51 protein-coding genes, 4 pseudogenes and 1 riboswitch (1 of these 56 running past the window's edge) are annotated in these 57,671 nt (G+C 48.7%); of the genes and pseudogenes, 12 read left to right on the plus strand and 43 right to left on the minus strand.

The window, feature by feature from the left end; all coding sequences use genetic code 11:
• Nucleotides 1-101: 101 nt before the first annotated feature.
• The 6 genes and pseudogenes from SBI19_RS18750 to SBI19_RS18775 all read right to left on the minus strand — a co-directional run.
• Nucleotides 102-593: a hypothetical protein gene (locus SBI19_RS18750; protein ID WP_317970962.1), complete on the minus strand. Its 492-nt coding sequence runs from the start codon at nt 591-593 to the stop codon at nt 102-104.
• Nucleotides 594-704: 111 nt separating this feature from the next.
• Nucleotides 705-1,151 carry a cell wall hydrolase gene (locus tag SBI19_RS18755; protein ID WP_317970964.1) on the minus strand — a complete coding sequence of 149 codons (447 nt, stop codon included), beginning with the start codon at nt 1,149-1,151 and terminating at the stop codon, nt 705-707.
• A 158-nt stretch (nt 1,152-1,309) separates the two neighbouring features.
• Nucleotides 1,310-2,005 carry an SGNH/GDSL hydrolase family protein gene (locus SBI19_RS18760; RefSeq protein ID WP_317970966.1) on the minus strand — a complete coding sequence of 232 codons (696 nt, stop codon included), beginning with the start codon at nt 2,003-2,005 and terminating at the stop codon, nt 1,310-1,312.
• 324 nt (nt 2,006-2,329) lie between these two features.
• A complete protein-coding gene (locus SBI19_RS18765; RefSeq protein WP_317970968.1) occupies nt 2,330-2,830 on the minus strand; it encodes a TVP38/TMEM64 family protein in 501 nt (166 codons plus the stop codon).
• 101 nt (nt 2,831-2,931) lie between these two features.
• Nucleotides 2,932-4,110: a PQQ-dependent sugar dehydrogenase gene (locus SBI19_RS18770; RefSeq protein ID WP_317970970.1), complete on the minus strand. Its 1,179-nt coding sequence runs from the start codon at nt 4,108-4,110 to the stop codon at nt 2,932-2,934.
• Between the two features lie 527 nt (nt 4,111-4,637).
• Nucleotides 4,638-4,811, minus strand: a pseudogene (locus SBI19_RS18775) (small acid-soluble spore protein H); the annotation flags it as partial.
• Nucleotides 4,812-4,945: 134 nt separating this feature from the next.
• Between SBI19_RS18775 and SBI19_RS18780 the strand changes: the two are divergent.
• Nucleotides 4,946-5,782, plus strand: coding sequence for an alpha/beta hydrolase (locus SBI19_RS18780; protein WP_317970972.1), 837 nt, complete (start codon nt 4,946-4,948; stop codon nt 5,780-5,782).
• Nucleotides 5,783-5,897: 115 nt separating this feature from the next.
• Here the strand turns inward: SBI19_RS18780 and SBI19_RS18785 are convergent, their stop codons facing one another.
• Nucleotides 5,898-7,016 carry a DNA alkylation repair protein gene (locus SBI19_RS18785; protein WP_317970974.1) on the minus strand — a complete coding sequence of 373 codons (1,119 nt, stop codon included), beginning with the start codon at nt 7,014-7,016 and terminating at the stop codon, nt 5,898-5,900.
• A 104-nt stretch (nt 7,017-7,120) separates the two neighbouring features.
• Here SBI19_RS18785 and SBI19_RS18790 point away from each other — a divergent pair, with 104 nt between their 5' ends.
• Nucleotides 7,121-7,330 (plus strand): H-type small acid-soluble spore protein, encoded by a 210-nt coding sequence (locus SBI19_RS18790; protein WP_317970976.1) that lies wholly within the window; start codon nt 7,121-7,123, stop codon nt 7,328-7,330.
• 81 nt (nt 7,331-7,411) lie between these two features.
• On the opposite strand, the gene SBI19_RS18795 is transcribed toward SBI19_RS18790, so the two are convergent.
• The 9 genes from SBI19_RS18795 to SBI19_RS18835 form a co-directional block, all read right to left on the minus strand.
• On the minus strand, nt 7,412-7,702 hold the full coding sequence (locus SBI19_RS18795; RefSeq protein WP_317970978.1) for a hypothetical protein: 291 nt from the start codon (nt 7,700-7,702) through the stop codon (nt 7,412-7,414).
• Nucleotides 7,695-8,267: a CBO0543 family protein gene (locus SBI19_RS18800; RefSeq protein WP_317970980.1), complete on the minus strand. Its 573-nt coding sequence runs from the start codon at nt 8,265-8,267 to the stop codon at nt 7,695-7,697. Before SBI19_RS18800 ends, SBI19_RS18795 begins: the two co-directional genes overlap by 8 nt.
• A gap of 66 nt (nt 8,268-8,333) precedes the next feature.
• Nucleotides 8,334-8,792, minus strand: a complete 459-nt coding sequence (locus SBI19_RS18805) for a hypothetical protein (RefSeq protein ID WP_317970982.1) — start codon at nt 8,790-8,792, stop codon at nt 8,334-8,336.
• A gap of 2 nt (nt 8,793-8,794) precedes the next feature.
• Nucleotides 8,795-9,577, minus strand: coding sequence for a hypothetical protein (locus SBI19_RS18810; protein WP_317970984.1), 783 nt, complete (start codon nt 9,575-9,577; stop codon nt 8,795-8,797).
• 98 nt (nt 9,578-9,675) lie between these two features.
• Entirely contained in the window at nt 9,676-10,119 is a 444-nt protein-coding gene (locus tag SBI19_RS18815; protein WP_317970986.1) for a CBO0543 family protein, read from the minus strand.
• 120 nt (nt 10,120-10,239) lie between these two features.
• Entirely contained in the window at nt 10,240-11,082 is an 843-nt protein-coding gene (locus tag SBI19_RS18820; RefSeq protein ID WP_317970988.1) for a hypothetical protein, read from the minus strand.
• A gap of 5 nt (nt 11,083-11,087) precedes the next feature.
• Nucleotides 11,088-11,576: an anti-sigma factor family protein gene (locus SBI19_RS18825; protein WP_317970990.1), complete on the minus strand. Its 489-nt coding sequence runs from the start codon at nt 11,574-11,576 to the stop codon at nt 11,088-11,090.
• Nucleotides 11,573-12,106, minus strand: coding sequence for an RNA polymerase sigma factor (locus SBI19_RS18830; protein WP_317970992.1), 534 nt, complete (start codon nt 12,104-12,106; stop codon nt 11,573-11,575). Before SBI19_RS18830 ends, SBI19_RS18825 begins: the two co-directional genes overlap by 4 nt.
• Before the next feature lie 13 nt (nt 12,107-12,119).
• On the minus strand, nt 12,120-15,209 hold the full coding sequence (locus SBI19_RS18835) for an efflux RND transporter permease subunit (RefSeq protein WP_317970994.1): 3,090 nt from the start codon (nt 15,207-15,209) through the stop codon (nt 12,120-12,122).
• 301 nt (nt 15,210-15,510) lie between these two features.
• Between SBI19_RS18835 and SBI19_RS18840 the strand changes: the two genes are divergently transcribed.
• Complete coding sequence (locus SBI19_RS18840; protein WP_483312312.1) at nt 15,511-16,677, plus strand: AI-2E family transporter; 1,167 nt, start codon at nt 15,511-15,513, stop codon at nt 16,675-16,677.
• A gap of 102 nt (nt 16,678-16,779) precedes the next feature.
• On the opposite strand, the gene SBI19_RS18845 is transcribed toward SBI19_RS18840, so the two are convergent.
• From SBI19_RS18845 to SBI19_RS18855, 3 genes are all read right to left on the minus strand, one after another.
• Complete coding sequence (locus SBI19_RS18845; protein ID WP_317970996.1) at nt 16,780-17,754, minus strand: DMT family transporter; 975 nt, start codon at nt 17,752-17,754, stop codon at nt 16,780-16,782.
• 140 nt (nt 17,755-17,894) lie between these two features.
• Nucleotides 17,895-18,039: riboswitch (FMN riboswitch) on the minus strand.
• A gap of 155 nt (nt 18,040-18,194) precedes the next feature.
• Nucleotides 18,195-19,385: an ATP-binding protein gene (locus tag SBI19_RS18850; RefSeq protein ID WP_317970998.1), complete on the minus strand. Its 1,191-nt coding sequence runs from the start codon at nt 19,383-19,385 to the stop codon at nt 18,195-18,197.
• Between the two features lie 226 nt (nt 19,386-19,611).
• The gene (locus SBI19_RS18855; RefSeq protein ID WP_317971000.1) at nt 19,612-21,666 is read right to left on the minus strand and encodes a transglycosylase domain-containing protein; all 2,055 of its coding nucleotides are present in this window, start codon (nt 21,664-21,666) and stop codon (nt 19,612-19,614) included.
• A gap of 160 nt (nt 21,667-21,826) precedes the next feature.
• Between SBI19_RS18855 and SBI19_RS18860 the strand changes: the two genes are divergently transcribed.
• Nucleotides 21,827-23,008 carry a trans-sulfuration enzyme family protein gene (locus SBI19_RS18860; protein WP_317971002.1) on the plus strand — a complete coding sequence of 394 codons (1,182 nt, stop codon included), beginning with the start codon at nt 21,827-21,829 and terminating at the stop codon, nt 23,006-23,008.
• Between the two features lie 394 nt (nt 23,009-23,402).
• Nucleotides 23,403-26,252, plus strand: coding sequence for a X2-like carbohydrate binding domain-containing protein (locus SBI19_RS18865; protein WP_317971004.1), 2,850 nt, complete (start codon nt 23,403-23,405; stop codon nt 26,250-26,252).
• Nucleotides 26,253-26,406: 154 nt separating this feature from the next.
• On the opposite strand, the gene SBI19_RS18870 is transcribed toward SBI19_RS18865, so the two are convergent.
• Nucleotides 26,407-27,399, minus strand: a complete 993-nt coding sequence (locus SBI19_RS18870) for a DUF3231 family protein (protein ID WP_317971006.1) — start codon at nt 27,397-27,399, stop codon at nt 26,407-26,409.
• Between the two features lie 286 nt (nt 27,400-27,685).
• Between SBI19_RS18870 and SBI19_RS18875 the strand changes: the two genes are divergently transcribed.
• Nucleotides 27,686-28,144, plus strand: coding sequence for a hypothetical protein (locus tag SBI19_RS18875; RefSeq protein ID WP_317971008.1), 459 nt, complete (start codon nt 27,686-27,688; stop codon nt 28,142-28,144).
• A gap of 182 nt (nt 28,145-28,326) precedes the next feature.
• Here SBI19_RS18875 and SBI19_RS18880 read toward each other — a convergent pair whose 3' ends face one another.
• The 15 genes and pseudogenes from SBI19_RS18880 to SBI19_RS29520 form a co-directional block, all read right to left on the minus strand.
• A complete protein-coding gene (locus SBI19_RS18880; protein ID WP_317971116.1) occupies nt 28,327-29,151 on the minus strand; it encodes an SDR family oxidoreductase in 825 nt (274 codons plus the stop codon).
• Nucleotides 29,152-29,379: 228 nt separating this feature from the next.
• The gene (locus SBI19_RS18885) at nt 29,380-30,051 is read right to left on the minus strand and encodes a serine/threonine-protein kinase (RefSeq protein ID WP_317971010.1); all 672 of its coding nucleotides are present in this window, start codon (nt 30,049-30,051) and stop codon (nt 29,380-29,382) included.
• Between the two features lie 125 nt (nt 30,052-30,176).
• Nucleotides 30,177-32,795: a phosphoenolpyruvate synthase gene (gene ppsA / locus SBI19_RS18890; RefSeq protein WP_317971012.1), complete on the minus strand. Its 2,619-nt coding sequence runs from the start codon at nt 32,793-32,795 to the stop codon at nt 30,177-30,179.
• A 70-nt stretch (nt 32,796-32,865) separates the two neighbouring features.
• Entirely contained in the window at nt 32,866-34,128 is a 1,263-nt protein-coding gene (locus tag SBI19_RS18895; protein WP_317971014.1) for an FAD-binding protein, read from the minus strand.
• Between the two features lie 5 nt (nt 34,129-34,133).
• Nucleotides 34,134-35,102: a phosphotransferase family protein gene (locus SBI19_RS18900; protein WP_317971016.1), complete on the minus strand. Its 969-nt coding sequence runs from the start codon at nt 35,100-35,102 to the stop codon at nt 34,134-34,136.
• Nucleotides 35,103-35,119: 17 nt separating this feature from the next.
• On the minus strand, nt 35,120-35,989 hold the full coding sequence (locus SBI19_RS18905) for a YwqG family protein (protein ID WP_317971018.1): 870 nt from the start codon (nt 35,987-35,989) through the stop codon (nt 35,120-35,122).
• Between the two features lie 36 nt (nt 35,990-36,025).
• Nucleotides 36,026-36,805, minus strand: coding sequence for an SDR family NAD(P)-dependent oxidoreductase (locus tag SBI19_RS18910; protein WP_317971020.1), 780 nt, complete (start codon nt 36,803-36,805; stop codon nt 36,026-36,028).
• Nucleotides 36,806-36,826: 21 nt separating this feature from the next.
• Nucleotides 36,827-37,705, minus strand: a complete 879-nt coding sequence (locus SBI19_RS18915) for an aldose epimerase family protein (protein ID WP_317971022.1) — start codon at nt 37,703-37,705, stop codon at nt 36,827-36,829.
• 145 nt (nt 37,706-37,850) lie between these two features.
• Complete coding sequence (locus SBI19_RS18920; protein WP_317971024.1) at nt 37,851-38,921, minus strand: polysaccharide pyruvyl transferase family protein; 1,071 nt, start codon at nt 38,919-38,921, stop codon at nt 37,851-37,853.
• Between the two features lie 23 nt (nt 38,922-38,944).
• Complete coding sequence (locus SBI19_RS18925; RefSeq protein ID WP_317971026.1) at nt 38,945-40,084, minus strand: glycosyltransferase; 1,140 nt, start codon at nt 40,082-40,084, stop codon at nt 38,945-38,947.
• Entirely contained in the window at nt 40,068-40,796 is a 729-nt protein-coding gene (locus SBI19_RS18930) for a glycosyltransferase family 2 protein (protein WP_317971028.1), read from the minus strand. The genes SBI19_RS18925 and SBI19_RS18930 overlap by 17 nt, the downstream gene beginning before the upstream one ends.
• A 30-nt stretch (nt 40,797-40,826) precedes the next feature.
• Nucleotides 40,827-41,018 carry a hypothetical protein gene (locus SBI19_RS18935; protein ID WP_317971030.1) on the minus strand — a complete coding sequence of 64 codons (192 nt, stop codon included), beginning with the start codon at nt 41,016-41,018 and terminating at the stop codon, nt 40,827-40,829.
• Nucleotides 41,015-41,413, minus strand: a complete 399-nt coding sequence (locus SBI19_RS18940; RefSeq protein WP_317971032.1) for a hypothetical protein — start codon at nt 41,411-41,413, stop codon at nt 41,015-41,017. The genes SBI19_RS18935 and SBI19_RS18940 overlap by 4 nt, the downstream gene beginning before the upstream one ends.
• Before the next feature lie 194 nt (nt 41,414-41,607).
• Nucleotides 41,608-41,844 (minus strand): hypothetical protein, encoded by a 237-nt coding sequence (locus SBI19_RS18945; protein WP_317971034.1) that lies wholly within the window; start codon nt 41,842-41,844, stop codon nt 41,608-41,610.
• Nucleotides 41,845-41,991: 147 nt separating this feature from the next.
• Nucleotides 41,992-42,196 (minus strand): annotated as a pseudogene (locus tag SBI19_RS29520) (alcohol dehydrogenase); the annotation flags it as partial.
• A 33-nt stretch (nt 42,197-42,229) separates the two neighbouring features.
• Here SBI19_RS29520 and SBI19_RS18955 point away from each other — a divergent pair.
• Nucleotides 42,230-42,448 (plus strand): annotated as a pseudogene (locus tag SBI19_RS18955) (TetR-like C-terminal domain-containing protein); the annotation flags it as partial.
• 84 nt (nt 42,449-42,532) lie between these two features.
• Here the strand turns inward: SBI19_RS18955 and splB are convergent.
• Nucleotides 42,533-43,600: a spore photoproduct lyase gene (gene splB, locus SBI19_RS18960; RefSeq protein WP_317971036.1), complete on the minus strand. Its 1,068-nt coding sequence runs from the start codon at nt 43,598-43,600 to the stop codon at nt 42,533-42,535.
• Nucleotides 43,601-43,835: 235 nt separating this feature from the next.
• Between splB and SBI19_RS18965 the strand changes: the two genes are divergently transcribed.
• The gene (locus tag SBI19_RS18965; protein WP_317971038.1) at nt 43,836-44,678 is read left to right on the plus strand and encodes a hypothetical protein; all 843 of its coding nucleotides are present in this window, start codon (nt 43,836-43,838) and stop codon (nt 44,676-44,678) included.
• A 73-nt stretch (nt 44,679-44,751) separates the two neighbouring features.
• Here the strand turns inward: SBI19_RS18965 and SBI19_RS18970 are convergent, their stop codons facing one another.
• The gene (locus tag SBI19_RS18970) at nt 44,752-46,827 is read right to left on the minus strand and encodes a pectate lyase family protein (RefSeq protein ID WP_317971040.1); all 2,076 of its coding nucleotides are present in this window, start codon (nt 46,825-46,827) and stop codon (nt 44,752-44,754) included.
• Between the two features lie 630 nt (nt 46,828-47,457).
• On the opposite strand from SBI19_RS18970, the gene SBI19_RS18975 reads away from it, so the two are divergent.
• Nucleotides 47,458-47,721: a hypothetical protein gene (locus tag SBI19_RS18975; RefSeq protein ID WP_317971042.1), complete on the plus strand. Its 264-nt coding sequence runs from the start codon at nt 47,458-47,460 to the stop codon at nt 47,719-47,721.
• A gap of 118 nt (nt 47,722-47,839) precedes the next feature.
• On the opposite strand, the gene SBI19_RS18980 is transcribed toward SBI19_RS18975, so the two are convergent.
• The 5 genes from SBI19_RS18980 to SBI19_RS19000 all read right to left on the minus strand — a co-directional run bounded on the left by SBI19_RS18980 (nt 47,840) and on the right by SBI19_RS19000 (nt 53,402).
• The gene (locus SBI19_RS18980) at nt 47,840-49,612 is read right to left on the minus strand and encodes an ABC transporter ATP-binding protein (protein WP_317971044.1); all 1,773 of its coding nucleotides are present in this window, start codon (nt 49,610-49,612) and stop codon (nt 47,840-47,842) included.
• 170 nt (nt 49,613-49,782) lie between these two features.
• Entirely contained in the window at nt 49,783-50,706 is a 924-nt protein-coding gene (gene coaA, locus SBI19_RS18985; RefSeq protein ID WP_317971046.1) for a type I pantothenate kinase, read from the minus strand.
• A gap of 58 nt (nt 50,707-50,764) precedes the next feature.
• Nucleotides 50,765-51,607, minus strand: a complete 843-nt coding sequence (locus SBI19_RS18990; protein ID WP_317971048.1) for a DegV family protein — start codon at nt 51,605-51,607, stop codon at nt 50,765-50,767.
• A 319-nt stretch (nt 51,608-51,926) separates the two neighbouring features.
• Nucleotides 51,927-52,229: a WGxxGxxG family protein gene (locus SBI19_RS18995; protein ID WP_317971050.1), complete on the minus strand. Its 303-nt coding sequence runs from the start codon at nt 52,227-52,229 to the stop codon at nt 51,927-51,929.
• Between the two features lie 882 nt (nt 52,230-53,111).
• Nucleotides 53,112-53,402: a DUF3888 domain-containing protein gene (locus SBI19_RS19000; RefSeq protein WP_317971052.1), complete on the minus strand. Its 291-nt coding sequence runs from the start codon at nt 53,400-53,402 to the stop codon at nt 53,112-53,114.
• 135 nt (nt 53,403-53,537) lie between these two features.
• Between SBI19_RS19000 and SBI19_RS19005 the strand changes: the two are divergent.
• Nucleotides 53,538-53,665, plus strand: a pseudogene (locus tag SBI19_RS19005) (YnfA family protein); the annotation flags it as partial.
• Between the two features lie 62 nt (nt 53,666-53,727).
• On the opposite strand, the gene SBI19_RS19010 reads toward SBI19_RS19005, so the two are convergent.
• Nucleotides 53,728-56,127 (minus strand): glycosyl hydrolase family 95 catalytic domain-containing protein, encoded by a 2,400-nt coding sequence (locus SBI19_RS19010; protein WP_317971054.1) that lies wholly within the window; start codon nt 56,125-56,127, stop codon nt 53,728-53,730.
• Between the two features lie 151 nt (nt 56,128-56,278).
• Between SBI19_RS19010 and SBI19_RS19015 the strand changes: the two genes are divergently transcribed.
• Both SBI19_RS19015 and SBI19_RS19020 read left to right on the plus strand, forming a co-directional pair.
• The gene (locus SBI19_RS19015) at nt 56,279-57,184 is read left to right on the plus strand and encodes a helix-turn-helix domain-containing protein (protein ID WP_317971056.1); all 906 of its coding nucleotides are present in this window, start codon (nt 56,279-56,281) and stop codon (nt 57,182-57,184) included.
• Between the two features lie 184 nt (nt 57,185-57,368).
• Nucleotides 57,369-57,671, plus strand: the 5' portion of a protein-coding gene (locus SBI19_RS19020; RefSeq protein ID WP_317971118.1) for an NAD(P)-binding domain-containing protein. 819 nt of this gene lie beyond the right edge of the window; only the first 303 of its 1,122 coding nucleotides appear in the window; its start codon is at nt 57,369-57,371; its stop codon lies off the right edge, out of view.

Here is a 57,671-nt window from a genome sequence, read left to right on the forward strand (position 1 = left end):
CGCGGTGTCGTAATAAACTAAATGGACATTAAAAAGGCTGTCGAGACTTTCTCGACAGCCTGAAAGCCGCATATAGCGGCTTTCGACGTTTAATAGGGCTTCTACTTGTTGTTTAAGTGTTTGTGAACCATGGCTTTCATTGCGGATACGGTCGTTTTCTTATACTGCAGTCCTAGACGAAGCACTTGCAATTGCTCTCGGTGAGACAAGTTCTTAAACCGAGGCTCCTGCTTCATGAACTGACGAATGATTCCCCAACTGCTTGCCGGGGCATCACTTCGCTTGATATGCGGTACCTCATAGGGTAATCTCTGATTCCGAATAAAGTGAATCAATGAATTCAGCTTGGTTGACACTTTGGTCTCGTCTACAAGACAAGGTGCAGTTGTCTTTCTTGTATGCTTCTTCAAGTAATCATAATGGCTGCTGCCGCTTACCAAGACATAGCCGCCAGCTTTCTTGCTCTTGCGGACGATCATGAGCTGCATACAATCTTGCGCGGTCCGTTTGAGTTCCTTGATTCGATTCGTTAATTGGATCGTAAAACCGGGTTTGATCTTGCTAAGGGGGATATATTGAACCGTATATCGCATAGCAGTCATCCCTTCAAGGTATTCTCTCGTCGCATGACACGACAACAACTTTATCCCACTAAACGCCAAGAAACCGCAAATGGCTTGGCATTTAATGAGATAAAGTTCTTATCATCCGAAAGTGTTATATACATTCTCACATTCTTGCGCGGTCGGTTCATAGAAGCAATGCTTCTTCCATCGGCCTACGAACGGCTGATTATACCAAGTTGGCGGACATGGTCCGGGATTGTCGAACGTTCCGGGACGGAAATACCATAAGGAGAATTTGGCCGGCCAATTCCGCTCCCCATTTACAGCTCGTTGTGCGAGACGGCGTTCCCTATCCCTAGCGCTTTGATAGTACATACCGTGTTGCAACGCTTCGAACGCATGCGGCTGGTTGATCATTTGAGGAATTGTCCGGATATTTTTGAAATCGGAGCAATTCGCCCTAATTCGGTTAATGCCAACATTTCCAACGAGGAGCATGCCCATTTCCCCTTCGGTCTCTGCTTCAGCTCGAAGCAACCTTGCCAACATATCAATATCCTGTTGCCGGGCTTTTACAACTGCCATTGGCTCACCCCTAATGATTTCTAGACTCATCATATTGTAGGCGAAGCGGATGTGTGACTGTGGCCTATTTGTTCTTATGCGAGCAGTTCGCCGACTTTCGCCAATAAAAAGCAAAAACAGCCGGTCATAGCGACCGACTGTTCCTGGAGGAGAATGATTTAGAGTATTGCCTTCTCGTACGCTAGTACACCCTCTTTCTGGTGATAGTCATTCCTTGTCCGGACAACTTGGTGATAGACCCTTACAACTTCCTCTGCAATCGCTTGATGACCGACCACGTTCGGATGAATCGGGTTGCCAATCGGTCGCAGGTCGAGAAATCTTCCTTTTCGATACCCGTCGATCCAATTTGACTCGCTGCCCTTGAACAGATGTTCCAAGTCTAGTAGATGGACATCGTACCATTCGATTAATCGTCGAATGTGCTGATTGATGATCTGCGTCGTCTTCTCCATGACCCACCAGTTAGGAAATGGGTTATATATTGTACCAATAAGTATGGTTGTCCCAGGGTGGGATACGAGACTAATGATGCTTCTTATGTTGTTGCACAAGTGCTCTGCTGCCCGGCTTAAACCAGAAGTATTGCCGACTAACAGCGGCAGCGTGTACTTAATGACGTCGTTCCCGCCAATGACAAGCGTCACTAATCGTTGTTCTTCGCACAACCGGTCTCTGCTTCTGGAGATGGATTGCAACAGCTTATCCGACGTCCACCCAGGTTTCGCATGCATCAGCATCTCTACCTCTTCGTTCTCCTCCAGCAGCGATTGAACGTGAGACGGAAAAGGAGAAAGCTTCGTTCTCAAATCGTGCCCAAACGTGATTGAATCGCCTAATGCCAAATAATGCATAGAATCGTCAGCCTCCTACTCTTCTGTCATTCGTGCATCTGTAACACAATGACAAACTTAAGTTACATAATTTAGTATTGTCATTATATGTCATCGTACTATTTTTGTCTAATTGTGGAAGCGCTTTCGACAAATAAATCCATAGATTTGTCCGACTATCATAGTGATGCTATAGAAAATAATAGAATTATCGATAATCCCTCTCGATTTCTGCCGAATCTTCTAAACAACAAAAAAATGCCGCAATAATGCGGCATGGGGTGATAAATGTTCGGACCCTATTGTTGATGAAATGAAATTATCCTGTATCCGGCAACATTCCAGTTATAGCATATCGATCATGACATTGAACATGTTCTGGCCAAACCATACTTCCGCTGCAACGGAGGGGGCTTTACCCAGTATAGTAGCTAGCATGAAAGTGACAATATTCATTTTGGTCCACGCTGCGATGAACGTAATGAGCCCTGACGGTAAGAATGGAATAATTCTAGCTATGAGCAAGAGGCTGAACTGTTTGCCTTGACGGGCATTCATGAATGCTCTGCTCCAACGGCTTTCTCGCTTGTTTTTTCTTCTAATAGTCAATATCCCTTTGCGATATAACCCGTAAGTCACGAAAGCGCCGAGCGCCTCTCCTACAAGAGAGAGGGTGAAACCAAGCGGAAGGCCAAAAACAATTGCATTGGCGCCTGAGAGAAAAACAGACGGCACGATACCTAAGATGCTGATGATTATATTCAGCAGCAAGCTAATCATAATCGCCCATATTCCGAACTCTTGTAACCATTCTGCCGTTTTGTTGACACTAAAAATGCTCTCCATCTGCAAGCCTCTACTTTATCGTTAATAGTCTATCTGCTCAATACGCAATACTCGCATATTACTTCCGTAACGGACGTATTGTCAATGAATGCATCTGTCCCCTACTGATAGCTAACTCGGTAGATGACCCCGCCTTTGTCGTCTGAGATGAGAAGTGCGCCGTCCGTAGTCTGAAGCACCCCTACCGGGCGCCCCCAAACGCCGGAATCCGTTAACCAGCCGGTGAGGAAATCGTCGGGCGGCCCTGTAGGCTCCCCGTTCTCGAAGGGAACGGAGACGATCTTGTATCCGGTCCCTTCTGTACGGTTCCACGATCCATGGAATGTGATGAACAGTCGATCTTGGTACGCTGCCGGGAATTGAGTGCCGCTATAGAATTGCACACCTAGCGGAGCGGAGTGTGCTTGCATTTTCAACGCTGGGGCGTTCGTTGTTGAGCATGAATCGGCTTGTCCGAACTCGGGATCGATGATATCCCCGCCGTGACAGACCGGCCATCCGTAGTCTCCGCCATCCCGAATCATGTTCAGTTCTTCAGGCGGGAGGTCGTCCCCGAGCATGTCTCGCCCATTGTCCACACCGAAGATCGCGCCTGTCTGCGGATGGAAGGCGAAGTCCACCGTATTGCGAAGTCCGGAGGCAAAGAGGCGTCCGTCTGAGCCGTCGGCATTGTAAACCCACATCGCTGCACGGCGGGCGTCCTCCTCTATGCAGACGTTGCAAGATGATCCTATCGTAACGTACATACGTCCATCCTGGCCGAAGTGGACGGTGCGCGTGAAGTGTCCGCCATCCGCAGGCAGGTCCACCAGCTTCTTCCCGCGGGCTCCTGAGCCATCGAAGCGGTAGATCCCGTCCGTGGCACCTACATAGAGCGAGCCCTTATACCATTCTACCCCGTGAGCACCCTCCACGTTCGATGCGTATATCTCAGAAGAGTCTGCGACGCCATCGCCGTCCGCGTCAGGCAGGCGGCTAACCTGGTTGGCATCCATTTCCGCCACATAGACCGCTCCGTCGGGTCCGAGCGCCATATGCCGCGGCTTCTGAAGTCCAGCTGCGAATACCTGAACCGTGAAGCCTGGCGGCACTTGAAGTTTCTGGTCCCCACCGGGATACGTTTCCTGATATTGGGGCGGAACGAGAACCGACACTGGCACCAGATTCGAGCCCAAGACACGAGCTTGGCCAGGTGCAGTAGGGTTTGCCTGCTGGCGGTCAGTGCATGCGGTAAGCAAAAGTACGTTCAACATCAACAGCGTATAAAAGGTCCGCATCATAGAATCTCCTCGTAACAAATTGGTATAGATTCATATAAGTATATTCTATAATTAGCGGACCACGTTAATTGCGCTCTTCTTATTGACGCGCCCTCTGGTAAACGTAATTTGGCTGCTGACTGATCTTGCGTATAATCGCCGGTCGTTCCATTCGGGAAGTTTCCAGATACAGAGCTCTGATTTAAAGTAATTAATCCACCAATTGCCCCTTTCGCGCCTTGTTGCCCTACGGTCAGATTACCGTTTAAGCCGATTGTGTTGCCCGTCAGCGTGAATTGTACCCGGTCAATCGTACTGTAAATTAACGTATAAGGCATTTCATCACGTCCTGTCCTTCTTATCTAACCCATTATATGAATGGATAAAATCGACAAGACTAATCAGACTTGTCAAGACAACACAAAAATGCCGCATTCATCCATGCGGCATTCATCCTATATACCTGAACTAATTCCCTACTCTTCAATCCTACCGTCTGAAACTCGGCATGCCATTTGATCGACTCCCATCGCCATCGTTGATGAGGTCTCGACTAAGCTGCGTACCGGCACTTCGATCTCTTGTTCTGGTTCGGCAAGGGGATAAATCCGGGCTGTCTCCTTGGTTTCGTCAACATGCTGTATGTAGATCGGAACTCCGTTATACGTTACGTCCTCCATAGTCGGAGAATCGGCAATTTCCTTGGCCCGATTAATATCCAATGCATATTCCTCCTCTGCTTCGATCTCCTTACAGTATGAGCGGAGAGGGTATGGAGTATGCATCGTCTCGCTTGTATTGCAACGCTCTCGGTTGTGCGTTACGATTCTATAAAAACTTACTAGGAGAGTCACTCATGACGATCAGCGCAGCTTTGCCTTGGAGAGATGTACTTGCAGATGAGAACAATCATACGATTACTGGCGATGTCCGGATTATCGAGTCCTTCCCGATTCCGCAGCTGCAGACGGAGCGTAGAGTTTGGATCTATCTGCCGAATAGCTATAACGAAGGCGATCGCAGCTACCCGGTACTTTACATGCACGATGGTCAGAATGTGTTCAATCAGGTGACATCCTGGGGAGATGAATGGGGAGTCGATGAGACACTCGAGCAGATGGCGCTTGAGGATCCCTCGCTCGAGGCGATCGTGGTCGCAATCGATCATGGCGGAACCGAACGCAACAATGAATATAACTTCACGATTAATCCGGAGTATGGCTTCGGTGGCAAAGGAGCGGGTTACGCCGAGTTTCTGGCCGAGACGCTCAAACCGTATATCGACAGCCAATATCGGACACTGCCCGAACCCGAGCATGCAATGCTTGTCGGGAGCTCGTTCGGCGCCTATGTCTCGTTGTACACTGCCATACGTTACCCTGATCGATTCGGCCGCGTGGGCGCTGTCTCGTTCGTGATGTGGCACGACAACGGCGGAATTGTCCAGTTGATTCAACAATCGGACCTATCCCCTTCGCTGCGTGTCTATCTCAGCATCGGTGAACAGGAGACCGACAATCCCGAGTTTAATCAAGCTGCCTACGAACAAATTATACTGGCTCGACAGACGTTAATCACGGCAGGTGTTCCTGAGGATCGAATTCGATTCGATTATGTCCCTAAAGGAACGCACCGCGAAGCAACGTGGAGCGTGCTGTTCCTTGAGGTACATCGATGGCTGCTACAGCCATAAAGATATCTCCTCATATCAACTTAGTATGACGACCAAGAAGGGCGTACAATCCCAGACCGCAATATCTGAGATCGTACGCCCTTCTGTCATCTTGTTATGACGCCGTGCTTTCAAATTAAGTCGCCTCTGTCGTGCTGTTCAAGTTAAGTGACGTTCCTGCCACTTCCACTCCATTCACAAGAAGGACGATCCGGTGCTCGCCAGGATAATGCTTGCGCGTCGTCAAGTCGGCGAAATGGTGTGTGCGTTGTCCCGAAACGACTCCGCCTCCGTGTACGGTCTTGTCCGACAGCAAAAACAACTTGCGCGACGTTTTTCCCTTCGCTTTGACGAAATAGATGCCGTATTCGACCCGAATTCGGGCAGGATCGCCTTCGCGCACTTGCAGGTTATAAATCAGCTCGCAGCTGCCGCCTATCAGAAGTTCGGTCGGATTCGCTTTGATCGACGCCGAGACAGCAATTGGCTCGCCGCTCTCCTCTCCGGCATACCCGAACAAGGCGAGCGCTTCCGGTACGGCTTTGCGGACCAGCGTCCTGCAGGCGTGGCGGACAATCCAATCGGTGTCTGGATGAGCACCAATCCAGCTGCTAGCAGTCTGAATCACGAGCTGCGGATGATCTTTGGCGATGTCGTTCAGATTGTTGGCTACGCTTTTGCGTACATAAAGAGACGGATCGGCTTTCAACAGCTTCAACACGTTCAGCACTGGAGCCGGGTCGCGCTTGAATACCGGAAGCGCCTGTCCCCACGGGAGCCGCGGTCTGCATCCTTCACTAGCCAATCGCCTCACATGTTCGTTCGAATGAAGCGCCCATTCACTCATCTGCTTCATCGCCCGCTCCGGATCACGCTCAATAAAGGCGCGAATCGCAAATTCAGCCGACGAACGCGTCGTAAATCGTTCAAGCGCGCGCATGGATAGTTCCCAATCGCGTTTCGATAAACCGTATACCTCAACGAAATCTGGGAAAAACAAATAAGGAAACCCTATGCATTGCTCGTCGATCTGGAATAGAACGTTCAACGCGTCGGCATATGGTTCTGGCAAGTGTGCTCCCAATACGGACGTAATTCGACGAATGCGGCCTTTCAGCTCCAGTGTCTCCCATCCTTCTTGCAGCACGTCGGAGATGAAGCTTTCGGTCTGAAACGGGCTATATGCGCGCCTGACCTTGGTGCCGAATTCTCTTAGGAAAGCTTCGTGGTACATATTTTTCAAAGGCTCTGCCATAAATGAATAATGCCTCCTGTATGCAAACTGATGTTCCCCTCAATGATTTTACCACAATTCAGACAGTTGCAGAAAGGCGTTATTTGGTGAAAGGAGATGACATCGTGGAAGCATACCGAGCGAAGGAAATTGCGGATTCTCCGGATATTATCATCGTGTCGTATCTCGGCGTTCCGGTGTTTATCGAGCATGTTAACGTAGGAGCCGGCACGGCAAGAATTCATCCGCTGGACAATCCAGAAGAGGAGCAGACGGTACCGGTCGACGTATTGTCGGAGCAGATGGACGACGAGTTTGATGTGCCGTTGTTGTAAGATCCACCAGCGAAACGATATCACACACCAAAGGCAGCAGATCCCGAGATCTGCTGCCTTTCTTCAACTGTCCGAGCCTTTCTAATCAATACCATCCTTAAAATGTGGCGTATGTCGTTTGTCTCCTTTATGGTCCTGGTCATCGACTGTTTCTTCAAGAACCTCCAATATCGACCGTCGAGCTATTTCGAGCCCCTTTCGTACGCCTGCTTCATACTGGCCTGAAATATCTTTATCCCCGCTCAATTGCCCTTGTGAAACCTCGGCATAATGTTCATGTTCTCTGTCGTTGATTCTGTCTGCAATATGGGTCACGAATTTGCCTACGTCGCGATGTTCACCCATCAGTTTTTGAGCTTCTTCATTAAGCATGTACATTCTCCTTAAACTTTTTTAATTTTTTAACAATTAATTCAATCAGCCATCGAACAAACACCGCTTTGGCAATATACAACGGGAAGGAATATATGTATCGCCAATGATCCAGGTCATAAATGTTGAGCCAGACTGAAATCGGTTCAGCAATGAAAGAAAACGCCATTGCCATTACGACATTGGCAATAATAAAGGACTTCCAGCTTCGGAAATATTGATAAACCATCATGTGGAACACAGGTAATACGGATAAATCAATTGTGCTCTGGCGTGGGACTAACATAAGGATCTGGTACGGGTATGACCATAACCCGAGTTCGCCGCCAGTATCATCAAGTAGAATAATGACGATGGAAAGCACCGCACCGTAAAGTAGAATTTCCTTCACCCTTGCTTTATCAACCAGCTTCCACCAAATGACCCATTGTACAAAGATAAGGACAAGCAGAAGCCACCACTGAAAGGAGAACAGAACATGGTGATAAAAATATTGCTCCCTCATTTCCGTAAGCTTATGGTCGACTGCCTTTATTTCGTCAAAGGTGGGATATTCGCCTGACACAAGTGATGCAGCTCCTTTGTTCATTTCTCCGATTTATGGTTTAAGGAATGTTCCAGTCATTGTCTGCTATCGGGTTACAGCCAAGCCGTAAGCTTTATGGTCCCAGAGTATATCTTCTACGACCGCTGCCTGATGATCTTCACACGCAACAACGAGTATGACGTCGCCCTTTTTCCCTTTTTTGATTTCGAGTTTATTTTTGTTGCGATTCACAAGGTAAATGACCCAATTGATGGCCACTCCGACAATAAAACCGAACGCAGCACCGGCAAGCCCCCAGATGATGGGTCCCCCTTTCCATACGAACCCTTTGCTGGCGCCTATGGTTGCAAACATAAAGCCTAGGACCATCCCTTTATCGATAAAGGACAGTCCGTCTGCACGGTGGATGCTGTCGAGCAGCCGCGGTTCTTTTTTGCGCAGGTCGAGAGGAACTGCGTAAATGCTTGTAATCCCCTTTGCTTCAAGCTCAGTAAGGGCGATTTCAAGAAGGGTTGAGTATTCGAATGTTGCGAAAATTTGCATGATCACCGATCCTCGACTTTCAAGACATGTCCAGCAGGCTGGTAATTGCTTATCAGGTATGCCTTCTGAGCATCATCAAACAATTTATTATTCTCTACGGTGTTCGTATAGGCATCATAAATCGTAAAGAAGTAAAACGACGGAAAATACAACACCCATTGTTTATCAAGGACCGATGTGGAGGATTCCAAATCCCCTAAGATAAGGTAGTGGATGGAAAGAATCAGATTGGAATTCCATATGATCACAATTGTGCTAATCAGAATAAACGATGCCAAGACGATGCGATGCAAATAGAGCTGCCCCAAACTAGGAATTCCCATTGACCATACAGCAGCCAGCCACGGCTTGCGTTTATCAAGGTAATTAATCTCAAGCGCTCCAATGCTAAATTCATTGAATGGCCCTTGTTCCCGATTGGCTAGAACATAAATCTTGTTCATATCAACAGATGTTCTATAACTATCGTAGATCGCGAATAAATACACAGGAATATACAGAGACATGAATTTAGGATCCATGACATCTCTGGCTGCCTGAAACTCCCCGTTGAAGGTATGCACGATCGCTAAATTCAAGTGAATTTTCTGATTGATAAAGATCTCCCACAGAATAAGGGCATATCCACGCAAATATTTGTTCAACAGTAAATGTCCAAATCCAGGAAAGGCCATCGACCAACAGGCTATCCCGAATGGATTTCGTTTATGTATTTGCGATGTCCCTAAGATACTTACATGGGCTACATAACGTCGGCTGCGGTACTTTTCTCTGAAGTTTTCCATTAGACCCCCGAATATTTGCCAAGTATACGAGCATAGGGTGTCTTTTACCGAAAAGATTTATTCAAATCCTGTCAAGAAGTCGGCAAACGATACGGCGCTTATTCCCTTTTTAACTTACTGTACAAATATACGATTAGGAATGCCGCGCAGTAGGTAGTGAAGGTCCAAACGACATGCCACCCATTGCCATATATAACCCTTCCGATAATAACGAGGATGTACTCCGCCAGCGTTATTCCTATGCTCCACACAACAATTAATTTCACAGGTGACCAAATTCGCTTTTCTGTAAAATGGATAAGGAATACTCCCCACACCGGATACATGCCTAAATTGTATGGGATTGCGGAATAAGACTCATTCTCTTCGACAATCGGCTTAACGATCCAAAAACCATGTTTGACGAAGAAGTCGTTGAGAAGAAAAGCGATGACGGAGCTGATCGGGAAGATTCGAATGAGCAGCCTGATTTTATGTGGAATGGGAGCAATAACGACGCATAGCCAAGGAATGATCAATCCGACAATATAGTTAAAAATCATGCATTCACCTTCTTACTCCAGTTTCAGATAGTATTTACAATCGATATCCATACAACGCAACAGAAGTGGAGCTTCTTGCCTCGGCAGTGCCCCGAAAGAAAAAGAGCCGCTAGAAATATCCTAGCGACTCTTGCTTGAACGTTGTCGGATCGATGCTAACCCGTCCACACAAACACCAAGCGAAATCATTGTAACGATGAGCAGAACGATCCATCCTAAGACAGGAATATTAATAGCTGAGGCGATTACGATCGCTCCAACCATCACTTTCAACCATGTCGGGTTCGCTTCCGCAAAGCGAATTTGTTCCCCTAGACGATGACTGATGACGGTTAGCCCAGTAAATACAGCAATGATGAACGCAATCAGAATGAAGATCAATATTGGAATTCCGACGATCGTAATGGCCAGCAACGCGCTAATCGCTATAAGCGCTAAGCCACTTAAGAAACCGATGTATAACAAGCGGCTCCAAGACGATGCTGCGTAATGGCCGATCAAGGAACGCATCTTCTTCTTTCCTAACAGACCAATAAGTGTCGGTACAAGAATAAGCAGGATGACAATACCCAGCTGTATCATCCATAATCCAACCGTAAGGCTCCCTCCGATTAATAAACTGGTCTGTGTCGGATCATCCAGCGACAGATTATACACGTCATCCCCAATGAGCGTACCTGGCTCCTGATTGACTTGTCCACCAATAACAACGATCATGCCGTCTATCTGGGCAGTATTAGCTGCGTGCAGGTCACCATTAATAACAACAACAATACCTGTAACGTGTCCAAGGACTTCTGCATCTCCTCCGACAACGTATACGTCATCAACGGTCTGGCCGACTGGAACGATCGTGTTCTGATGTTCGAAAACAGCTGCCGCAGATGTGCGGTCGGGCGTCATAACCAAGAACACAATAAGGATGCAACTGAACACGTATGCCATTCGTTTCATCGAAGTCATTGTGGTCATCCTCCCTCCATCGATGTTAGACGTATTGCTCTTCTCAGATAATAAATGGACGTGAACAAGACGAAGATCGATAAGAATACAGCTGTTGCCGAAATAATGGGAATGCTCGCCATGAAATGAGTCGACATGTACAAGAAAGCGGATAGCAATCGTATAAAGCTATGGATGAACTTAACGACCATCATACTCCTCGTAATTCCGAACAGGATGAAGATGAATCCAGCTAACAACGGAAGTAATAGCCATCTCTTGCGAATTGTCACTCGTTGTTCCTGTTGAATGGCTTGCATGACATGGATATCAAAATCAATGGGTGCTTGCTTGTATTGGAATGCATCATGTACCTGCGCTTGGAAGCTTAACCAATCTTGCAGTAACGCCTGACAGGACGCACAGCTCTCGAGGTGAGCTTCGACCGCGAGCTTTTCTTCTTCAGTCAACTCATTGTCCAAGTAGGCTAACAATTGATCTTCAAGATGGTTCATACAGGCTCCTCCTTCCTTAATTGTTTGCGTAGTGCCATACGAGCTGCGAACAATCGAGATTTGACCGTGCCTAACGGAACTTTGGTCACCTGTGCAATCTCTTCATATCGGTAGCCCTGTACATCGTGCAATAGGATGACCTCGCGATGCTCCACGGACAGCCCTGCGATTGCGTCTTCGATCGACAGTCTCTCGGAAGGATCAGATGCTTCCCTGGTATCTATCATCGAATCGTCGGCTTCCTCCTGGAAACCCTGTTCTTTCATCTTCTTCATGATTCGGTTTTTGGATAGGTTAGATACGATTCTGAAAAACCATGATGCGAATGCGAACTCACTTTCAAGACTAGATAAAGAGTAATATGCCTTCACAAAAGCTTCTTGTGCAACGTCTTCGGCATCCATCCGATCATTCAACATACCTAGCGCGTAACGGTACACTGGATCTTTGAATCGCTTGACGAGTTGGGCGTATGCATCCTTATCTCCATGCTTGGCAAGATGAATGATTCGATATAACTCCTCGTCCACTCCTCATCAACCCCTACTGTTCTGCAGCCTTCCTGCCTTGCATCCATTCATAAATAATCGGAATGACGATAAAGCTGTTCAGCGTGGAAGTGATCATCCCGCCGATTACTACAATGCCAAGCACTTGCGAAATAACGGTATCTGCATGATGTGTCAACGCAAGCGGCAGCAGCGTCAATATGGTTGTGCCGGCGGTCATGAAGATCGGTCTTACACGCGACAGGCTTCCAGACATAACAGCTTCGCGCAGCGGCATGCCTTCTTTACGGTTGCGTTCGATTCTGTCAATTAGCACAATTCCGTTCGTAACCACGATACCGGTGAGCATCAGTACGCCGATCAAGGCGGCAAGATCCCACTGTCCTTGAATCCCGTACAGAGCAATTACAACGCCGGACAACGCAAGCGGGATACTAATCAGCACTGCGAGCGGTGCTTTCCATCCTTTGAATACGACGCTCGTGATTAAGAGTACTAGAAGAATCGAAATCACGACAGCGATCGTCATCTCGATGATCATTTGCGTTATTTGAGCTGTAATTCCCCCTGTGGAGTAGACTACTCCGCTTGGCAGTTGGATTTGCGACAATGATTCGTTCACAGCCTTGGACACTTTGCTCATATCCTTTGATGTGATTTGTGCGGATACGATTGCGACAGGCTTGCCATCTTGTTCTACGATCGAGGAAGGTGCGCTGCTCGCTTGGATGGAAGCGACCTGATCCAGACGGTAGGTCTGGGTTCCCGTACCATGTAAGGTCTCCGCTGATAGCGAATCCAGCACCTGCTGTGGTGTATAGACAGGCAAGGCAGCATCATTATTCGTTCCCTCTCGAATCGGATCAATATACACATCAACTGGAATACTGCCATTCCCATTCGACACAGGAAGATCAAAGTCTTTCCCTTTGGCGAGATAGCGCGCTACAATCTGATTGATTTCCGCCGGCTGGATGCCTGCTGCCTCTACCTTCGCTTTGTCAATCTGAACATCGAATTTGGGAATTCCATTCGTCAGGTCCGATTGACCGGCAACGGCTAAGCCTGATATGGCAGCGAGCTTGGTGCGCACTAACTGAGCTGACTGATCCAGCGTTTGTTGGTCCGAACCTGAAAGCTTAATTTGGATCGACGAGTCATCGCCGGCCAGGCTTTGATTCGTCACGGTAATGACAGCTCGATCCGCAATCGGGGACAGCTCGGCTTGCAAATTAGTGATCGCAGCATCGACCTCTTGCTTGTCCTTCACGACAACCGATAAATTCGCGACATTCGGCTGTTGAATATATCCGCCACCTTGATCGAACACATCATCTGCAGTCGGCGTGAAGGAAGAACCGAATACTGCCGAATAGGAATCGACCATCGAATCCTGGTACAGAGCGGCTTCCACTTGTTTCACCTTGTTATCGACGGCTGACAGCGGCGATCCTTTGGGCAGTTCAATCTTGATTGCGACTTGTCCAGTGGTCGAGCTTGGCAGCAGGCTGAAAGGCAGCAGTGCGGCAAAGATCCCAGCAGCAATAAACAATAGAAGCGAAATGCTAATGACCGATTTCTTATGCTTGAGTACTAGAACAAGTATTGGCTTCATTATTGGTTCCAGTGTAATTGCCTTTCCCTTCGGCTCCTTCCAGCCCATGAATGCGAACGTTGGAATCACCACCATAGCAACAAGGAACGATACGGCAAGCGAAATAACGACCGACCAAGCAAAACCGGAATAAGATGCGCCGACGATGCCTCCGACTAAGGCGATTGGCACATAGACAGCAATCGTTGTCGCAGTCGATGCGAAGATCGCAGGCAGCATTTCTACGACAGCGGAAGCCAGTATTGGCAGGATCGGTTTTCCTTTGTTCTCTTGCTCACGACTATACATGTTATCCAGAATAACGATCGCATCATCTACGATACGCCCCATCGCGACTATGAGACCTGAGACAGTAAGAATATTCAATGTAACACCCATCGATTTGAGCACTGCCGTTGCAGCAAGCAGCGAGATTGGTAACGAAACGGCAATAAGAAGCGTTGAACGTACATTGCGGAAGAAATACAGTACGCATAACATCGAGAACAGACAGCCTAGCAGGCCTTCGCGAACTAGTCCCATCAGGGAGTGGTTCAATTCTTGGGCTCGATCAGTCAGCAATTGCATCTCTACCTCATGTTTCTGTACAGCAGGAATAGCGTTCACACGCGCTTTCACTTGTTTCGCTGTGTCCGTAATCGTGGCCGAAGGGGTTTTGATTACGTTAATCTGTACACTCGCCTTGCCATTGGTGCGCGATACCGTCTTCACATCTGTCAGCGACGGTGATACGGAGGCGACCTCATATAAAGGGACGGCATGATCTTTATTTTTAATTTGCAAATTGCGCAGGTCCTGTTCGCCTAAATCCCAACCGTCGATTCTGATCGGGAAGGTGCTCTTCACATTCGCTGCATTTCCTTGAAGGGATGGAATATCCGCTGTGATCGATTTGTTGAAATCATCGAGCGTGAATCCTTTAGCCGTCAAATCCTTCATCCGCACGAGTACGACGTAACCTTTATTCGCACCGCCAACCGTCTGTACATCCGATACGCCAGGAACGGATTTTAACTGTTTGACGATCTCCATCTGCGTCGTGGATTGGAGGGTTAGTTCGTCTATGCTGTTGCTTGCTGATGTAAGGCTGTAACTTAGAATAGGGAATGTGCTGGACGTCAACCTTGTTACGACAGGTTTGTTCAACCCATCAGGAAGATCGGCGTCGATTAATGCCATTTTCACATCACTTTCTGCTCTGTCCATGTTGTAATCCATTGGAAAAGCAAGATTCAAGAGCACGCCGCCATCGTACGAAGTCGTTTGAATACTCGTTAGACCATTGGTTCGGTGTAAAGCCTCCTCCAGCGGAGCAGCAACATCATGTTTAATCTGATCGGCCTGATAGGACGATGCTCGCAGCGACACCATCATGGTTGTGTTATTAATTCCTGGCAAGTAGTCGCGCTGCATTTGGTACGCCGAGACGCCACCCCAAGCGAGAATGAGTACAACAAAGATAAGGATAATAACGGATCGCTGCATAACCGTTTCAATCAATCGCTTCATAGTAATGACTCCTTTCGGTTTGTATATGAGAAAGGACAGACGCGATGGCCGATTTGTTCATAGGAACTTATTTGTATTTATTGGAAATAATAAAAGCCGCCATTATAGGCGGCTTGAATTTATTCATCTGATTAAAGGTGTAATGTTACATTTTGATAAAAAGATCGTCTACATGACGCACTTCATTTGAACTCTGTTCTAGACACCAGTATGATGTATATATGTGGTTAGTTGTTAAGCGTTTGAATCGCTATCATACGTTTGACGAGCCTTCTTTATGAATGAAAGGACGTGCGTCCCGTTGACCAAAACACGTCAGGTGACGGAGAGATTGAAGTTCATGCTTTTGAATCAGAAGTTGTTCAGTTTCCTTCTTATCTTACTAATGATTGGGGTGAATATTTTTGTCATTAGCAAGATAACCTTTGTATTCCATCCGCTGAAGATTTTGCTTGAAACGGTGTTCCTGCCTATTCTGCTAACCGGCGTCGCTTACTATCTGCTTAATCCGATCGTCGAGTTCTTAGAGAAGCGGAATATTAAACGGGCCTATTCCATATTGGCTCTGTATTTACTAGTTGCTGGCATCATTACACTGATCGTTCTCGCAGTCATTCCGCTGTTAAAGGAACAAATCACAGGATTAATCGATCAATTCCCAGCATTTAGCCGAGAAGCGCAGCTCCGATTCGAAGACCTGATCGGCAGCGAGTACTTCAACCAATTCCAGCAAGCGACTGGATTTGATGCTGCAAGCATGACCGATGCCTTCTCGAGTTATGCAACTAATATTCTTAACAATGCATGGAATAGCATTGGCGGATTCGTTGGCGCGCTTACTGAAACCGTGCTGTCGATTATCGTCGTTCCGTTTATTCTCTTCTACCTATTGAAAGATCGTCGCAAATTAGCTCCCTATGTGCTTGATTTTCTGCCGACCAAATTACGTAATCGTTCGTTCACCGTCATGCTGGAGATGAATCACCAGATCAGCTCCTATATTCGCGGGCAAATTCTTGACAGCCTTTGTGTCGGTGTACTTTTATACATTGGTTACTTAATTATAGGATTGGATTATTCACTCGTTCTGGCTGTCACTGCAGCCTGCACGAGCGTCGTTCCTTATTTGGGGCCTGCGATTGCAATTGCTCCAGCGTTAGTTGTCGCCATGGTTACCTCCCCGATCATGCTGTTGAAAATGGTCGTCGTATGGACGCTTATTCAGCTCTTCGAAGGTAAACTCATTACGCCTCAAATTATGGGCAAAGCGATGCGCATCCATCCGATCACGATTATTTTCGTTATCCTTACGGCCGGGAAGCTATTCGGAATTGTCGGCATTATTCTCGCGGTTCCGGGGTACGCCATTCTGAAAGTTATCGTGACCCACTTGTTCAGGTGGTTTAAATCGTATTCAGGCTTATATGAAGCGAATAAGGAACCCGATTATGAGATTCCCAAATCTTGATTGTACATAGCAGTCGCTTAGCAGATAAAACAAAAAGTCGCGAATCATCGCGACTTTTTGTTTTGCGTTCATATAGGTTATCACAGACTGGATTGCGGTAAATCAGATCGCCGCGGGTCTGACGATTCCTTCCGATCTGGCTGAACGTTCTTGCTGGCGTGATATGATAAGCAGCGTCGCCCAGATTAGGATGAAGCCAATGATTTGGGTGAAGGTCGCTGCCTGCTGAAACACAACATAGTTGATCAGCACACCAACCATCGGGAAACTTAGTTCCGCCAGTGTGGCATAAGAAGCCTTGATGGCGCTCAAGCCCTTGTAGTACAGCAGCAAGCTCAAAAGTCCTGGCAGCAGCGCCTGCAGCAGCAGATTGAGGGCGACAAGCGTCATACCTTTTGCCTCGCTCGGAAGCGTCCATGCTTGGTGTTCTCCAAGGGTCAACGCAAGCAGAAACGGGAGCGCTAGAATAAAGCGAAGCGATGTCACCGTCTCGTAATTGACAGCTTGCAGCAAGTACCGACCCATGACGGTGGAACCGCCCCACAGCAGTGCCGCTCCAATCGCCATCAGACTGCCTGTCTGCAGCATTTCGCTATAATCGGAGAACGGGAGCTTCAGGCCAAAGGTCAGTAAGTATGTGCCTAGTATCGCAATGAAGAACAGCATGCCGAATGATTTCGGTAACCTCTCCTTCAACAGCCACTTGGCCATCAGGATAGCGAACAAGGGTTGGAGCTTCTGAAGCAGAAGAACCGAGTTCAAATCGCCTGCTGCCAGCCCCTTCGTGAACAGAACGGTTGCAAGTGCGGAACCGCCCCATGAGACGAACAGAAGCGCACCGAAATGGCGAAGCTTGATCTTGCGGAGCTGCTGGCGATGCTTCCACAACACCGGAGCCATGAACAGCACTAGAATGACGTGCTCCATCAATGCAATCTGAGTCGAAGTAAGATAATCGAGCAGCAGCATGCGGAACAGCGGGTCGACTCCCCATAAAGCGGAGCCAAGTACGACAAACCCAAACGCGGGTTTTATCGCTCGTTTGTTGAACAATGGCGAAGAAATCAAGTTACTCATGGTTGAATGCTCCTTCTCGTGCATCCAACCTTCAGGGATGATATGGCTTATTATGGAGTTGCTAAAGAAAAGCCCCGTTTCGTAATGACAATACGAAACGGGGCTGGCCAAATAGAACATGCCGTCGGCATGCTGTATAAGGCGATCTTCTCCCATCCGGACTTTACCGTCGGCCTTGGATTCACACCAAGTCAGTCTCTGTGCCGCTAGTCGGCTCGGAGAGTCGCGGGCTTAGCTATACAGCTTCACCGCCGGTCAGGAATTTCACCTGCCCCGAAGATCAGTATGCAATAATGGTTTATGACTAACGCTACATTACCTCTCATGCTGTTCTGTGACTATGTTATGCATCACGTGAACGATAAAAAAGTAAGTAGCAAACATTTTTTATAATCATAAGTTCAACAGCGGCTATTGTCAAGCACCGAATGATGGAATCGTTAATTGATTTGCGCTGCATGACATTTAGGAAATGCAACCGTAAACGTCGTCCCGCTGCTATTGCTCTCAACCTTGATGTCCGCCCCATGGCGGCTAATGATTTCATAACAGATCGACAAGCCTAGTCCGGTGCCGCTGCCTTTGGTCGTGAAGAATGGTGTTCCAAGTCGCTCAAGCACGGAAGGCGGCATCCCTTCTCCTTCGTCCTGCACCGTAAATCCGACCGTATGAGAATTGTCGAACAGCTCGACGCGGATTTCTGCTCCTACAGGCGAAGCTTCCAGACCGTTTCGAACGAGATTGATCAACACCTGCTGAATTTCCTTCTTGTTCATGCAGACGTGCGATACCGCTTGCTGTTCGAAGGTTAACCTCTTCCCCCTCATTAAGGCATCTGCTTCGAGCAGCGGCATCACTACCATGAATACATCGAGCAGACCGCTCATCTCGCGATCGTCGGTAGGTGATTTGGACAAGGATAGGAAATTGCCGATAATGGCGTTGGCACGATCCAATTCGCTGATGATGAGATCGTAATGCGGGCTGAGCTGCCCCGTCGGCTGAAGACTATTCATCAATTGCAGGAAGCCTCTTACGGTCGCGATCGGATTCCTCACCTCGTGGCTGATGCTTGCAGCCATTTGCGCTACTAAGCTCAGCCGGTCTAGTCGTTCTAACTCGCTGCGAAGCTTTAACTGTTCTTCGTTCCGTTCCGCAACTAAGCTCTCGAGATATTCTTTGTCCGCTTTCATTTGACGTTCTTGCAGTACGAATTCTGTAATGTCCTCCGATGTGGCCAGTACGCCGAGTACTTCCCCCGCTTCGTCAAGAATCGGCGACGTGTTCCAGACCGATATCATGCGGTGGCCATCCTCCCAGACAAGCTCGAGCACCTCATTAAGGACTTCGATTTTATGTCGGGCAGTTCGCTGCATCGGCATCTCATCGGGTGATATCACGATCCGGTTTCGATATACACTAACTTGCGGTGGAGTGGTGGATGAATGCGAGAAATCCTCGCCTTCCGATACACGGAGCATTCGGGCAGCCTTCCGATTATGTAGAATCGTTGTGCAGAGCGGATCCGTCGCGATGGAGACGCCGCCAGGGCATTTACTGAATATATCCCAATATGGGGATGGAATCATGTAAGCGTTCGTTATGTTACATTCAGTTGATTGTTCTAGCATAAGCTCGAACCCCTCCTTCGTCGACCGGTTCATGATGAGCGAAAACGACCGTTTCATATTCATCCATGTTTATTACTAGATTACGACTCAATCGTTTCTTCATTATCTATTCAACTTGAAGGAAACATATCCTGTTAGTATAAGTAACTTGAAACAAAACAAAAACACGTCTAATTATAGATGTGCTCAAAAAAAGCCGCTGTTTATGCGGCTTTCAGGTGCTTAATCAATCATCTTCATCCTTCTTCTTTTTTCCTTTCCCCTTCTCATGTTCCTTCTTCTCATCTTTGTCCGAGTGCTTCTTGTTTTTCTTCTCCTCTTTATTAGGCTTAGCTTTCTCTGGTTTCTCCGGCTTATTCTTCTCTCCTTTTGTGATTGATGATTTGGCTGCAATACCCGGAGCATTAGGAAATTTCATGACCGCTTCATCTTTAAGCGCTTCGCTCATCAGCTTCTGGAATACAGCTGCGGCAGCCTTGGAGGTCGTCGTCAAATAATGACTTGTATCCGTATGGTCATAACCAAGCCATACCGCACCGACAAGCTGAGGCGTAAAGCCGACAAACCAGTTGTCCTTCATGCCTCCGTCCGTACCCGGCATTTCTGTAGTGCCCGTCTTGCCGGCTATCGGTCTACCTGCTATTGCAGCTTCGACGCCTGTACCTTCAGTTACCACACCTTCGAGCATTGACGTCATCGTTCTTGCGATTGCAGGATCGATAATCGCTTTATTGTTATCCGTTTCGGCTGAAGCCACGATCTCGCCATCGGCAGTTTCGATCCGTGTAATGGCATGGGCAGCTATTCTTGTCCCATCGTTCGCAAACACACTGAAGGCTTCCGCCATATCAAGCGGAGATACGCCTTCCTGAAGCCCTCCCAGCGCAAGTCCAAGGTTTCGGTCGGCATCCGTAAGCTCTAATCCGAATCGATTGGCTGCTTCCATCCCGGCGTCAATCCCTAACTCGTTCAAGAGCTTGACAGCTGGTACGTTATAGGAGTGAATGATGGACTCATAGATGGATACCTCGCCGTGGTAACTGCCGCCGGCGTTACGAGGTTGGTATCCATTAAAGTTGACCGGTTCGTCGATCAACGTATCATTTGGTGAGTAGCCATGCTCAAGTGCTGGTGTATATACCGATATGGGTTTCATTGTAGAGCCAGGTTGTCGCTTCAACTGAACGGCGCGGTTAAATGAACGGAATGGCTGCTCGCCGCGGCCGCCGACAAGCGCTTTGATGCCCCCATCTCGGGGGTCGACGAGTACGGCACCGCTTTGAATCAGTTGGTCCGAGCTGCTTGCCGGGAAATTGCTGTCTTGTGCATAGACGCTCTCGACAGCTTCTTGCATTTGACTATTAAGGGTCGTATAGAATCGAAGCCCTCCCTGCAGCACCTCATTCTGAGTAAGTCCATACTTCTCGCCAGCTTCGCGAATCATGGCATCGATGTAATAAGGATACTTGATCACATTGCTGTTGTCCGGCTTCGAGCTGCGAATATGCAGCGGCTCCTTAATCGAAGCGTCATAAGTGGCTTGATCAATCTTCCCTTGATCTTTCATGAGCTGCAGCACAACATTCCTTCGAGCTTTTGCTTCATCAGGATGTCTGTACGGTGTCAGAGCGGACGGTGCTTTGATGATTCCGGCAAGCAATGCGGATTCCGACAACGTAAGCTGCTCGACCGGGACGCCATAATAGATTTCAGCCGCTTTCTTGATCCCCCAAGCTCCCTCGCCAAAATAAATCTGGTTCAAATAAAACGTCATGATTTGTTGTTTGCTGTAATTTCTTTCGATTTTCTGCGCGAGCAGAAGCTCCTTCCACTTGCGCGTCCAGGTTCGTTCTTGTGTTAGGAAAACATTTTTGGCGAGCTGCTGCGTGATCGTGCTCGCCCCTTGTACCGTGCGGCCACTCGATAGATTCGATATCAGAGCGCGGCCAATGCCTTGCAGATCAGTGCCGCTATGTTCGAAGAACCGTTTGTCTTCTACTGCTACAACCGCTTCGATCAATTGCTGCGGCAAGCTGTCGTATTCGACAGGTTCGGACTTGCTAGGCGAGAGGCGAAGCACTTCCTCCATGTCTTGATCATATATGATGGTCGCCGCAGGCAGCGGTTTCATCAGCAGCGATACATCCTGTTTCGTCACCAATTGATTGAAGATGACTATACCTATCGCGGTAATCGTGATAGCGCCTAGCATCGCGATTGCGATGATCTTGTTCCAAGCTGATTTTTTCTTTGTATTCTTGTGACGACTAAATGAATGCATGCGATTCCTCCAAGCCTATTCCTCATGATGTGGTCTTGGATAATACTTCGCAGGCGTAATCGATTTTCTGTACGTTTAACGATTCTAGATCAAAGCTCGCTAATGTATAGATAACATATGCCCCTTGTGAACTAACACGATCTCAATAATGTAGTAAAGGGTGATAAGATTGAGCACAAGATATCAAGGGTTAAATACAAGGCTGATCCATACCGGAGAAAAGCCAGATCCTGCGACGGGATCGGCAGTACCTCCTATTTATCAAACAACTACGTTTGCGTTTCCGTCCAATGAAAGCATGCTTGATCTAATGGAAGGTAGATCAACTGGTCATATCTATACCCGATTCAGCAATCCGAACTTTGCAATTGCGGAAGCCAAAATTGCCCAATTAGAAGCCGCTGAAGCCGCTCTCCTGCTTGCCTCTGGAATGGCAGCGATCTCTACGGCGATACTTACGCTTGCGGGGAATGGCGATCATATCATTAGCCATGCAGATATATATGGCGGCAGCTTCGGTCTGCTGCATTCGTTACTCCCGAACTTCGGAATTGCAACGAGCTTTGTCGATGCTGCCGATATCGATGCGGTTAAGAAAGCCATCCGGCCGAATACGAAGCTTATTTTGTTAGAATCACCGAGTAACCCAACGCTGCAAATTTATGATATCCGCCAAGTCGCCAATCTGGCGCACGAACACGATGTTCAATTGATTGTAGATAATACATTCTCGGTCTTGAATCAGAAGCCTTTGGAGCTCGGAGCTGACGTTGTTGTTCATAGCTGCACCAAATATATCAATGGACATAGCGATGTTATGGCTGGGGCTATTGTGGGAACACAGGCGTTCATAAAAAATTGCTCGGACGTTTATCGCAAATTAGGCGGCAACCTCAATGGTTTCGATGCATGGCTGCTCATTCGAGGGATGAAAACGTTAGGTCTGCGTGTGCAGCGTCATAACGAGAATGCACTGCTCGTGGCGGAGTACTTGCAGCAGCATCCCAGAATAGAGACCGTGCATTACCCGGGTTTGCCGAGTCATCCTCAACATAAGCTGGCAGCTGACCAAATGACAGGCTTCGGCGGGGTTCTGAGCGTGGAATTGCAAGGCGGTCAATTGGAGGTCGATCAGTTTCTGAATCGCCTTGAATTGTTCACTCGTGCGGTTAGTTTAGGCTCTGTAGAATCTCTAATTACGCAGCCTGTAACAGCCGTGCACCACAGCGTTCCGGAATCCTATCGAGCGCTTGGCGGGATCAAGCCTAATCTGATCCGTCTATCGATTGGAATCGAAGAGGTCGCGGACATTATTGCCGATCTTGAACAAGCTTTAAGCTAGTTGTGGATGATACGAACGAGGAGCTCTGTTCTCATAAGAGCTCCTTTTTGGTGTGCATCAATCCACATGTTTGAATAGACAAAAACAGACGTACAAGCGCTCTTCTCTCCTATCTCATCGTTCATTAGAGCGAGTAACAGCACCATTCCTAAATGACCAGGTTATGAAATAGTACCTATATTACCATCAACATGTCATTATAGTGCCTATTTCAATCATTCGATTCACGATATGTTCTTCTAGTAAAGCGCTGCTAGTTTCCTCTTTCACGTAAAGAGAGAGTCGTCGAATAAAGGAGGGATGGTCTAATCTCATGCCAGTAATGTAAGCGCTAACAAGCGTTGAGTTAACAGGAGGCTCGTTATTTTATTCCATATGGAAAGGAACAGTGGTAATGAAAACTTGGCTTAAGAAGGCAAGCGCGATCGTTCTAACATTTGCTTTAGCGATAGGCTTGATATCCGTGCCCGCACATGCGGCCGCCACTCCCCTATTCACGATTGAAGGCGAGAACGCTACGCTTAGCTCCGATCTTCAAGTAGCGACTTCGATCTATGGGACACCGAAACCAGGATACACGGGAACGGGATTTGTTTGGATGCAGAACTCCGGGACTATCACCTTCAACGTGACGGTTCCGACAACCGGCATGTATTCCATCACCACTCGGTTTATGCAGGAACTGAGTCCTGACGGCAGATTGCAGAATTTGACTGTTAATGGCGTTAATAAGGGCTCCTTCATGCTTCCTTACACGACCACATGGTCGATTTTCGACTTTGGTTATCAGAAGCTGACTGCAGGTGTAAATACGATCCAACTGAAGGCTGGTTGGGGATTCGCATATTTTGATTCATTCACGGTTGACGTTGCTAATCTTGATCCATTGAACCCGCTCCCTACCCTCACCGATTCGCAAGCAACGCCCGAAACGCAGCTTCTGATGAATTATTTGACAGAAGCGTACGGCGACCACATTATCTCAGGTCAACAGGAGATCTACGGCGGCGGCAATGATGGCAATGCCGAGCTGGAGTTTGACTGGATTCACAATTTGACGGGCAAATATCCGGCAATCCGCGGCTTTGATTTCATGAACTACAATCCGTTGTACGGCTGGGAAGACGGCACGACCAATCGGGTTATCGACTGGGTGAACACGCGTGGTGGTATCGCAACAGCGAGTTGGCACATCAATGTGCCTAAGAATTTCACCACCTATACGCTTGGACAGTTCGTCGATTGGAAAGACGCTACCTACAAACCGACGGATACGAACTTCAATACGGCTAATGCAGTCGTTCCAGGAACGAAAGAATATCAATACTTGCAGTTGGCGATTCAAGATTTGGCGGAACAACTGCAGATTCTGCAGGATAACGGCGTACCGATCATGCTTCGTCCATTCCATGAGGCAGAAGGCAACGGCGGGGCGAATGGCGAAGGCGCTTGGTTCTGGTGGGCTAAAGCAGGCGCAACGGTGTACAAACAGCTATGGAACCTGCTCTATACGGAGCTGACGCAGACCTATGGGCTGCACAATATTATCTGGATCTACAACAGCTACACTTACAGCACTTCTCCGCAATGGTACCCTGGCGACGCTAAGGTAGATATTGTCGGCTATGATAAATACAATACGGTCTACAACCGCTATGACGGTCTCTCCGGCGTACCGAATGAAGATGCGATTACTTCGATCTTCTACCAGCTTGTTAATATGACGGGCGGCAAGAAAATGGTGGCGATGTCGGAGAACGATACCGTTCCGAGCGTACAGAACTTGACGGAAGAGAAATCCGGATGGCTCTACTTCTGCCCTTGGTACGGCGAGCATCTCATGAGCACTGCGTTTAACTATCCAGCTACGCTGACTACGCTCTATCAGAGCAACTATGTCATTACGTTGGACGAGCTGCCTAATCTGAAGGTCAGCAATCCAACTCAGAGCTCGACGATTACGCCGACGAGCGCAACTTTCGATAAGAAGACGGCCAGCCAAGCGGACATCGCAGTAACGATGACGCTGAACGGCAACACGCTTAATGGCATTAAGAATAGCACGACCTCCCTCGTATCCGGCACAGATTACACCGTATCGGGCACGACGGTTACGATCAAGAAAAGCTATCTGGCTGCACAGTCAGTTGGTACGACGAACCTGACGTTCGACTTCAGCGCAGGCACCGACCGCGTACTCGCCGTAACGATCGTCGATATGACGTCCACGGTGAACAATTCGACGATTTCGCCTACGAGCGCAACGTTCGACAAGAAGACGGCAAGCCAAGCCGATATTGCGGTTATGTTAACGTTGAACGGCAATACGCTAAGCGGCATTAAGAATGGTTCAGCCTCCCTCGTATCCGGTACGGATTACACGGTATCGGGCACGACGGTTACGATTAAGAAAAGTTATCTCGCCGCGCAAGCGGTCGGCACGACGAATCTGACGTTCGACTTCAGCGCAGGTACAGATCCAGTTCTCGCGGTATCTATTGTTGACACGACCGTCGTTTTGCCTGGCGCACTCACCGTATCGGGCACGGCTGGCAACGCACAAGCAACGTTGACTTGGACGGCTTCTACGGGCGCAACCGCTTATAAAGTTGAGCGCGCAACGGGAAGCGGCTCCTATACAGCAATCGCTTCTAACTTGACTGGATTGACCTACACGGACATGACGGCTGTTAATGGCACGTTGTATAACTACCGTGTCGTTGCATCCAATACAGCTGGATCGACAACCTCTAATGTCATCTCGTTGACGCCTACGGGAACAACGCCGGCGGGCAGCTTCAAAGTCCAAATGTACAGCGGCAATACGACCTCTTCCATCAACACAATTGCACCGCGCGTCAAGATCGTGAACACGGGCACAACCGCACTGGATCTCTCGACGGTTAAGCTGCGTTACTACTACACGATTGACGATAACAAAACGCAAGCTTATTGGTACGATTGGTCGAGCGTCGGCAGCAGCAACTTGACGGGTGCGTTCGTTACGATGTCGACGCCGAAAACAGGCGCCGATACGTACTTCGAGATCGGCTTCACAAGCGGTGCAGGCACGCTCGCGCCTGGCGCTTCGGCCGAGATCCAGATCCGTATCGCACGTACGGATTGGAGCAACTATACGCAAACAGGCGACTACTCATTTAGCCCTGCTGGCTCCAGCTACGTGGATTGGACGAAAATGACCGGGTACGCAAATGGTGCATTGGCATGGGGGATTGAACCGTAAAATTAGGAACTGATAATGAGCGGGACGAGTCTGCTCGCTATCTTATGAAAAAGGATTGGATCGGGATTGTTCTCCGCTCCAATCCTTTTATTTTTCATGTCTAAATAAGTGATTTTCTGATTAAAACAATCGTCAATCGGAGCGTGAGATCAAATTAAACCGATGCCAAGGCTTCTCGGTCAGCAGCTTGAGGGATTTGTTCCAACCATCCGTGATCGATCAGAACGTTAGCTCCATCTTCAACATAATTTCCGACCTCCAGAATAAACTTTCCGTATTGCGCGGCAAGATCATGCCGACTAGCAAAAGCTAGCGCATTGCCATACGTTCTTAATCTCATGATGAACATGTCCACCTTATGAAACATCATCAATTTGTCCGAGAAAGGAGGCGTTGTTGACGTTGTCACCAAGGGATCTAGAAGCGGAACGGATGATAAATTTTCATCCTCAAGCATTTTGGTGCATTTATCCAAATGCTTGTCAGCGATTTCGATTCCCTTAGCAAAATAATCCTTGGTTTGTTGTAATTGAGACGTCTGATGGAAACCGATAAGAACGACTTTACTTGTTGCGTTATTCAAGGCGTTGTCATGTAGATGGGCAATTTCCAATGCATTCAGCGGTCTGACCTTACCGAAGAAGCCGTTCAAATATTTCTGTTTCTTGACGAAATCCACTTGCTCCGGGTAGGGAATAATTGGCGCCCCAAGGATCAAGCCTTTGGCGATCAACATCTCATTCACCTGATTTAACAATTTCGTAGTAAGATCCACGCATTGCGTGATCAGATTCCGCGTGTCCGCTCTTACCATATAAGGTATCGCAATACCATAAAGGTTAATCCCTGCTTTGCCAGTGTATTTCAAGTAATGCAGATAGAAGTCATCAGTAAACAGCCTTGGCGCTTGAAGGTTAACATCCTCTTCGGTAAAGCCTGCCGGAATCGGATATCCTTCTTGATTGAAGATATCCGTTATCGTTTGAACGAATTGTTTTGAAATGCCCAATGCGAACTCAATTATTTTCTTGATGTCCTGATCTTCAACATGCTGAAGAAAGTAGTTCAACACACATGTGGACATCGTATTCCCCATATAGGTTGCCCACAACTTGCCTTGCTCGGCTGCATTCAATGTCTTGTCCATCCGAACATTCATCTCCTTCGAGTTAGGGTCTTATTTCGAATTTTACATAGGGCGCTTTCGTTCATAGCCTCTGATTTCCGTCCATATCGAAACGACAATTTCATCATGCGCTGTTCGACCGCACTCCATTACAGTCAATTATTACAAGCTCTTCCGAATAGCCGTTCTACGGGAGGGGAACGATCATGATGTAGGAGTACGAGATCCCATTCAAATGTTGAAGGTCAAAGTTGGTGGAGAATCAATGTAAATTTAAATCAATATGATAAGGGAAGTACGTAAAGGTATGGAAAAACTGGTGTGGAGCATAGCCTTTCCGGGCTTCGGTCAATTTCTAAATGGCAAATATCTAAAAGGAATATTGTTTATAGCATTAGAAATATTGATCAATACTCAAGCTAATTTAAATGAAGTGATCATCTTGAGCTTTCATGGAGAGACGCAAGAGGCGATCGAGAGTGCCGATTACGGTTGGATGATGTTCTACCCGTGCCTATATTTATTCTCGATATGGGATGCTTATCGGGATAGCGGAAATCGTATGGTACCTTTCTCTTATATTCCTTTTGTCATGGCTGCTTATTTCTTCACGATAGGCTTGATTTTCTCCCCTACCTTTGAAATAGCCGGTTTTCGATTGGGACCGGTCTGGCTTTCCATTCTGTTTTGTTTCATTGGGATAGGAATTGGATTGCTCTTTCAGAAATGGCTGTTATACCGAAAATGCAAAGGAAATGAAGCATGAGACAGATGAGAATGATAGGTTGATAATAAACAAGGAGCATATGCCGCTGGTGTGCGCTCCTTGTTTGCCTTGAGACGGTGAGTGCAGATCAAGAGAATGCATAACAGTCGATTGTTCAAAATGAACACGGCAGCCGATCGACTGGCTGCCGTTATTTTTATATTGGCTGAAACACTGCTGTCCTATAGAAGCGTCTCGGCTCCGTCGATATAAATCTCCGTACCGGTGATGTGGCTGGACTGCTCCGAAGCGAGGAACAGCACTAGATCGGCCACCTGCTCGGGTCGTCCAGATTTATGCTCAAGCGGTTGTGACCCTTCTGGATATTCAACCGGAATACGGATCTTGTCGAGCTGCTTCGTGCTCTTGGTGCTCTCTCCGATATTCGTCTCGATTCCCCCTGGACAGATCGCGTTGACGCGGATTCGGTAACGAGCGAGCTCCAATGCGGCCATCTTGGCGAAGGCGACCTGTCCGGCCTTGGAAGAGCTGTAGGCGGCCATGCCGAACCCGGAAAATGTTCGATTGCCATTGATCGAGCTCGTTATGATGATGCTGCCGCCGCTCCCTTTCATATGAGGAATAGCGTTCTTGACCGTTAGGAATGTTCCTCTTAGGTTGATTCCCAATGTCTGGTCCCACGCCTCCGGCGTTAAGTCCTCGATCGGGGCAAGCGTGCCGTTGATTCCCGCGTTGGCGAATATCACGTCAAGACTGCCGAAGCGCTCTGCTGCGGCGCGAATCGCGCGCTCCATTCGACCTGGATCGGACACGTCGACATCATAGAATTCGGCCTCTCTGCCCATGCGGCGTATTTCTTTCTCTACGTCCTCTGTCCGTTCGTCGATTAGATCGAGCAGACAGATGTTCGCTCCAGCGCGGGCAAGCTTGAGTGCCGCAGCTCTGCCGATTCCTGAGCCGGCTCCTGTTATAAGCGCCGTCCTCCCTGCGAGAAGCAGCCCTTCAATTGACTGGTCTCCTCGTTCCCCTTCCACACGTTGAGTCATCATGAAAACCCCTTTCCACTAGTTGGAAATGTTAACTCGAACTTCTATGGTATCCCCGTCTTTAACGAGTAATACTCATCGTGTCAACTTGCACAACGAAAAAAGCAGCCAATCCTTGATCGGCTGCTTTCTCCTCTATTTTCGAATCATTCGATTGTTTAATGCAAATCTCGGATCAATAGCTTGGCCTTAATGAAACCCTGCAAGCTCCTCTCATGTTCCAGCGATTTAGCTTCTTGATGAACTGCGGATAAACCGATAACCGCGGCGCACGCTGTTCATGACCCATTCCGGAATCGCGACCGGACGTTTGGACAGAAACGGCTTATAAATGCGGGTATACGCACGCTTTAGATCGTCCCACATCATGCACGGCTCTTCTTTCAGAAAATCGGATATATCGACGACCAGCCCTCGACCTTTCGATACCATCACGTTCTTGCCATGTACATCATGCGGATGGAGTCCGCGGGATCTTGCATAGTCAAGCGCCTCGTCGATATCTTCAATGGCGCGCTCAGGTATATGATCGCCATCAAGTACGCAGTTGTACAGCGTCTTGCCGCTGAGGCGGCGCAGCACGAGATATTGCAGCCCCTGCGCCTCTGCCGCATGGTAGCAGCATGAGTACGCCGGATGATCGCCGATTCGGCGATAGACTTCCACCTCTTCCTCCCAGCCTTCCCGGCCAGGGGCGTATACCTTCACGGCATAATGATCCATATCGTGCAAGGACGGTACGAACACAGCGGCGTAGTTGCCGGCGCCGAGCAGCTTCCAGCCATGCGGATATCGATCAACTCGGATCGGCTCGCCAGGATGTTCGCTGTGCAGCGTCAGCTGCGGCAGCAGCTCCTGTTCAGTCCATTCGATTATTGTTTGAATCTCTCTTTCATCCATCTCGTTACAACTCTCCCACAATCCTAATTAACCAATGTTCCTATTATAAAAGAATGGATGCAAAAAAACAGCTTCCCTTCTGCCTCATAGACAGAAGAAGAGAAGCTGTTCCCTTCAAAACCTCATTAGTCATTCACAATCTCGATATACCCTTCCGTTCCATTCACGCGGATTCGCTGCCCGTCTTGGATCAACTTCGTCGCATTCTCCACGCAGACAACTGCCGGAATGCCATATTCACGTGCGATCACAGCACCGTGGGTCATGAGGCCGCCAACTTCGGTGACCAAGCCTTTGATCGATACAAACAATGGCGTCCAGCTAGGATCGGTGAAGGCGGTCACTAGAATATCGCCATCTTCGATCTCCGCATCCTCCATGTTAAGGATGACGCGTGCCCGACCTTCGATGACCCCAGTGGAAACAGGCAGACCAGCAATAGCATCAGCGGGTAAATTGTCTCGGTTGTACTTTCCTGCGAAGATCTCCCCATCAGACGTGATAACGCGCGGCGGCGCTAGCTTCTCATAGTGTTTAAATGCTGCTTTGCGATCACGAATGATCTGTTCATCCAGCTTCCGAGTGCGTACGACCTCGTGAAGCTCATCAAACGAGAGATAGAAAATATCCTCCTTCTCTCGTATAACTCCTGCGCGTACGAGCTGCTCGGCTTCTTTCAACATCGCTTGTTTGTACACGAAGTATCGGCTCACCATGCCGTACTTCGGATATTCTCGATAGCCGATGAAATTGCGGACAAGGTCGATGTTCTGTTTCGTTTCGGCGGCCTTCTGTTCCCCATCCGGCAGCTGCTTCAAGCGCTCTAACAGTTCTTGTTCCTTCTGCAAAGCCTCTTGCCGCCCCTGCTCGAATTTGCGAGTGCTCTCATGAGGCTCAAAGTTCTTGATATTACCCAGAATCAAAGGAACAAGCGTACTTGGTTTCTCGCTCCAACGTGTTCTCGTCACATCGATCTCACCAGCGCAGCGCATGCCGTACTTGTCGAGATAGGCAATGATGGCCGTTTGCGCTTCACGACCGCCATCGAGCTTGTCCAATTCTTCCAGGAAATCGTCTGCTTGCACACGCTCCAGATAATCGATGACTTCAGGGTAAGGACGAATCACGTCTGCGACATCCAACAGCGCGAGACCCATCTCTGACGTAATATTGTTCGGCACTGATTGCGTAAGCTTATCCGCTGCGTTGGTCTCATCTAACCACTGCTTCATGTTCTCATTGATCCAGGCTGAAGCATTCATGGCCGACATGAACACGGCGGTGCTGCGAGGATCGAATAAGAACTTCTTCAATTCCTGGAAGTCTTCCCGAATAAAATCAAACAACTCCACCCGAGACTTCGTACGGATCGTCTGTTTCAGCTCTTCGACAGATGCTTGATTGCTCTGGATCAATTCCGCAACGATGGAAGGATCGTTGTCGATCGGAGCCGGCGGTCGGAACGATGCAGGCGTTCTCGATTTGTCACCGGAAGCGGGACCTGCTCCTTCTTCCGTCAATGGCTTGATGAAATCTTCACGTTCTATTACGGTCATAAGAGCGTCTTTGATGAGCGGTTCGGCTTGTCCGAACGATTCCAATATCTTTTCTCGGCCTGGTGAGGCCAACATCGCTGTTACATCGACGAACAGTCTTCCGCCAGCCGTGCGCATAGGAGCCGGAGTCGTCATTAGGTAGAATGACAATCCGAGTGGCTTCATCGGATCGGTCATCATCTGTTGATGGCCGACAGATATGTACACGTGATTGTCTTGATCATTCGCTTCCGGTATCGGATACAACGTTGTGATTGGACGACTCTGCACGATATAGAACGTATCTTGGGCCAAACACCATTCGATGTCTTGCGGTTGACCGAAGGAAGCTTCAATCTGCCTTCCTATGCGTGCCAGCTGCAGAATTTGTTCATCCGTTAGCGTTTGATCCTTCTGCTGCTCGGGCGCGATCTGTCGAGTCTCCGTTCCGCCTTCTGGTCGGCCATAAATCGCTAATGGTTTGGCTGCGATTCTCTTATCGACGATATGATCTTCTTGAACGTGATAATTATCGGCGGATACGATGCCGGATACGAGTGCTTCCCCCAGTCCGAAGCCGGCGTCGATAGACAGCCGCTTCCGGTTCATCGTGATCGGATCGGCGGTGAACATAATGCCCGAAGCCTGAGGGAACACCATCTTTTGAACAATGACAGATATATAGACTTGGCCATGATCAATGCCGTTGCGCATACGATAAATGACTGCACGATCCGTGAACAGGGAAGCCCAGCATTTGCTGATATGCTGCAGGATGGCTTCAGTGCCAATGATATTGAGATAAGTGTCCTGTTGCCCTGCGAACGAAGCATGCGGCAAATCTTCAGCCGTCGCGCTAGAACGGACGGCATATGCATGTTCCTCGCCTAACTGGGAGATGCCGTGTAGTATCTCTCTCACAACATCGGATGGAATTTCGGTCTCGATAATGAGCTGGCGAATCTGCTCGCCGACCAGTCCGATTGAATCTCGGTCTTCTGCTTGCAGCATAGTTAGTCGTTTCAACAAGGCATGATAGGTTTCGTTTGATTCGATGGCTTGCTGATAGGCTTCGGTTGTCACACATAATCCTTCAGGAACATGAAGGCCTTGAATTCGAGACAGCTCCCCCAGATTCAAACCTTTGCCGCCGACGAGCATAAGCTGCGACTGCTCTATTCGCTGCAGATCGATAACCTTCACATGCATCTCCATCTCTCCTAACCTTTCGATTACATCGATTTGACACGTGCGACTATGCTGTTGCTCCTCGTTCTTCTTACAGGTAAGTATCTAGGAATGCGTTACGGAATTTCCCCGCTGGATCGTACTTAAGCAGCAATTGACGGAAATCCGATAACCGCGCATACAGTGATTGAACCTTCTGAGGCTCCATCGCAAATAGCTTCGCCCAGTGCGGGCGTGCTTCGAATGGCGCAAGCGCTTGTTCGATCAGTGGCAGCAGCTGGCGGACAGATTCCCAATCTGGTTTCCATGTAAAATGCAGACCTACACTATCCTGCTGGTAACACGGGCTCATCCAGAAGTGATCGGCTGCAATGGAGCGAACTTCGGAAACAAAGAGCAGCGGCGCAATTCGCTCACGCAGCCCTTCAAGCGCGCGAAGCGCTTCGAACGCATTTCGTCTCGGCACAAAATATTCACTCTGCAGCTCATTCCCCGCACTCGGCGTAAAGTCCATACGGAAATGAGGCAGACGCTCGTGCCAAGGTCCTGGAACGCCTAACTGCTCGCTGCAGTTGATCTCCGATTGACCCGGTACGGGATGCCGCTTGGCTGGCGCAGATGCAGCTCCGAAGAAATCAGTAGATGCTGCCTCGGAAGGATCCTCGCCTTCCATCAACTTGCGCTTCACCCACACTTGGTTAAACACAGAGTCTTCCCAGTTCGTGAACAAGCTGACGCTGTATGCAGAGGACATAATCTCGTTGAAACCGCCTGCATCCAGCGCTGTTAGCGGGAGATGATCATATACCGTCTGACGGATCGAGAACGCAGGTACAACGTCCAGCTTCAGCTTCGCGACGACGCCAAGCCCGCCAAGTCCAACGACCGCTCCCTCGAAATCAGTATCCGCACCACGTGTAAGTACGGTTACTTCTCCATCGGCCTTCACCAGCTCAATGGAGTGGACAGCGCCTGCTAGTCCAGCGTTCTGATCGCCTGAACCATGCGTTGCGGTGGCAACGGCGCCCGCGACGCTGATGTGCGGAAGCGAAGCCAGATTATGCAGGGCATAGCCTTGATTATTCAAATAATGGCCCAGTTCACCGTATCGAATGCCGCCTTCAACGGTTACGGTTTGTTTTTCCCGATCGAGCTCGAGAACCCGATCCATCTTGCGAAGCGAGAGCTGGATACCGGTGGTGTCAGCAATTCCATTGAAGGAGTGGCGCGATCCAAGCGTGCGGATGCGCTCGCTGCTCATTACGATATCGCGTACTTCTTCCAGATTCGCAGGTTCAAGCAATTGTGACGAACCGTAGCGGTAGTTGCCTGCCCAGTTAAGTCTTTCTCCCATATGAACTACCCCTTCGATTGTGTGATTTCCCCATTTGAAATTAACAGCCGTACAGCTAGTTTCGCGTATCCAACATGGGTGTCGATCAAGTCAGGTGCACGATCGATCGCCCATCTGACTGTATCGAACGTTTTTAACAACAAGATTTGTCTGGAGCTAGCAAGAGATTGCTCGTGAATGCCATAGCCGTCCAGGAAAGCTCGGAATTCCTCGTCGCTAAGGCCTTGTTCGATTAACTGATGCAGCATCAGACCGACGATATCGCCATGCGGAACCGGGCTTACAGCGGCGTTGCCCCAATCGATTAATGTCACTTGGCCAGCCTGATCGATGATTGTATTTTTCAACGAAAGATCGTTATGGGTTAAACCGAATTGGAACGTTTCTTGCCGTATGCTCTCGAAAATCTGCCGTACCTGCAGCGATTGCATCGGTGCATACACGCCGAGGGCGATCAACGGATCATCGTCCTTCAAGCTATTGATATTATGCTGCACATAACCTAGCCAAGTGCCATCCGAACCTGGATGAGGAGGCGAGCTCCACACGCCTTGATCGGCATCGACGAGATTCTCCCCATAGCCCTTCACCGGAATGTTAAGTAAATGCTTCGTATAGCGGCCAATTTGCTTCCATATATCCGACTTAGGCATCGTGCTGTCCAACCCGTTCTCTCCTTCTACGAAGGATTGAATCATATAGGCTGCTCCATCTGCAATGCCGATTGCCAATACCTCTGGTCCGGGAACGCCGGCTGCGGCGGATTGTTCGATGCACCATTGTTCTTGCATATAGCCTGCATATGCGCCTTCATCGTTCATGCGAACAACGACTTTGCGATGCGCTGTTTCAACGACGTAAACTTGATTGACCATGCCTTTATCCAAGATCGGATAGGACGATATCACTTGTTCTTGAAGAAAATCGCTTGCTATTCGTTCGGCTTGCTGAATGATTGCGCTCAACAGTGTCACATCTTTTCCTTAGGAAGTTAAAAGCACTGCATTTCGCATACAACGCGATCGAAGCTTTGTGCTGCAAGGTCCTCCTCCCGGATCCAGAAGTAAATACGTCCGACGTCTCCGAACATGATGCCTGTGCGATCTTCATCTGAATCGATCTGAAGAAGCAGCCGCCATTGAAGAGCAGACTTCACCGTACGGGCATTGACTTCTGCGTCCTGGAGCATGTCATAGGTAACGTCCGTTGTCATCACCTCGCATGCCACTTGCATATCTCCTTGGATTTGGTCCGGGTGACCAAGTAAGCGATGGATTGTATCTTTCGGCTGTAAACGCTCGCGATATGCCTCGAGAAACACTCCCCAATACAGGTCGAAGTGTTCACGGTTTCCATTCCACCCTAGACCCATGCTCTCCAGATAGGCCGATTCCGATGCAGGTACACAGAGGGTCGGTGTGAATGCAGCGAGATTCGGACGGAAGACAGCCTCCTCTGTCAGTTCAGGCAGAGGTCTGCGGGCAAACTCCGGGAGATGCTCGATTGGTGTATAGATGACGCGGCAGGTATTAGGATCCTCATAGAAATCTGGATTCTCCAGCCCTTCCACCGTATAGAAGAAGGACAACACGCCTTCGGATGGCAGCAATGTGTTGTCAGTTAAGTCGGCAAGGTTGATCTGAGCGGCGAAGGACATGTTGTGCCCTTCCCATTGCGGCCACTCGACATCCGCATGAAGATCAGGTTTGCCTCCAATTTTGCTTGCTCCGGCAGGAATGTCCGCGTCCTCCTCCGGGTTCAATTGAATCTCATAGGACGGGAAGATCAAGGAGTCGAATCGGTCTGTATATGCCTCTAGGCCGGATGCAGCCAGCAACTCTAGGATCTCATTCTTCTTCATCTTCTTATCATCCTCCCGCAATAGTGGGTTTGCCTGTTATAGCACGGCAGCCTTGCCGCCATCAATATTAACTGCCGTGCCGGTTACATAGGATGCTGCATCCGACGCAAGGAATGCAATGACGTTCGCCGCTTCTTCAGCACGACCGATACGTCCTAGCGGGATGTCGTGACGAGGATGGGCGGCGAATTCATCCCATGATAATTGCGGTGCTGTCGCTTGCCACATCCGTTCGATCTGATCGCTTCGAATGAGTCCGATGCACACGGCGTTGACGCGAATGCGATCCGAAGCCAGATCCTTGCTCATGGCCTTGGTCAATGCCAGTCCTGCTGCACGACTGACTGAAGTCGGCAGCGACGAGCCTGAAGGCGTTTTGCCGCCGACGGCTGTGACATTGACGATTGCCCCTCCGCCCTCGCGCAAATATGGCAGCGCTGAACGGCTCATATGAACGGCGCCGAATAGTTTAAGATCCAGATCGGCTGACCAGGCGGATGCGTCCACGGTTTCGAACGGCTTGGCAGCCGAAGTGCCTGCGTTGTTCACGATGATGTCGATTCCGCCGAAACGTTCCGCAACGGCCGATACAGCGCGCTGCACATCCGCTTCAAGAGATACGTCAGCCGCGACGATGAACGGTTCTGTACCTGTCTTAGCAGCAATCTGTTTTGCCGCTTCCTTAAGCGATCCCTCATTCCTAGCGACGATAGCGACCTGAGCGCCCTCGGATGCAAGAAGCATCGCCGTCGCGAAGCCGATTCCTTTACTGCCGCCTGTGATGATAGCGCGTTTGCCTCGAAGTCCTAGATCCATGGTTAATCCTCCCCTAACCCATTATTTATCGTAGCCGATCGTCATCTGAAGCTGAAGCGCTTGTCCCGGTTCTACGAGCAGCAAGCCCTTGTTATCGTTAAGCGCTTCGTTAAGCGCTGTCCAAGGTTCAACGCACACGAACGGCTTGCCTTCTACCGACCACAAAACAACGTAACGGAACTCCTCGCTGTAGCTCAGCTGCACGCGGCCGCCGCCAACGTTCAATGGAAAGGCGATTTCCCGTTGTTTGGCATCTAACAATGCAACAGATTCGACGAGTCCGTTCAAGTCGAACGTACCGTTGAATGGTTTCGTAAGATTGTCATTGTAGTCGAGCAGCTGCGTTGCATCCGATGTATACGACAAGTTCTTGCTGTCCGCAGCGAAGTATGGATGGAAGCCTGCAACCATCGGCATCTGCTCTTCGGACAGATTGGCATATTGCTGCTCGATCGCGAGCTTGCCGTTCTTAAGCCGATAGGTGAACCGCAGCTCGAACGCGAATGGGAACGAAGCCAACGTCTCTTCATCGCTTCGTAGAGCCAGCGTGACATAAGCACCGTTATCCGTGCCTGACTCTACGACCTGCCAAGGCTTCACGCGTGCGACGCCATGATTTTTCATCGCATAGGTACGGCCCTTCCATTCATACTGACCGCCAACAAGTTGACCGCAGATCGGGAATAATACGGGAACCCCTCCGCGAATGTTCGCTTGCGGATTCAAGAATGTTTCACGATCCAGATAGAGCAGCTCTTGTCCGTTCAATTCGCATTGGATGACGATCGCTCCGCGTTCCGGACACACGATAACACGAGATTGCGTTGCAGACTCGGACAGTTCGATTAGAGGGTAACCGTCGTCGTAAGTATGTATGGCGTAGGTCGTTTGATCAATCATTGGTGTGCCTCCTGTGGCTGTTTATTCATGAACCATCCTCATTATACCAATAGCTTGAGCAAAATGAACATTGACGTGCATCAACATGGCTTGTGCATCGAAAAAAGAGATTGCCCCGCACAGGGCAATCTCTTCTTCTGTGGCATTAGAACAGTCGTTCGCGAAATGGCGTGACGAGCGATTGATAAGCAGTTTCACGTCCTTGCTCCAGCTTGCTGATATAACTTTCCCGACAAGTCGCTGCAGCTTGGACTTTCTCCAATAGCTTATTGGCCGATTGAGGATCATCGGAGCTGATAATCCAATCGGACAAATCTAGTCCATGCATGAGATCGAAGCTCTTGAATCGATAACCGATACAGACGAATGGCACGTTCGCCGCAGCTGATAACAAGCTGGCGTGCAGCTTTAAGTTAATCGTCGCTTCGAAGCCAGACAGCATCTGGACATATTCCGCTGCTGCATATACCTTAGGGTCGAACGTCACATTCTCATTGAGGCCGAGCTTATGGTACAGCCTTGTCAGAGCCTCCTTGTCTGGCCCCCAGACCGAATATAGGTGCAGCTTGTACCCGAGCTTAAGCAAGGAGCGGCCCGTCTCTGCCAGCGCATCCTCCACTTGTTCTTCGTTGCCGCCATAAATTCGATTGTAAGAAGTGCCCCAATTGATGCCGATTGTCCGTTGCTGATCTTGGATAGCTTCAACCTGCTGCGCGGGTATCGGATTCAACGCATTCATCAGCATTGCAGAATCGCCGCTGATCGTCAGATGCTGCGGCAAGGCGCCTAGCGATTCGACATAAGCTCTCGTCCACGGCCCACGTACACCGCAATAGGCGCTGTTGTCCATCACAGCTTTCAATTTCATGCGATAATCCGCGCTTTCATTAGCTGGCTCGGGCATCAGCTGCCCGTCTGGTGAAGGTGCCCATTGATGCAGTCGGTCATGGCCGCTGCCCCAGACGATGATGGTCCTCCTAAGCTCCAACGCTTCATAAACCAGGTCGACATAACCCGGGATGATGAGCGATCCCCCGCCTAATACGATCGTATCGTATTGGCTAACGTTCTTCCATTCCACATGTGGCAGTGAAGGGATGACTTGATGTTCATCGTCCTTCAGATGAGCTTCCGACAGGGCCTTGAACATCTGCCACATCCACTCGTCTCCGAGATTGTTGAACCCTATCCACCCCAAATATAAAACCTTTCGCATTCTTTACGATCACTCCATTCCTATCAAGTCCTCTGCAGCAAGGATTCGTACAGTTGCTTCATCTGAACCGCTTTGTCACGAATATGAAAATTACCCTTCGCCCATGCCTGCCCCCGCCGTCCAAGCTCCACCAGACTTTCATTGGATGAGAGCAACTGGCTGATCGTGTCGCAGATTAGCTGCTCAGAGGGACGATCCTTCGAGTCGTGATCGCCAAAATAGTAACGCCAAGCCTCTTCATAAACAGGCTGGTCAACGAGACCAAAGTATCCGTGATTGCCAATGGCTAGCACAGGCTTGCCGCACGCCATTGCTTCCAGCGCCACTCGGCCGGTTCCGACGACTAGATCGCCTAGGTTGTAATAATCGCGCATTTGCATTTGGCTGCCGACCATATGGATGAATGGTGTGTTGGATTCTTGGTTCACAGACTCCGTCAGCTCAGCAATCGCAGCTGCCTGGTTGCCCGAGCCCACGATAATGACATGGATGGGAAGCGTTTCGGAGAAACGGATCATGCGTGCCGCTCGTATGAGCATCGCGCATACGGCAGCCTTGTCCCAAGCGAGGCGGGACGCATACACGATCACCTTCTCACCGTCCGAAATGCGAAGATTCGTTCGTAATTCATCGGATGATTTTGCAGAGCGATATTGTTCAAAATCAATGCCGTTGGCGATTAAGTGCGACGGAATGCTTTGTCGATCCAGATAGGCTTGTACGGGAGGACTAACGGATACGAAGACACATCCAGCCTCCTTCAACTGTTGCAGCTGCTCCGTCGCATAATAAGCGCCGTGTACAGTGAATACAACGGGAATCCCCAGCTTCCTCGCAGCCTCTGCCGCATACATGCCTGATGGCGTCTGGTGAATATGCACCAGATCGATCTTCCTGCTTCGCATGATTTGCGTAAGCGTACGCTCCGCATGCTCCTGATTCGCAGGATCCATCAGCTTCTCCGCTGTGAGATCGACGCGAAGAATCGGACAGCCTGCTCGAACAAACGATTCGTACATAACCCCGGTTCCTCCTGCATAGATAGGCATAACGCCGAGGGATGGGAAAGCCTTCACAAGGCTAAGCACATAGGTTTCTGTTCCGCCTAGAGACAAGCTGTCCATCACCATTAGGAGTCGAATCCGCTTAGGCATTATTGTCATGACCTTTCTGTGTTTTGCCAAAATAGCTGCGCGAACGCTGCTTCATATGCTTGCGGTAGTAATACAGCACCTCCCGCAAATTGTCTACGTTCCTGGCGCCAGGCTTAATCACCTTCGCTATGAACTCATAATCCTCTGCGCCTTCGATACGTCTTGTATGTCCGCCGATTCGATCGAATACGGTCCCGCGGAACATCGCCGTTCCATGGCAAATGCAGTGTCCCCCTCGGGCATAGATCGTACCGATCTGATCGCCATATTTGAGCCAATGCACTGGCGTCTTACGTTCCGGATGTCCGTCTTCGAACACCTCGTAATTCGTGCCAAGCAGATCGATATGCGGATGGTGGTTCAAGTATTGAACTTGCTTCGTAAGTCGATCCGGATGGGACAGATCATCGGCATCCTGGATGGCGATAAACTCACCTTTGGCTAGATACATGCCAGTCGTTATAGCACCAGCGTAGCCGGTATTTCTCGGAAGCTGCAGCGCATGGATGCTTGTCCCTTCCCGCAACAACGGCTCGTTCTCGTTAATCCAATTCTGCACATATTCATAAGACCCGTCTGTGGATGTGTCATCAATTATTATGAGCTCCCAGCTCGTATAGGTCTGATTGAGCAAGCTTGTCAAGCAATCCTCAAGATAAGGAAGCTTGTTGTAGACCGTGGTGATCATGCTGACCAGCCCCGGTACACGTTGAAACGACACCTGCCTCTCCTCCTTTAATGTCCGTAATGTTTAAAGCAGCCGAATATAAGAAATATAGCGGAGTTGAATAATCGCATAACTGCCACTCTCATAGCCGAAAATCTCCGATGTACGAATCGTTACCGCAGCACCTTCCACCGACACGAGCGTTCCGCAGATTGTTTCTAGCAGGCTCGCGACCTGAACCTCCCGATTCACGAGCGATTGCAATTCTTCTATCATCGTTCGACCTGCTTTCCTGTTAGTTGAAAGGCGACCAGCTGTTCAAGCGGCACCACAACCTTCGTTCCCCCATGCTCGCGCATGACCAAATAATCGCTGCCTACCTTCATGATGGTTCCTTCGACTGTACCCGCTGGGGTTGATAGCTCGGCTTGCTTCCCTGTATACGGTTCAACAACTTGCTTGAGCTTGATCAGGGTATTGGAATTGATATCTCTGTCCGCCTCATGGCCAGACGAAGACAATTCTTCTCGAATCGTCTGACGCAGTTCTGCTATAAGGGTTGATCCGTTCAACGGTTCCGTTGACGGATCCTGTGAAGTGTTCGGCTTTAGGAGACGGGCTAACCCGTCAAAGTATTCTTTGAGCTCTCTCTCGTTTACGATAATCTTCATCGTTCTCCATCCTCCTATTCTCTATGAAAACTTTTTCTCTATCTTTACTAGCGTATACAGTTGGGATGAAAACGATTGAGTCATATCACTAGGAATCTATGAAAATGTTTGCTTGCCAATGCAAGACAAAAAGGACACCATCCCAAATGGAAGGTGTCGATATAAGTGATCGTTACATCATCTAACGTTTTTTATTATGAACGACTTGCTATTTTCTTCAGTTCTGTCTGTAGCCATGTAATATCCTGCTGGCATTTGCTCAGGTTATCCAGGTGATAGGATTTATACTCTTCTCTAGTGTCGCTCTCAGGTAACTGATCAATTAACTCAAGCATCCTCTTCTCAAAATCCTGCTGCTGCAGCCGCCGTTCAAGTCGATTTTCCCAAATGATTTGGTTAGTTGTCTTTAGCCTCATTGATTTCGGCTTCATGGCACTCACCTCTTGACTTATCTTATGCTGCGGTTAGAGAAGGAACACCGTCGTGGGTTAAGTTCCGGTCATACAGCCGAAACAACAATAACGGCAGCCTTTATCCGGCTGCCGCAACCAATCTATCCTAAGGTAAGTAACAAGCTGTTAAAGCTCCAACGTACTGATGTCGATTACGAACCGATAACGGACATCTGAAGCTAATACGCGCTCCCAAGCCTCATCGATCTGATTAGCGGAAATGACCTCGATCTCAGGCACAATGTTGTGTTCGGCACAGAAGTCCAGCATCTCCTGCGTTTCGCGGATGCCGCCGATCGTAGATCCTGCAAACGAACGCCTGAAGGATCAGTGGAAATGCGTTAATGGACATTGGCTCCGCTGTTCCTTCAGCAAGCGGCTTCTTGCTTCTTTCATGGAAGGATTCAAGGGTGAAATTGACCGAGAAAGCGGCAGAAATACGGATCTGGTAGAAGAGGTGATGCTGCAATATGCGGGGACTGCTTATGTAGGCGTCATTGAATGGTGGATCAAGAATGGAATGCCTTATCCGCCTCGCGTAATCGCGAAACAAGTGGGAGCCTTGTTGGGCAGAACCCTATAGCCCCTCTTCCTATTCACGTAGTCGACATTGATAGGAAGAAGGCTGCCGACATCGGCAGCCTTCATTACTTTCTTCCGATTCCACTCATGTAAAATACTCAATCTTTGCTTCCGGAAAATGATCATGGATCTGAGAGTAAATGAAATGTTTAAGTGCATTGGCCTGATCATCCGGATAGACGTATTTCCCTTGGCCCCAACGTCCCCATTTATACTTGCGTTTCTCTTCGTCCATCTCCAGCTTAGACTTCGGATAACGTTGTTCGATAATGGTTTTGGCTGTCTTCGTGAAACGGTGTTGAATGAGCTCGAACGTTAGATCCGAGCATGCTTCAGGTGGAAGTGCCTGCTTGATTCGACTCAGAAGATCGGCATAACCTTCCTCCCAGCCTTCATGCCAGATGATCGGGGCAATGATAAACCCAAGCGGATATCCTGCATGCGCGACTTTGCCGGCTGCGGTAATTCGTTCGTAGAAGTTCGACGTCCCCGGCTCGAAGTTCTTGATTACATAGTCCGCGTTGACGCTGAAACGAAATCGCGTGTGCTTGTTATGTTTGGCATCCAGCAGCGGCTCAACGTGATGGTATTTGGTCACAAAACGAAGCCGTCCCAGCGGTTGCTGCCCCATAAACTCGATATATTCCTTGAGCGAGCCTGATATATGCTCAAGACCTACCGGATCCGAGGTGCAGGCTGCCTCGAAGCGGGTAATCTCCGGCGCACGTTCCTCGATATATTTTCTCGCCTGGTCTAGAATATCTCCTGTGTTTACGTAAACTCGGATATAGGGCTTAGCGCCGAGTGTGGTCTGAAGATAACAATAATGGCAGTGTCCCATACAACCAGTGGCAATCGGTATGGCATATTCGGCCGAAGGCTTGGACTGGTCGAATTTTAACGTCTTACGAAGGCCTACGACCAACGTGCGCTTGGCGATTCGGTATTTCTCAAGATCACTCTCCCCCGGCAGATTGGTTATTCGGTTATGAGAGCTGGTTATGCGAATGGGAAGTCCTTGCTTCGTGGCCCAATCATGGATCCGCTCTCCTTTCGGATAGTTCAGTGCATCTGGTTCAAAATAGACGAGCTCCGGCACGAACACCTTCGTATCGCGTGCTGGCGGTGTTAACAATCCAGATGAATTGGACAAAAGCGATTCCCCTCCTTAGGCAGTTCGCATTTGTCTTTATGGTAAGCGAATTCGGTTTTTTCATACCGCCTTAACGATGATGATCATTTTCCATACAGAACTCAGAAGATAATTTACAGAACAGTCGATATCATAAGGTTTCATTGGGCATCATAAGGGAAACCAAATCCATCCAAGCGTTCTCATCAAAACACATTCATGTTGTTGATAAACGCTATACGGGGAGGGAGTTTCGATGCCTAGCAGCGCCTATTGGTATTTGGGACTGAGTCTGATCAGCCTTCTGTTGTTAACGTTCACGATGGTTCGTGCGAAGAACATCCGCGTCGTTTTCTTGTTTCTGATGATGACCGAAGCGGCCTATTTGATTGAAACCGTCATCTATATTTGGGGCAGCAGCTATATGTACCATCCGGGCATACTCAAGAATAGCGCTTTTTACGACAGCAATATGGGTGCATTAACTTCGAATTTGCTCGTCATCCCTACTGCGGCAGTTATGATTGCAGTGTTTCAATGGGGGTGGAAGCGAATTGCGGCCTTGATTATCGTGATCGGCTGCATAGAATGGTTGTTCGTGAAGCTTGAGATATACACGTTGTTCTGGTGGAGAATCGAGTATACCGTAGTTGGCTTGATGTTCTATCTTCCATTAGCTCCGCTGTTATACGCTCGTCTTCGCCGTCCGGTTACTGGGAAGCTCCATGCGCTGTTTCTATTTCTTTGCGCCGGACCCGTACTCGGTACGCTCCACATCCTGCCAATCATGCTGTTCATGAATCGGAGTTATGACCTGGACTGGTTTCGCGATTCTTCGCAAAGTACAACCGCCTTCTCCTCCGTGTACTATTTGGTCATGGCCTGCATCATTGTCGTGATGATGAAACTTCAGATTTGGCGCGTATGGATGAAGTGTCTCGTTATCAGTGTATTCATTTTCGTTCTAACGAAGGGATTAATCGCAGTTGGCGTGCTGCATGTACATGTATGGTGGGATCCCTGGTATTATAGTTTGTTTCCGCCTGCTGTCTTTCTGCTGTTCATACCCATTAGCAATCGTATGGCACGGAGTATGTAAGGATCGAAAAAAGGATCAGGTTCCTGTCATTAAGATTGACAAGAACTTGATCCAACATGTAATTATGAATTGACTATTCCAGCTTCATGTAATAGAGGTTGGTCGTATCCGTCTTCGTAATCGAATGAGTGCCGGACGCAAGAGATACGGTTACGATGCCGTTGGTCATGGCATAATCGGTTCCATCGATTTTGATTTTGGTACCATTAGCTGAGTTGAACACCAAGGTTAACGTTTTCGCGGCAGTCGTCGTGAATCCGATGCTGGTTGAACTCTCGATCTTCAAACATTGGGTAAGGGTCAATCCGCTATAGACAACCGTGCCTTTCGTTGTGGAGAGGTTGCCTTGAATATGAAAGAAGCTGCTGGTCGTTCCGCTCGTTGTAAAATTGTGAACCACGGAAGTAGGCGTTGGGTCTGTCGGTGTAGTTGGATCTGTAGGATCCGTTGGTGCGGTAGGCGTTGATGAGTTTCCGCCTACCGAAACAAGACTTGTCGCGTAGCTCGTTATTTTGGACATGAGCGCCGTATTGATCGTATCGGATGCGTCGTCGACGGAATCGTTGAATTCCCAAGTGAAGTCGCCTTTATTAAGGCGGCCCGCTGCGGCACTGACCACTTGCTCGACATTGCTCACCGCATCGATGTTCGCAGCATTGACACCTGTATTCTTCAACGTATCAAAGTTGTTGTAAGCCGTTCCGCCCGCCAATGCGTGAGTAGAACTAGGAACGGATTGCGTTCTTGATGAAGCTAAGTAAGCATCGAACGAGGTTGCATTGGCTGCGGTTGTGCCTGCACTGGAGTTGGCATAAATCACGCTCTCCGCATTCACGATCAAGTTATTGTACGCTTTGATCATGCCGCCATTCTCTCCCGAGAAGGTACCTTCCCCTAATGCGTCCGTTCCCTGTAAGGAGCTCAACATAGGATATTTGACATGGCGGAAGTAATTGGATTCTACAAAGGCGGAACTTCCGGTTGTTGCGCCCACGCCGTATTTGGCGTTGCCGTCGAAGAAGTTGTTGTAAATATGAACGGATCCCGTACGAATACGCGGATGACGAGAGTCCGAGTGGTCGAACCAGTTGTGATGGAACGTGACGAAGAAGTCCGCTGTCTCACTCAGACCAACAAGCGATGCTTTGCCCGAATCCCAATAGTGGTTGTAGGAGATCGTGATGAAGGTCGAGCCTTTCTTCAAATCCGTCGATCCATCCCCTTTGACCTGATCAGCATCGCTGCCTGCGGATCCATAGAAGAGATCATTATTGTGCAGCCACACATTGGCATTGCCCGTATCCAGTGAAATCCCGTCGTCCGGGAACAGTGCGATACCCAAGTTTCTTACTTCTACATTCCCCACATACCGAAGCAGGATTCCCCAACCATACGCATAGGCGTCATTGCCGATACCCTCTAATGTCATATTCATTGGTGCATAATCGGATTTGCCCTTCACTTGAAGAAAACCGCCGCTGTTCAGTTGTCCACTCATGTTAGCTGCGGTCACTTTGCCGATAAAGCGGATCGCGAGTGGTGTTGTATCGTACCCCTTCTGTCTCAGTGTCAGTATTTCGCCGATTCCAACAGCTGTTTGCTTACCGCCGGTGCTGCTGATTTTCACGTCAAGCGTTACGGTTTGTGCAGTCTGGGGGGTTACGTAGATGACTTGAGCACCCGACTTTAAGGTTCCGTTATCATTATAAGCGCCCGAGCCTGTCCCGAATGTAGAGTTGGATGCGAAAGCGAATCCAGAACGGTCATGTGCCTTTACGGTTAACGCATTAGTGACCGCACTTTCCTTTGTGCCATTCGACTGGATTGCTTCCACTTTCAATACATAACTGCCAGCTGCGAGCCCTACTGCATCCGCTCTCCAATAGGACGCATATTTGCGAATCAATTGCGTATCGATTTGTTGGTATTGCGAATCGGATGCGCTGGCAGCTTTCACATACACATTGTATCCTTGCGCATTACTGACCGGCGACCATTCTACATAGGCCGTCTCGTTCCAGCCCCCGCTATTAGTAATCGTTGGTGCGGCAGCATGGGCCGTCTTACTCCCCCAGCCACTAGTGATTAACGATAATGCTAGAGCAACAAATACGACGTAACTCGCTAATTTGGTAACACGCTTGTTCAATTAAATCCCTCCGTTATAAAATAGTTGCGACGACTTTGGAATCGCTTTCAAAATAACCGTTCGTTTATGCCTCCTTTCTACGGATCGTTCGATTCTAAGCTTGCTGTATGCTTCGAACACCATCAGCGTAGCAGTTGTGCTAGAAGTTCCGAAACAATCATTTACTCATGCATCCGCTATGGGCATCGTTTCTGAGCTAATGATTATTCGATGGGTGCAAGATGATAATAAACAGCGTTAAACTTCATCTCCACCCTAGCGAATGGCATGAATATAGAAACAGCGGCTATCTTAGACGGAGCAATAAAGTCCAAGGTGACCGTTGTTTTATTTAATAGTCGAATCAGTCACTTCTTTAAGCTTAAGCGAAGAGGAATATGGCAAGGTCATACATAATGTTTAAGTTGAGATATATACTTATCTCGGTGTTGATGTATCGGTGCACGGCCAGTTGATTGAGGGGTTGTATAGAAGCTGCTATTTACATCAGCTAACACAAACGGATTGGAAGCGAGGGTAAGTAATGACGAGCACTTATGACGATCAGTCGGGACAGATAAGGCGGTCATACACGCTGCCCAGGTATTCCCCCGAGGAATATGCAAGAAGTATACAGGCTTTGCTGTCAATATGAAGACAGACGTAGATACAACCATTAAAGTCGAACTAGGTGAGCCAAGCAGCTGCGTGATCGATGTGAAATTAAAGGCCGGCGAGTTGAAAAGAGTCTGTCTGCTGTCCCAATGTACGACCAGTCATAATGTATTCTTCTGCCCAACTGAAGGGGCCGGAGCGGAGCTGTTGGTCAGCAGATTCTGTTCGGTGAATACGGATAACGAGCAAATTTTATTGAAGCTGCTTAACGGATACTTTAGCGATGAGGCTGCGAAGTAAATCGAAAACCCTGATTCCTGTGAGGAATCAGGGCTTCTTGATATTTAATATGCTGCGGATTTAGATCCTTATGCTCTTCGGTTACACGGAGCGATGAAAGGTTGACATTCTGAAGTTCCTAAGCGATGGTTTCAAATTCGGTAATTTGCTGTTTACGCCAGTAATCCATAAATCGTCCGCCGCTGCGAATCAGATCTCCCGGGCTTCCCGCTTCCACTACTTGTCCTTTCTCCAGGAAGACGACTACATCAACGTTGCGGATCGTCGACAGTCGATGAGCAATGATGATTTTCGTGCTGTCGCCCGACCAATCCGCGAGATGCTGTTGGAACAGCGATTCGGTCTCTACATCCAACGCGGAGGTCGGTTCGTCAAGGATAAGGATTGAGGCATTGCGCAGGATGGCGCGAGCAATACCGATCCGCTGCTTCTGGCCTTGGGACAGCTTGATCCCCCGCTCCCCTACTCGGGTATGGAATCGATCAGGCAATTGATCAATGAATTCAATGGACTGCGATAACTCCGCCGCCACTCGTATGTCCTGTTCGTCCGCTTCCTGGTGACCCACTGCAATATTGTCCCGTATCGTGCCATCGAACAAATAGATATCCTGTGTCACAGCGGCTAGACAACCACGAAGTGATTCGAGTGAATAGTCTTCGATTGGAATACCATTAATTCGAATCGTTCCTCCTTGCGGCGAATACACACGGTATAGCAGTTTAATGATCGTACTCTTGCCCCCGCCGCTTGGACCGACCAATGCCATTGATTGCCCCGCTGCAATGCGGAAGCTGAGATCGTTCAGAACCGGCTGCCCTTCTGCATAGGCGAACGACACTTTGTCGAATTCGATCGTTGGCGGGGTCGTTTGAATCGTATTGTTCCCTCCCTTGTCCTCCGTGTTCATCTCCATCGTATCCAGCAGGCTTTCCGCTCCGGCCGACACTCTTTGCAAAGAGTTGATGATCCACGTCATATCATTGAAGGGCTGGCTTACCCGATCAAGCAGCGTAATAAACGCGACAAGCGCGCCTGGTCCGATCTGTCCATTCACCATGAGAATGGCACCGATCCCGATGCCTAGCAAATAACTAAGTCTTTCCGGAATGACTCGCACAAGATCGCGAACCGCTTCCATTTTCTCAATGTCCACCCAAAGCTTGATTCCTCGAACGCACACATCGCGAAAACGATCGATAACGGTATTCTCCAATTGATTCATCTTAATTTCGCGCATACCAGCGAGCGTCTCGCCCAGATGGAAGAACACTTCTTCCCCGTTCTTCTGCTGTTTGGCTACTAGACTCTTGTAAGATTTCTTAACGACCAGATTGCTAAGGAGCTGCATCGGACCAACGAGTATCGCGATCACGCCGAGAAGCGGGTGAACGTTCAGCAGATACAAACCGACTGCAGCGAAAGAGATGGGCAGTGCGATTAATTTGAGGATATCGAAAACGATAAAATGTTTGAAAACTTCAAGCTCGTTAAACAGCAGGTTTTGCGATCGTGAGCTATGACGCGACTCATGCTCGCTTAATGACAAATCGATCAGCTTAGATAGAACGATCTGACGCATCGTGAACACGACATTCGTGTTGATAATCTGATTGCAAATACGAGCAAGCGTCGTACAAATTAGCCCGATCGCGACAAACCCGATAATCGCTGCGATAATCGAATACAAATCCTGTCGAGACAAGGTCTGTCCGCCGTCGAATAGACGTCTGCTCGACTCCGCAAGCATTAATGAAGCTCCAGTAGCGGCTATTTGCAACAAGATAACAGCTATGTACCAATACTTATACTTAAGACATAAGGCTAGAAAGTCCCGAAAACCTCTTCTTTTAACGAGTGCGGTTACGCTTTGTTTGTTTTCAGTAAGCAATACGCCAACTCCTCAAGTATCATCATACTCCTGTATGCTTTATTTTGATTTGTAACAATATGGTATATTCTTGTGGTCCCTTGCATTTCCTGCCTGAGATATCGATTATTTAGCAAAAAAGAAAGAAGCCGCAAGTTGTTCGAGGCTTCTTCTTCCATGTATCAATTCACTTAAAACTTCTTATACAGAACCTTCTCGATGCGGTGAGTTTCACCTTTCTTGAGAATGATATTCGCACGCCGCCTTGTAGGAAGAATGTTCTCCTTTAAGTTGACAGCATTAATCGTATCCCAAATCTCAGAAGCCTTCTGTATCGCTTCTTCTTGTGATAACGTGATGTAACGATGAAAGTAAGATAAGGGATTCTGAAATGCTGTACGTTGAAGCAATAAGAATCGCTCAATATACCAGTGTTTCAAATCCTGCTCCTCCGCATCGAGGAAGATGGAGAAGTCGAAGAAATCACTGACAAATACGTGGCGGGATTTATCGACTTGAAGTACGTTAATGCCCTCGACGATTACAATATCCGGCTGTGAAATAACATCGACTTGATCGGGAATGATGTCATATGTAATATGCGAGTAGATCGGCGCCTCCACGCTGCTCACGCCAGCTTTAACCTGGCGCATGAAGTCGATAAGCTTCCTGGAATCATAGCTTTCAGGAAATCCCTTCCTGTTCATTAATTGACGCTGTTCCAACGTTTTCTTGTCGAACAAGAAGCCATCCGTCGTAACAACCTCCACCTTCGGATGACCTTCTCCACGCGATAACAGCGTTTGAAGGACTCTGGCCGTCGTGCTCTTCCCCGCAGCGACACTTCCCGCAAGTCCGATAATGAAAGGTTTCTTATCGGATTGATAATCGAGGAAGGCATCGGTTGCTCCCTGCAACTGCGCAGAGGCCTGTACTCTCATCTTAATAAGACGAATCAAAGGCAAATAAATGCGCTCGACTTCCTCGAGTGACAGTTTATCATTTAATCCTTTGATCGTTTCGAGTTCCTCTTCTAGCAGCAATAGAGGGGTTTTATTGCGCAGTGCCGCCCATTGCTCTCGATTAAAAGTCAAGTAGTTCGAATAAGGAGTCATTGCTTATACCCTCGTCTCAAGTTCGCTTATAGTCCCTGGACAATAGTATAATCGCTGATCACTCACAATAATACATAAATCCAATCGCTCCAACTCCGGTATGGGTGCTGATGATCGGCGTCGTGTCTTCGATCTTGATTCGATCAAATCCAGTCAGTTCAGCAATGGCTTCCTTCAGTTTCGCAGCAAGTTCATCGCCTTCGGCGTGGACAAGACCTACTGAACGGATCGCTTTGCCCTTCACGTCCTCCGCGAATTGCTTCGCCAAGTGAGATACGATTTGGGCGCGGCTTCTCACTTTCGCGACGGGATTATATACGCCTCCTTCCAACGAGGCGATGATTTTGATCTTAAGCAATGAGCCGATCCAAGCGGCTCCTTTGCCAATACGCCCGCCTTTGACCAAGTTATCAAGCGTATCTACAACTACGAACAGCCGAGTATGCTCGCGGATGACATCTAGTCTCGCCATAATCTCCTCGACCGACTTGCCTTCCTGCGCCATCTTCGCGGCTTCGATAACTTGGAACGCGAGCGCTTTCGTAATGTATCTTGAATCAATGACTGTGACCTTCGTTTCCGTCATCTCTGCCGCCATTGCAGCGGAGCCAACCGTACCGCTCATCCCGCCAGTCATATGAATGGAGAGGACTTCACTACCGTCTGCTCCAAGACGATCATACATCTCCAGGAACGAGCCTACCGATGGCTGAGATGTCTTCGGCAGCGTGGTTGATGCTTTCATCCTCGCAATGAATTCCGTTGGCGTAATATCTACCCGATCCAAATAATGTTCATCGCCGATGGTGATGGATAAGGGAACGACTTCAATCCCGTATTCTTGCAGTTCTGCTTCTGATAGATCCACTGTTGAGTCCGTGACGATTCTGATGCTGCCCATAATAATTTCCTGCTTTCAATTGGATTGGATGTGATTTTATACATGGTGTGCGTACGATTCGGGTATAACAATGTCAAATAGTAAATGTGTATAATAGCTATTCCACTTGCAATACGAATTACCTGTTGTTTAGTCTCATGATTTTGCAATTTTCGTTGTATAACACTGAAATATTGGTAATAAATTACTATTAATTCATAGTCATTTCACAGTGCTAGTAATCAATTCAACAAAATAAAAACCAGCCGCCGATCGTAATCGGAGACTGGTTTGCGCTGTAAGTCAGCTTAATTGTATACCTAAAAATAATTCAACGCGATTAAGTACGCTCGCGATCGCGGCTTCTTAGGCCAAACAGACCCGCTAAACCAAGCAGACCTAACCAGCCCCAATCAAAATCATTGTCGTCCGCAGCATTCGCACGATAGTTGTTCGCGTTCAGGCCGTTATTCGTACCGTATCCGGTGACGGAATTCCCATAGTTGTTGCCGTAGCCTGTGTTGTTCGTGCCATAGGTGTTCATGTTGCCTGTAGCCGTCGTTGCCGCAACCTCAATGTCGTTACTTTCAGCAAATGTAGGGACTGCAGCTGCGCTCATCATAAGCATTGTTGCCAAAAACATTGAATAAGCAATCTTTTTCAATGTCGTTCAACTCCTTTGTAGTTGTTCTGGAACGATGTTTAACTTCCCCGTTCGTTCGAACAACTATTCAGACGCACGCAAAAAGGCTGTTGATCACCAATTGATCAACAGCCCTTATAAGGAATTAGCGGTAGGAACGCTGGCCTCCTGTGTATCTTAAGATGGAGATCGCACAGAGGATGATGAGGAACGAAGCGATAAAAGTAATCCCGATGTTGACCCCAAGGTTTTCTGAAAAGAAATAATAATTCCTTGGGAAGTATTGTATGATGCCGGACATTCCATTCGCTTCCATATCTAACGTTACATTTCTGGTTTGATTATCGTTGTACAAAAGTTCAAAGAGGATCATACACATTGTAGGCAGCAACGAAAACAATAACGAACGATATACAATTGTTTTGATAACTGTCTCCCCCCTTCAGCTGTAAATTAATCTAATGATGTCGCATAGCGGGATTTCAAAAACCGTACGATATCCATTAGACGATTGTCAGGTTGAGAAAGTTTCAACAATTGCATGATTCCGTTAATTACCTGCTGCTGGTGTGTCCCCATTGCGAATTTAGTTCAGAAGAGATTCCAGAAGCGAATTTCGGCGAGCTCCAGAACTACCAACACGGCAAGAAACAATGCGACTGCGACAATTGCCCGCCATTCGGTTTTCTCAATAATTCCTTGAGCAATTAGCTCGACAATGGAGATCATAATAACGGTAGTTGCAACATTCAATTGAGCAATTGATTAACGACCGGACAGGCGCAGCAGTGCGATTCCCATTAGTACAAGAAACGCACATTTCCAGATTAAGTGCCAAGAAAGATCCATACTCTGTCCGCCTCCTGATGGAATATCATGGACCTATCTTCCCCTGATTCTAAGTAATTCATGTCTATAGTGGAAAAGCCGTACACCTTCAGGCGAGATTTGATAAGTGAATTGATCTTCTCCCACAGAAATATGAGGACCGACAGTTGGGTGGACTCGTAGTGTTATCCAGAGCGTAAAGCCACGAAATCCATTGGCTCTCTTCTTCTCGATCACATCGACGAAATAAGGATACACATCAGGTGAGCCTAGAATTGATAGCACCTTTGAATACTCTTCTGTAAGTTTGAGTTCCATATAGGGCAGCAACTGCAAGACGTGCATATCCTGCAGCTGTAATCGTGCGGATCATGTTCGGGCTTAGTAGAGCAGCTGACTCTTTTATTCTACATCCTCTTCCTTCAGACGTCATAGTGCGAACATTGGATAGATCGTTAGGAGGAGCATCGTTGGTTGTGCGTGTTTATCATATTGTCGGTGTTATGGGGTTGGCTCGTAGATAAGATAGCTCCTGACTGTACGACTGGGTAGGAGCTGCAATCTGTTTGGTTGGCGTCTCCATCATGCTGCGGGCTCCGAGAGGATGACGATTATAATGTGTCGTTAGAGAGGCAGTCGGTCGTAACGATCGACTGCCTCCTCTATATACTTACCTCGCAATAATCAACTTCCCGTTCTTCTTCATCACAATATCGTAACAGCCCTCTCCGAGCGGTGATGGCGTATAGGTTACATTTTGACCCGATAAAATGTAATGCTCGAATGCCGTTGGCAGCTTCAACGTTATTGTCGTATCTCGTTCCGCGACAAGCACGGCTTGGAAGGTCTCTTCCGCAGTGTTCCATGCGAATGACAGCTTACCGGTGCAGAATCGTAAGTCCGTTACGCTTCCCCTCTTCCATCTGTCCGGCAGCGCTGGCAGGAGCTTGACCATCGTCGGCGACACATAGAGAAGCATCTCCTGCACCGCATTGACCCAGCCCATATTGGCATCCAGTTGAATCGGCGCCTCCTCCATGTTCAGACAGACGCCCATGTCCCGCCAATCGTTGTGCAGCGTAAGGAAATTGTTCAATAAACAGGATCGGGACAAAATATCGAGCTGCTCCAACGCCTTATTCCCATCGCCTAACCGCGCATAGATAGCGGCCATATGACCGAGCGACCAGCCAGTCTGAGCGCCGATGAGCCGCTTATTGACGGCCGTCTCGAAAGCTTCGAACCGTTCCGGATGCTCTTCCCTAGTGAATTCCTGCCCTGGGAAGATCGGATAAATATGAGACAAGTGGCGGTGATTGTACCGATCATCGAATCGTACATCCATCCACTCGCGGATTGCACCGTCCGAATTGACCCGGTAATCAGGAATGCGCGTCAACATCTCTGCCCATCTATCCACGTCCTCGCCGTATACGCCAGCCTCTCGGCTGCCTTCGATTAGATGCGTAAGCAGCTCCTTCAGCAGGGCGCAATCCATTGTTGCGTTAATCGTCGTTGGCATCGGATGCGCGAGCGGTTTGCCGTCCGTCGGCATGAAGTTCTCTGGTGTGTTCTCCGGCGATACAGAGGGATAAAACTTGATCTGTCCATCATCATTCATCACGATGAAATCCTCGTAGAATAAGACAGCTTCTCGCATGAACGGCAGCACCTTGTCCACCAGCAGCGCTTGATCGCCGGTGTACAGATAGTATTCATAATAGTGACGTGCCAACCATGCCGCCGCACCTGTCCAGTTCATAATGACCGGCACAACCTGATTCGGCACGCCGATTCCAGGCGTCGAGCCGGCAGGAATGTAGATTCCTCTGCAGCCATACAACTTCCTTGCATTTTCGCGAAAATCATCCATCATGCTGTCGTAGTAACGGATGAGCGCTGTCATCAGTTCGATGAGTCCGCCTGCCGGAGCGTGCCAATACATCATTTGCACGTTCTCATTGGCCATGTTATGGCACCAAGTGAGCTGATAATCGCCGCCCCACAGGCCATACAGTGCGAATGGTTGGCCTTCTGCATGCGTACCGGAGATGAATAGATAGCGGCCGTACGCCCACATTTTGCCAATCAACTCGGTCGGGGCTTCCCCGTCATAGGCGTTCAGCAGCAGCTCCTCATTCGTTCTGGTTTCAACGTTTTCCCCGAGATCTAGGCTTGCACTGCGGAACATAGCCCCATGAATGGCTGCATGCGACGATAAGAGTTGATGGTAGTCTGCTGGAAGGGCAGACAAATCATCCTTCAGGCGCTCCCATGCGGATTCATGCTCACCCTTCACGAACAGCTTGACGATGGCGAGCACGCGCGAAGCGCCGCGGAACCCGATCGCTCCTATCTGGTCCGAATCCACTACACCTGCGTTCGTTACGACACGCAGGACCGCGCCGAAGTCCGTACCGTCGTCATTACGCGCTGCGTAGTAACAAAAGCTTCCCTCGACTTTCGTTCGAACCGTTGCTTCCATCTGCTTGCATGCTTCTTCTAAGCGGGGGTCGTTGGTCGGATGGAACGCAAGGCGCAGTGCTCCGTTGAATGGTTGTCCATCGGCATTGATTTCATAGACGATTGCATCGTCTGCCCGGGAAACAAACAATTTCCGCTCGTATTGCTTCTCGCCATCCCGCCACGTTACTGCAACTTCACCTGTCTCCATGTCGAGACTTCTCCGGTACTGCTTGAACGCATGCTCGCACGACATCGTCAGCTTGAGATCAGCTAACGGGAATCGGGAAGCAAGCTCCGTATCGTAGCCTCTGTCTTCCAATGCATTCGTCAAATGCCAACTCGCCTCGAGGTATTTCTCTTCGTCCATGAGTTTGCGGGTTTCCGACAGCGTATGGCTGACATCGGGAAGCTCCGCCTTGCGTCCCCAATGCCAGAGATCCTCATGAGTGAGCAAGACGGTCTCTTCCTTAACCGCACCGTAGACCAATGCGCCGATTCTTCCGTTGCCGGACGGCAGTCCTTCTCTCCACTTGTTGTTCCACCACGAAGTTGGATACTTGAGAATCAGTTTGTTTCTGCTAGTGTTAGTTGTCGTTTTGTCCATTATGCTCAGCTCCGATCCATTCTGCTGTTCACTTTATAACAACAGTATAGGTGCGGCGGATCTGCGTGTCTTTGGTCAAAATGATATTGATTTGTCCTTTATTCCAATATAATAGGTTGTATGATAAGGTTCGTTGACGGAGGCGAGCAGTGTGAGAATCCCAGTTTATAGCTTTCGAGTCGATTATGTTACGCGCTATTCGGCTTTTAACCCTTTGCTTCTTTTTGCACAAAAGTATGTGTTCGCCCCTAATGAGCAATGCTCTGTACGCAAATGTTATGCCAGTGCCATTATTCTCATTGAATCTGGCAAAGGGCTGCTTGAACTTAACGGGACGAGCTTCGAGCTGCAGCCTGGTTCCCTCGTCTATATTGCCGCAAGCTCGGTGCATCGATGGATGGCGGACGCACAGGAGCCGATGGTTCAACGATGCGTTTATTTCGATTGGCAGCATGTAGACCGACCGGCTTTTCAATATCAACGGGACTATTTCTGCTCGATTGAAGCCTGTCGCGAGGAACTCATCTCCCCTCATCCGACGATTGAGCTGAACGAAGTGATTCACAGCCCTAACATTCAACTCTGGATGTCGTACTTCAACGCGCTGACGCCGCCGCCGGAGATTCTCAGTTACCGGAATCCGTGGGACAGGCTTCAGTATAATGGTGCCTTCCAGACGTTCCTCCATCAATATGTGGCGGCGGCTCTGAAGGATGGCGCCCGCGATCCGCGAATTTCTCGCATTCTGGATCGAATCGAACAGGAAACGTACGAATCGTGCGAGCGGAATTTGTACGATTGGGCTAGCGAACAGGGATTAAAGAAAAGCCGGTTTCACGTCCTGTTCAAGGCGAACACGGGATGCTCGCCTAATGAATATGTGAAGCGGCTGCAGTTTCACCGGATTGCGGAACAGCTGGTGTGCACGAACCTGTCGATTACCGATATGGCGTCTAAGCACGGCTTCTCGTCCATTCACTATTTCTCGAAGGCGTTCCGCCTCGCAACAGGTATGTCTCCAACCGAATATCGGAACAAATACGGTGCTGCATATTAAGAAATGCAATAAAGCCAAAGCCGCAAGTATGCGGCTTTATTTAAGTTTGAATTGGAAGCCTGTTCAATAGGACGATCAGTAATATTAGGCTTGTAATTCTTACTAAACCACTTATAATTCTTGGTATATTCACATTCTTAATAGAGCTGCCAAGGAGGGATTTCCAATAGTTGATCTCGTTATTATCGGGGCGGGTCCTTACGGCATATCGCTTGCCGCGCATGCCAAGGCCGCTGGACTGTCCTATGCGCTGCTCGGCAGGCCGATGCACTTCTGGAAAGAGCAGATGCCTCAGAATATGTTCATCCGCACCAATCCACTGTACATCAGTCTCTCGGACAACGAAGATAAGTGGACGATTGAACGATTCGGCGAAGAGACTAACACGCCGCTCGAAGCTCCTTTTCCCCGTCCAGCATTCGTTGAATACGGCTTCTGGTTCGCGAATAAAGCGGGCGTGGACTTTACGCCGGAATTAGCGACTGAA

It is taken from the genome of Paenibacillus sp. CCS19, from assembly GCF_033239625.1.
Classification (GTDB): domain Bacteria; phylum Bacillota; class Bacilli; order Paenibacillales; family Paenibacillaceae; genus Paenibacillus_T.

Coding starts and splice junctions, on each gene's coding strand:
- SBI19_RS18910 (WP_317971020.1), bottom strand. CDS start 36,805: ATGGATCTAGGACTTCGAGGCAAACGCGCTATCATCACAGGCGGCAGT.
- SBI19_RS18835 (WP_317970994.1), bottom strand. CDS start 15,209: ATGAAGCGATTGATTGAAACGGTTATGCAGCGATCCGTTATTATCCTT.
- SBI19_RS18770 (WP_317970970.1), bottom strand. CDS start 4,110: ATGATGCGGACCTTTTATACGCTGTTGATGTTGAACGTACTTTTGCTT.
- SBI19_RS18885 (WP_317971010.1), bottom strand. CDS start 30,051: ATGGATGAAAGAGAGATTCAAACAATAATCGAATGGACTGAACAGGAG.
- coaA (WP_317971046.1), bottom strand. CDS start 50,706: ATGACTCCTTATTCGAACTACTTGACTTTTAATCGAGAGCAATGGGCG.
- SBI19_RS18915 (WP_317971022.1), bottom strand. CDS start 37,705: ATGATTGATCAAACGACCTACGCCATACATACTTACGACGACGGTTAC.
- SBI19_RS18765 (WP_317970968.1), bottom strand. CDS start 2,830: ATGGAGAGCATTTTTAGTGTCAACAAAACGGCAGAATGGTTACAAGAG.
- SBI19_RS18810 (WP_317970984.1), bottom strand. CDS start 9,577: ATGGAAAACTTCAGAGAAAAGTACCGCAGCCGACGTTATGTAGCCCAT.
- SBI19_RS18870 (WP_317971006.1), bottom strand. CDS start 27,399: ATGGACAAGACATTGAATGCAGCCGAGCAAGGCAAGTTGTGGGCAACC.
- SBI19_RS18935 (WP_317971030.1), bottom strand. CDS start 41,018: ATGATAGAAGAATTGCAATCGCTCGTGAATCGGGAGGTTCAGGTCGCG.
- SBI19_RS18995 (WP_317971050.1), bottom strand. CDS start 52,229: ATGTTTTTGGCAACAATGCTTATGATGAGCGCAGCTGCAGTCCCTACA.
- SBI19_RS18880 (WP_317971116.1), bottom strand. CDS start 29,151: ATGACTCAACGTGTGGAAGGGGAACGAGGAGACCAGTCAATTGAAGGG.
- SBI19_RS18785 (WP_317970974.1), bottom strand. CDS start 7,016: ATGGCAGAGCCTTTGAAAAATATGTACCACGAAGCTTTCCTAAGAGAA.
- SBI19_RS18825 (WP_317970990.1), bottom strand. CDS start 11,576: ATGAACCATCTTGAAGATCAATTGTTAGCCTACTTGGACAATGAGTTG.
- SBI19_RS18865 (WP_317971004.1), top strand. CDS start 23,403: ATGAAAACTTGGCTTAAGAAGGCAAGCGCGATCGTTCTAACATTTGCT.
- SBI19_RS18895 (WP_317971014.1), bottom strand. CDS start 34,128: ATGGGAGAAAGACTTAACTGGGCAGGCAACTACCGCTACGGTTCGTCA.
- ppsA (WP_317971012.1), bottom strand. CDS start 32,795: ATGCATGTGAAGGTTATCGATCTGCAGCGAATAGAGCAGTCGCAGCTT.
- SBI19_RS18990 (WP_317971048.1), bottom strand. CDS start 51,607: ATGGGCAGCATCAGAATCGTCACGGACTCAACAGTGGATCTATCAGAA.
- SBI19_RS18820 (WP_317970988.1), bottom strand. CDS start 11,082: ATGACTTCGATGAAACGAATGGCATACGTGTTCAGTTGCATCCTTATT.
- SBI19_RS19010 (WP_317971054.1), bottom strand. CDS start 56,127: ATGGACAAAACGACAACTAACACTAGCAGAAACAAACTGATTCTCAAG.
- SBI19_RS18805 (WP_317970982.1), bottom strand. CDS start 8,792: ATGCAAATTTTCGCAACATTCGAATACTCAACCCTTCTTGAAATCGCC.
- SBI19_RS19000 (WP_317971052.1), bottom strand. CDS start 53,402: ATGCACGTCTTGCAGTTGCTGCCCTATATGGAACTCAAACTTACAGAA.
- SBI19_RS18780 (WP_317970972.1), top strand. CDS start 4,946: ATGACGATCAGCGCAGCTTTGCCTTGGAGAGATGTACTTGCAGATGAG.
- SBI19_RS18975 (WP_317971042.1), top strand. CDS start 47,458: ATGAAGACAGACGTAGATACAACCATTAAAGTCGAACTAGGTGAGCCA.
- SBI19_RS18945 (WP_317971034.1), bottom strand. CDS start 41,844: ATGAAGCCGAAATCAATGAGGCTAAAGACAACTAACCAAATCATTTGG.
- SBI19_RS18795 (WP_317970978.1), bottom strand. CDS start 7,702: ATGCTTAATGAAGAAGCTCAAAAACTGATGGGTGAACATCGCGACGTA.
- SBI19_RS18940 (WP_317971032.1), bottom strand. CDS start 41,413: ATGAAGATTATCGTAAACGAGAGAGAGCTCAAAGAATACTTTGACGGG.
- SBI19_RS18875 (WP_317971008.1), top strand. CDS start 27,686: ATGGAAAAACTGGTGTGGAGCATAGCCTTTCCGGGCTTCGGTCAATTT.
- SBI19_RS18760 (WP_317970966.1), bottom strand. CDS start 2,005: ATGCATTATTTGGCATTAGGCGATTCAATCACGTTTGGGCACGATTTG.
- SBI19_RS18845 (WP_317970996.1), bottom strand. CDS start 17,754: ATGAGTAACTTGATTTCTTCGCCATTGTTCAACAAACGAGCGATAAAA.
- SBI19_RS18850 (WP_317970998.1), bottom strand. CDS start 19,385: ATGCTAGAACAATCAACTGAATGTAACATAACGAACGCTTACATGATT.
- SBI19_RS18855 (WP_317971000.1), bottom strand. CDS start 21,666: ATGCATTCATTTAGTCGTCACAAGAATACAAAGAAAAAATCAGCTTGG.
- SBI19_RS18815 (WP_317970986.1), bottom strand. CDS start 10,119: ATGATTTTTAACTATATTGTCGGATTGATCATTCCTTGGCTATGCGTC.
- SBI19_RS18920 (WP_317971024.1), bottom strand. CDS start 38,921: ATGCGAAAGGTTTTATATTTGGGGTGGATAGGGTTCAACAATCTCGGA.
- SBI19_RS18965 (WP_317971038.1), top strand. CDS start 43,836: ATGCCTAGCAGCGCCTATTGGTATTTGGGACTGAGTCTGATCAGCCTT.
- SBI19_RS18925 (WP_317971026.1), bottom strand. CDS start 40,084: ATGACAATAATGCCTAAGCGGATTCGACTCCTAATGGTGATGGACAGC.
- SBI19_RS18755 (WP_317970964.1), bottom strand. CDS start 1,151: ATGGCAGTTGTAAAAGCCCGGCAACAGGATATTGATATGTTGGCAAGG.
- SBI19_RS18905 (WP_317971018.1), bottom strand. CDS start 35,989: ATGAAGAAGAATGAGATCCTAGAGTTGCTGGCTGCATCCGGCCTAGAG.
- SBI19_RS18750 (WP_317970962.1), bottom strand. CDS start 593: ATGCGATATACGGTTCAATATATCCCCCTTAGCAAGATCAAACCCGGT.